We start from the raw sequence: 56,554 nt of genomic DNA on the forward strand, positions 1-56,554 counted from the left end.
CAGATGCGAAAGGTCGATGGCTGGGAAACCTTGGCTCAGCCCATCGCCCCGATCAGACTTGACCTCGCGGCCTGATCAGGCCCAAATCCACATGCTCGGAGAACGCCGCCAGAGAATTTCCACCAGATTCGAGACACAACCGACATCAAGCGGGCCACGCGCAAACACTATTCATCCGAAGAGAAGATGAGGATCGTTCTGGACGGTCTGCGTGGCGAGGACAATGGTCGAATGCTTACCTGTGCTGCAGAGAGGGGATTTCCCAGGGCGTTTACTACAAATGGTCTAAGGGCTTCATGAACTGTTGAGGTGAATGCCATCGGTTCGAATGAACCGAGACAGGGCAAGCCACGGTTGACTGGCGACAAAGCGCGGGCTGCCACGACTGATGAGGTCAAAGAACTGCGCCGAGAGGACTGCGACCTGAAGGAAGTCGTGGCTGAGCAAACGCTTGAACTGCGCCTTCTTAAACAGGCATGACAGGGGATGGGGGCGAATGAGGTATACCGCATCAGAGAAGCTGGAAATCATCCGGGTAGTCGAAGGATCGCATCTGTCAGTGCGTCAGACATTGGCCACACTGGGCATCCCTCGCACCACACTCTATCGCTGGTATGATCGGTATCTGCAGCGTGGCGAGGCTGGCCTACAGGGTCAATCTCCCAAGCCAAAGCATGTCTGGAACCGGATCCCTGACGAGGTGCGGCGCAAGGTCGTGAAGCTGGTATTGAAGGAAACAGAGCTGTCGCCGCCGCGAGACCGTGCAGGATTTTGCGCCCTGACGTGATTTCTTACGCCGTTGGGAAGCGGTCTTCGAACATGATTGCGAATTGACTATTCGCGGCATGTCATTCGCGGATAGAACGCTTCCACTCCTGAGAGGTAGCATTGAACACAAGATAGATCAACTTGCCAGCGGCCTCGTCACTGGGAAAATGACCGCGGGTTCGAACGGCGCGGCGGATCTTCGAGTTCAACGCCCCAATGGCATTGGTGGTAGAAATCAGCCTGCGGACCTCGGGGGCATAAGGGAGGTGCCCGGCAACTTGACGATGCCTTACCCCCTTTATGCGGATCAAAGTTTGACGCGCCGCAAGCGCAGCGCGTTGGATATCACCGAGACCGAAGACAAGCTCATTGCGGCTGCGGCGATCATTGGCGACAATAAAATACCGAGCACGGGATAGAGAACACCTGCCGCGATCGGCACGCCGGCCGCATTGTAGGCAAAAGCGAAAAACAGGTTCTGCTTGATATTGCGCAGAGTCGCCTTGGCCAATTTGCGTGCCCGCACGATACCAACAAGATCCCCGCCCAGCAGTGTGATTCCGGCACTCTCCACCGCAACATCAGCACCTGTCCCCATGGCGATCCCCACATCGGCTGCCGCCAATGCAGGCGCGTCGTTGACCCCGTCGCCAGCCATCGCCACCCGATGTCCAGCGGCGTGCAGTTCTTCCACCAGCGCTTTCTTGTCTTCGGGCAGAACACCAGCGCGCACATCATCAATACCCAGTGAGCCGGCGACGGCTTCGGCGGTTCGTTGGTTGTCACCTGTTGCCATGATCACCTTGAGCCCCAAATCATGCAGGTCACGAATGGCTCCGGCCGTCGTCGGTTTGATGGGATCGGCAACCGCGACAACCCCTGCAAGTGCGCCGTCCAGGGCGACAAACATTGCCGTCTTGCCTTCCATGCGCAGGGCATCCATGGAGTCTTCAATCCCCGAGGTGTCGATACTCAAGAGCTGCATCATCGCTGTATTCCCAAGCGCTACGGTTTGACCTGCAATGGCACCTTGAACCCCTTTGCCAGTCACGGCTTCAAAGCTGTCGGCTTTGGGCAAGGTAAGTCCACGATTCCGCGCGCCTTCGACGATCGCCTCTGCCAACGGGTGCTCGGATCCCAATTCGAGCGCTGCTGCGAGTTTGAGAACGGTGTCACTTGTGAGATCAGAAAAGCCCAGGACATTGGTCAGCTCGGGCTTGCCAAGGGTCAGAGTGCCTGTTTTGTCCACGATAATCGTATCCACGCGCGCCATACGCTCAAGCGCTTCAGCATCCTTGATCAGAACTCCGGCTTGCGCCCCCCGCCCAGCCGCCGTGGTGATCGATATCGGAGTTGCCAGGCCAAGCGCGCAGGGACATGCAATGATCAGAACCGACACGGCCGCCGCGATAGCGAAGGCAAGCGGCGGCTCAGGGCCCAGGATTACCCAAGAGATGAATGCGAGGGTTGCGATCAACACGACAGTCGGTACGAATACCGAAGACACCCGGTCAGCAAGGCCCTGAATGGGCGCGCGCGAACGGCGAGCACCTGCAACCATTTCGACGATCTGTGACAAGACTGTATCTGTGCCTACCTGGGTTGCGCGGACAACCAGAGATCCATTCTTGTTAATCGTGCCGCCGGTCACCCGGTTACCTTCAGTCTTTTCAACCGGCACTGGTTCGCCAGTGATCATGCTTTCATCAATGGATGAATGGCCCTCGATTACGGTCGCGTCGACCGGAATGCTGTCACCCGGCCGAACCCGCAACAAATCTCCGACAACCACCTGCTCAAGAGGCACATCCCGCTCCAGTTCATCGGGTAGAATAACCCGCGCCATTTTTGGTGCCAAATCAAGCAGAGCACGGATCGCATCCCCGGTGCGTTCGCGTGCGCGTAGCTCCAGGACCTGACCGACAAATACAAGTGCGATGATGACAACAGCGGCCTCGTAGTAGGTGCCGACCCCACCTTCAGTTCTGTACTGGTCAGGGAACAGGTTTGGCAGGAACGTGGCGAATAGGGAGTAAACATAGGCTGCTCCAACCCCAAGTGCGATCAAGGTCCACATATTCGGTGATCGGTTTCGTATTGATACAACACCTCGGGCAAAAAACGGTTGCGCCGCCCAAAGGATAATTGGGGTGGCAATCAGGAACTCGACATATGTTGCCAGCTGATGGCCGACCCAATCCCGCACAGGCAATCCGACAAGCTCGCCCATCGTGAGAACAACCAGAGGTACCGCCGCAGCGGAACTGACCCACATGCGACGAGTGAAATCAGTCAATTCTTCGTTTTGTTCGTCCGAGGGCAAAACGGTTTCCAAGGCCATCCCGCAGATCGGACAGGATCCGGGTTCATCTCGGATGATTTCCGGATGCATCGGGCAGGTCCATTTTGTGCCCGGAGCGACCGGAGTGGTTGAAGCGCCAGGCGCGCCTTCATGCATCCTGCCATCCGCACCGCCGCTAAAGGCGTAAAGCCAGGGATCGGTTTTGAACTGGGTAAGACAGCGGTCCGAACAGAAGTAGTAGGTTTCCCCCTCCTGATCCTTAGAGAGCGTGTCCTGCGTCACCTCCACGCTCATACCGCAGACAGGGTCAACAGCTTTCAACACCTTGTCGGAATGCCCTTCTGGATCCGCGTCATGATGCTGGTGATCGTGGTGATGATCGGTCTTATTTGACATCGTTTTTCTCCAATCTATGCGACAAGCGTGGGGGTTCCCCTGGGGGTAGGATCAACCCACTTCGACATGTTTTTTCGGCTTCCGGTTGGCCCGGTCCGATCGGACCCACCAGATCAGAGCGACTCCGGTCAGGATCATGGGCAGGGAGAGAATTTGCCCCATGGTCAGTCCCCCAGTGCCGAAATGCAGTGCATGACCAATCGGGTTTTCTTCCGTAACAAATTGCATATCGGGTTGGCGGACGAACTCGACCAGAAAGCGTGCGGAGCCATAGCCCGCAAGGAACATCCCGGTCAGAGCGCCAGGGCTGTGCAACCATTTGCGACGCAGGGCGAGGGTCAGTAGAACCGCCCCCAACACCAACCCCTCCAACGCGGCTTCATAAATCTGAGACGGGTGCCGGGTGCACAAACCTATTGCTCCGGTGCAAGATTGGGCGGCCTCGCCCGGGAAGACTACGCCCCAGGGAAGGGTGGTCGGCCGCCCCCAAAGTTCGGCGTTTATGAAATTTGCGACCCGCCCCAGAAGCAGGCCGATCGGGGCCGAAAGCGCTAGAAGATCGGCCAAACCGAGGATCTCCAACCGGTTGCGCAAAGCGAACACCAGCGCCGCAACCGATACGCCCAAAAACCCGCCATGGAAGGACATTCCACCCTGCCACACTTTGAGAATTTCCAACGGCCGCGCCAGGTAATAGTCGGGTTGATAGAACAGCACGAAACCAAGCCGGCCACCCAGAATTACACCAACAACAACCCAATTCAGCAGCTGTTCCAGCTGCTGAGAAGTCATAGGCGGAGTTTGATCCGGCCAAAACTCAACGTTTCGGATAAGCCGAACACAGAGCTGCCATCCCAGCAGCAATCCGGCAATATAGGCAAGCGCATACCACCTGAGGGCAAAGGTCAGGGACCCGATCTCGATGGAGAAAATCTCGGTTGAGATTTCGGGAAAAGGGATGGCGGCGAGGTTCATTTCGGATCTTCCAGTTGGGGGGAAGGAGGAACAGTGCCAGACTTGTGGCGCAGCGCCACAACGAGGATTGGCGTGGCCGTCAGGAGGCCAAGACCAATGGCAACCCAGGCGGCAGAACTGAAACTTCCCGACATCGCTTCGTCGCCCAGATAGGCCAAGACGAAGCTTGCTGGGAGAATGCCTGCCAGTGTTGCAAGGATGAACCGCCACGGATGAATACGGCTCAAACCGGCGGCATAACTCATCGCATCAAAGGATACGAACGGCAGCAAGCGGCTTACAAAAACGGCGAGAGTCAACACATTTTGCGATCCAAACAGACCCGTTACTGCACGGGGGCCAAGAAGCCTTTCGACAGATTTCCCACCAAAAATGCGGGCGATCCCAAACGCCGCCAAGGCCCCCGTTTCAGCCCCAATTGCCACATAGAGTGTACCAGCAATTTGCCCGAAGGCTGCGCCTGCTGCCAGGGCGATGGGCGCGCTTGGAATGGGGCTTGCTACAACTGCGAGCGTCATGAGGGTTATGATTGCCAGTGGACCGAATGGTCCAAGGTCTGCCACCCATCGGGCAACAGCCTGCGCATCGACTTGCAACCATTCTGGGGAATACCAAAGCCAATACCCGATGAGCCCCAAGGCGCAAAGCAAAGCGACAGCAGGCAAAATTGGTATTGTCGATCTCCTTTCTGGCATCTCGAGCATCCCGATTAAATACATTGGACGCGGCTCAACGTTCGGCCACTCAACCGACGGTGAACTGGCCCATCATCCCGCCGTCTTCATGTTCGAGGATATGGCAGTGATACATGAAGGGGGCGTTGGCCGGCGCAGGTTGGTCGAAGCGGATCAATAGATCGACCGAGCCATTGACCAGAACAGTGTCTTTCCAACCTGTATTCTGACGTTGCGGTGCGCGGCCGTTTTCCGACAAGACCTGAAACTTGACGCCATGCACATGAAACGGGTGCATCATCATATCCGCGTTGACCGTCCATCGCTCAACGGTCCCTTGGGTCACACGGAAATTGATCCGGTCCATCGCAAACGCATCTCCGTTTATTGAGAAGCGCCGATCAGAACGGCCAAACATCATTCCCATGCCCATGGGCATATCCAATGAAAGACGCCGCCAAATCGCGTTTGCGGCATCACCGTTTGGGCGGCTGCCACCGAGGCTGTCGGGCTGTCTTGTGATACGCGCGGGAAGGGTGGGATCAACAGTAAACGGCAACACGGAAAAACGGCCGCTTTGCTGGCGCCGGCCTCCCATCATCCCGGTATTGGTGTTGTGTTCAGACGTCAGCGAGACATCGCGTGCATCTGAAAAATCAACCAGCACCTCGAAACGCTCGCCGGGGGAGAGACGCAGCTTCGACAATTGGATCGGCTTGTCCAGGTAACCGCTGTCCGTGGCGACAAGATGCATGGGTCGCCCATCCGATAATGCAAGCGTATAGATACGCGCGTTTGACCCGTTCAGAAGACGAAGACGGACCAGCCCTTTGGGTACAACAGCCATGGTATCAATCTGGCCATTGACCAGGATCGTATCGCCAAGAGACCCCATCATGCGGTCAGGCATGGTGAGAGAAAGATCAATCTCTCCCCGCCGGGAAAACCGCCGATCCTGCAAAACCAAGGTCAGATCATCGACACCATATTGAGAAGGCAGCCCACGCGCATCATCCTGGCCGTCGTCAATCTGAAGCACACCTGCCAAACCCATTTGAACCTGACGGGCAGTAGCGCCGTAGATGTGGGAATGATACCAAGCCGTCGCTGCTGGCTGTATTAACTCGAGTTCGGGTGACCAAGTTGTTGCCGGGGCAACTGTCTGATGGGGCCCGCCATCGACCGTGCCTGGAACAAGAAGCCCGTGCCAATGCACCGAAATCTCTTCGTCGAGCGAATTGAGGACATCAACTTGGGTTGCACGCCCGGTCGACATCCGTAAGGTCGGACCCAGGAAGGGCTGGTTGAACCCCCAAGTGTCGGCGCGGGACGAACCGACAAACGCGGTTCGCCCCTTTTGCGCCTCCAATCGAACTTGCCCTGAAGACGTGGCGTCCAGGAGCGGAGGCATGGTCAACCGCTTTGCTGCCACTTGGCCAAAGGACAAGGACGCAGTCCCCGTAGCCAAAGCGCTGGCAGAAAGGCCTCCAAGGAAAGTTCGACGTCTCATGCCATCCACCCTCCGCTCACAGCTTGAGGGTGGATGGCAATGCTGAGATTGCCTCTTGAGCGGTGACGATGGGCAGACCAGCCTTGATCCAACCGGGGCCCTGGCGTGACCCAAGCATGCCTTCTGACACATCGATAAAACTGTCATATCCGGACTTGCGCAGGTTGGTCATCACGGCGCCAGACCGGCCACCTGTTGCGCAAATCAAGGCAACAGCGCGGGTTTCGGCCAGGTTTCGCGCAGCAAACAAACGCTCCGGGAAACGTTCATCATGCAGGCTCACAGGCCAAGCACCTTGAGCAACACCAGTCTCCTGCCATTCCTCTGACGAGCGGATATCAAGCATCCGAATTCGGTCCTGTAACAGGGCCTCGAGCGCTTCGGCTGCAGTCCAGACATCGCGGCCCTGGGCCACGGCGGTGGTCGCGAGCGCTTGAACCGGCAAGAATGCCAGGAGGGTCACGGTGTGACGACGGGTCAGTAACATCTTCTGCTCCCTTCAAACGGAGTCACGCGGCTTCAATCGCCGTGCGCAGCATGTCGCGGACTTCGCCAGCCACAGCGTGCAAACCGCTGTTTTCAACGGCCGCCATGGATGCGACCGGGTCGATTGCGCTGACTTCGGTGCCGTCGTCCACTTGACGCAGAATGACGTTGCAAGGCAGCATCGCCCCGATACGCGGCTCCAATCCGATGGCCTGGTGGGCCATGTTGGGGTTGCACGCGCCCAGGATGCGGTAGCCGTCCATATCCACATCGATCTTCTTTTTCATTGTAGCTTTGACGTCGATTTCGGTCAGAACGCCGAACCCTTGCTCGCCGAGAGCATCACGCACCCGCATGTCTGCATCATCAATGGTCACACCAGACAGCAGCCGGTTGAACGTGTATGTCATCGTATTTCTCCTTTTGAACAAAATGCCCCGACCGACCCTGGGGATCTGTGATGTCAGCCGGGGCGTTGGATGCACCCTAATGGCGTCACCCAATGGAGCGGCTCAGTTGTCCTGAGTGCCCATTTCGTCACCCATCATCTGTTCGGCCGAGGGGCGCATGTTCATGCGGTCAGCCGGCGCCGTCATTTCTCCGGTTGTCACCATGCCATCTCCGTCTGTGTCCAGGTGCTGGAACCGATCAACCATCATCGCCCGGATCATTTCACCGTGCAGAACTTCGAATTCCTCAAGGGTCAGCACCCCGTCCCCGTCTGTGTCAGCATCAGCATGCATCGACTGCAGTTGACCATGTGCTTCATCCCCGGAAATGGCGCCATCGCCATCCGCGTCAGCATCAAATTGACCCATCATCGACCCACGCATGAGGGACATCATGTCCTGATCCATCAGACCCATCGGTCCAGCAGCACCCATGCTTCCCATGGCACCCATCTGCCCCATGCCTCCGCCCATCATCCCGCCGTGCATCTGCATCATCATTTTCATCATGCCTTGCATCATGTCGGGATGGCTGCCGTCCATCATGCCCATTTGCCCCGCGCCTCCCCCCATTGCCCCAGGGCTCTGGGTCGCGACCTTCTCCGACCCGGTTTTGCCACCACTGTGGTGACCTGCATCGGCAAGCGCGGCGCCTGTCGTGGCGACGATCAGGGCGATGGCGAGTGTGGTATTGGTTATCTTGGACATCGTAGCCTCTCTTTTCGTTTCTTGGCCTCATTCACATCGGCATAAGAATTCGAAACGGAAGGGCGTGCATCATCCGGATTGTAACCGTCTGTCGCAACGCCCGGCTGTTGATACAATCGGTGACAAAAATGGGTCTGACCGCCCCTCACAGATGACTTAGAAAGAGAACATGACGAACCCGCCACATATCCTCGTCGTTGACGATCACCAGCAGATCCGTGACAGCGTGACCCGCTTTCTGGAGAAAAACGGCTTGCGGGCCACATCCGCCAAGGACGCACAGGAAATGGATGCGAAACTGGCCAAAGGGCATTTCGACTTGATGGTTCTGGACGTCATGATGCCGGGTGAAAGTGGACTATCTGTCTGCCAGCGCCTCGCTGCAGACAAGAGCATTCCGATAATAATGCTGACCGCACTGGGTGAGGAAACCGATCGCATCGTGGGGCTGGAAATCGGCGCTGATGATTATATCGCGAAGCCGTTTAACCCACGCGAGTTGCTGGCACGCATCAAGGCGGTACTACGTCGCGCACCGCAGGCTGAAACCATGGCAGGTGACCTGGCCGGCAAGATCGTACGATTTGCGCATCTCGGCTTGGATGTCGACCGCCAGGTGCTTCTGGGTGGTGATACAGACGAAACTGCGCTGACAAGTGCTGATTTCAAGCTGCTGATGGTGCTCCTTGAGCGTCCTCGGGTGATCCTCAGCCGCGACCAGCTATTGGATCTGGCAGCAGGCCGGGCAGCCGGTCCTTTGGACCGCACGATCGACAATCAAATCAGCCGACTACGTCGCAAGATAGAGCCCGACATCTTGCGACCAAAAATCATCAAGACGATCCGCAATGGCGGGTATTGCCTCTCAGTTGATGTGGAGGTGACGGAATGACATTGGGTCCTTTTCACACCCTACGGGTTCAACTGGCTTTGTTGGTGGTAGCGGCATTGACCGGCGCCCAGCTTATCAGCTTATGGCTTTTCGCCGATGAACGTAGCCTGGCAGTTCGGGCGGCACTTGGATTTGAGGCTGCCGGACGCGCTGCCAATGTTGCGCGTCTGATCGAGGAAGCTCCGGAAGAACTGCGCATGTCGATCTTACGTGCCGCCAATTCGCCACTTGTGCGTTTTGACCTGGCAAAGGAGCCGATCGTGCAACACACCGACCATTCGGATGGTGGCTTGGTCGAGGGGCGCATCCGCGCCCTCCTGGATGATGGCTTTAGTCGCGACATCCGCGTCGAACTACACGAAATTGAAGGGCAGATACTCCCGCTCCCGCATCTTTCACAAGAAATGGCCGAGATGCACATGGCGATGATGCGCGGCGAGCTTTCGGCGGTCGAGATGAACCTGTCCATTGCGATCGCGGGTGGGCGATGGCTGAATGTAGGAACCCGTTTCGAACGACCGCCCATCCAGTGGCCTGTCTATTCGATGTTAACTTTTGCGCTGTCTGCGGCAGTGATCTTGGTCGTGGTCTTTTGGTTCCTGATGACCCGGTTGACTGGTCCATTGCGGCGACTGGTTGGGGCGGCAGACCGACTGGGACGGGGCGAAGACATTGCGGACTTGCCGATGGTTGGACCGACCGAAGTGCGTGACCTGACCTCGACTTTCAACCGCATGCAGGATCGCCTGACCCGGTTCGTGGCGGATCGAACCCGGCTGTTGGCCGCCCTGGGACATGATCTTCGATCCCCGCTTACGGCCATGCGGGTGCGGGCCGAAATGGTTGATGACGATGAAACCCGCGACAGCCTTGTGGCCTCCGTTGAAGAAATGCAGTCCATGGTAGAAGCCACACTGACTTTTGCCCGCGGGCTTGCCGGATCTGAGGAGCCCGAGAATGTAAACATCGGCGAGTTCCTTGAAGCTCTGAAATCGGACATGATGACACCTTTCGATCTGGAGGTGGGGCCTTCTGTTGAGGCACGGATTCGCCCTCATGCCCTGAGACGGGCTCTACGCAATGTCATCGAAAATGCTGATCGTTATGGTGGGGCGACTCGCGTTTCCCATAGGGGTCGAACCGACGAGTTCATCATAACTGTAGATGATGATGGCCCCGGCATTCCCGCCCCGGAACTGGAACGCGTCTTTGACCCGTTTTTTCGCCTTGAGCAATCTAGGTCCCTGGAGACCGGGGGGCACGGGCTGGGCTTGTCCATCGCCAGGACGATCTTTCGCGCCCACGGCGGCGATATTTCACTTTCCAACCGAGATGAGGGGGGGCTGCGGGCGACGATCGCGATCCCTTTTGCGAACGACTAGTCAATGAAAGGAGGTCAGCATGACCATGAAACTCAGTTTATCGACCCTTGCGGCTTTGTTTGCCGCGAACATCGCCCATGCGGATGGCGCAGATGATTGGGGTCGGGGGTTTGGCCACATGACTTGGGGAGGAGGATACGGAATGTTTGGTGGGCTCATGATGTTGGCTTTTTGGGGCGTGATCATCGTCCTGATCGTGATGGCGGTGCGTTGGTTCGCCGGTGACCGCCCCGGTGGAGGTGCCTCTTCGGATGCAACGGACATCCTCAAATCCCGCTTTGCAAAGGGGGAACTGGACGAAGACGAGTTCCGCAAGCGCAAAGCTGCACTCGAAGACTGACTTCACCGGATAGCTCTCACCCTTCAGGGGGTGGGAGCACCCTACTTCCCCGCATCATCAGGACTGCATCATGACACCCGAAATCGGCCACTTTGCCCTGGCACTCGCTTTTGCGCTGGCGTTGATCCAAAGCGTAGTCCCCTTGATCGGGGCTAATCGTGGAAAGCTGCTCTGGATGCAGTCTGCACGCGCGACCTCGATTGGACAGCTCGTATTGGTCGGGCTTGCATTCGGCGCCCTGATGCGCAGTTTCATCATTAGCGATTTTACCATGGTCAACGTGGCATCGAATTCTCATTCGCTGAAACCCATGCTCTACAAGATTGCCGGAACCTGGGGCAGCCACGAGGGGTCTCTTTTGCTCTGGGTGTTGATCCTGACCCTGTTCGGCGCAGGCGTTTCCTTGTTTGGCTCCAATATACCTGATCCTTTGAAAGCCCGTACTCTCGCTGTGCAGGCGTGGATCAGCACCGGTTTCTTGTCCTTCATGCTTTTCACCTCAAACCCGTTCACCCGTGTGTTTCCGCCGCCCGCAGACGGCAATGATCTCAATCCGCTCTTGCAGGACGTGGGTCTCGCTTTGCACCCGCCGTTCCTCTACCTGGGTTATGTCGGATTCTCGATCGTCTTTTCCTTCGCGGTTGCAGCCTTGCTGGAGGGACGGGTCGATGCGGCTTGGGCTCGATGGGTTCGCCCCTGGACCCTCGCGGCCTGGATGAGCTTGACGGCCGGTATCGTGCTTGGTTCGTGGTGGGCATATTACGAACTCGGCTGGGGCGGCTGGTGGTTCTGGGACCCGGTCGAAAATGTCAGTTTCATGCCCTGGCTGCTTGGCACTGCGCTGCTTCATTCAGCGATCGTTACCGAAAAACGCGATGCGTTCAAAAGCTGGACGATCTTGCTTGCGATCCTGACATTCTCTCTTTCCTTGTTGGGAACCTTCGTGGTCCGCTCTGGGCTTTTGACCTCGGTCCATGCCTTTGCCGTTGATCCGGAGCGTGGACTGTACATTCTGTTTCTGCTTGCCCTGTCTATCGGCGGTTCACTGGCGCTCTACGCATGGCGCGCGCCAATGATGGAAGCTGGCGGGATTTTCAAGCCGATCAGCCGCGAAGCCGGTTTGCTGGTAAACAACTTGATCCTTGGCGCAGCGACAGGAACAGTACTGTTCGGCACGCTCTACCCGTTGTTTCTTGAAGCCGTCACCGGGGAAAAGATTTCAGTCGGTGCGCCCTTCTTCAACGCAACCTTTATCCCCATGATGCTGCCTCTCGTGCTTTTCATGGGGGTGGGCCCTTTCCTGAGTTGGAAGCGCGCCGACTTGGCAGGCGTTTTGCAACGCGTGCGGTTTGTCGCGCTGGCGTCGATCATCGCAACTCTGGTGCTTTGGTATCTTCAGGAAGGAGGGCCGCTTTTAGCGCATCTGTCGATCTTGTTGGCCACCTGGCTTTTGCTCGCAACACTACGGGAATGGGCAATGCGCATCCGGTTGTTCGATGTACCCTTTTCCGAAGCACTGCGCCGGGCCCGAAACCTGCCACGTGCGTCGCATGGAATGACAATGGCCCATGCAGGGCTTGCAGTTGCAATGTTCGGCTTTATCGGCTCAAGCGCCTGGAAGGTTGAAGAGGTTGTATTTGTGGCCCCCGGATCAACAATCGAGATTGCCGGGTTCGAAGTAACCTTTGAAGGCGTTGAACGCGTTCGTGGTCCAAACTACTTTGCAGACCGCGGCACGCTGGATGTCACGCGAAACGGGGAGAGCATTACAACACTATTCCCTGAGAGGCGGTATTATCCGATTGCTGAAAGCTCAACAACGGAAAGCGCAATTCGCTCCACCCTTGCAGGGGACCTCTACGCTTCGATCGCCGAACCGGCGTCAGAAGACGCAGGGCTGGGTGGCGCCTGGACCCTGCGCATTCTGCATGAACCTTTCGTCAATTTCATCTGGTTGGGAAGCACGTTTCTAATCCTGGGGGGCGCATTGTCCCTGTCAGATCGGCGGCTTCGGGTTGGCGCGCCAAAACGCACACGCGCGACCTCCGCGCTCTCAACTCCGGCGGAATAGTCATGAAACGAATACTGGCATTCCTCCCACTACTGGTTGCGGTCGTTTTTGGCGGCTTTTTCCTTTGGGGTCTGAACCCGGATCGGGATCCGAACGAAGTCCCGTCCGTGTTGATCGCACAACCTGCGCCGGATTTTGAATTAGAACCGGTTGTGGGCGTGGAAACGCCTGGCTTGTCGCGCTCGAACCTGGTTGGCACTGAAACAGCTGTTGTCTTGAATGTTTTCGCATCCTGGTGTGTGCCATGCCGTGCAGAACATGCGGTGCTGACCAGCCTGGTCGAGCGGGACGGCATCCGCCTTTTTGGCATCAGCTACAAGGACGAACCTGAGGACGCCGCACGGTGGTTGGCCGAGCTTGGAAACCCTTATGCGCGAATTGGCTCTGACATAACGGGTCGTGCTGGGATCGAGTGGGGTATTTCCGGCGTGCCGGAGACGTTCATCGTCGGCACAGATGGCACTGTGCTCTACCGGTATGTCGGCCCGGTCGTGGGAGAGGTTGCGGTCGGAAAATTTCGCGAAGCCCTGGTGCAGGCGGGCGCCTTGCTCAGAGAGGATCTGTGATGCTGAGACTTTTTGTTCTTCTCTTTGCGATGGCCATACCGATGGCTGCGCTGGCCGTCGAGCCTGACGAGATGCTGGATGACCCAGTGTTGGAGGCACGCGCCCGTGAGGTGTCAAAGGGGCTTCGTTGCGTCGTGTGTCTGAACCAGGACATCGACAGTTCAAACGCAGGAGTGGCGCGGGACCTACGCTTGCTGGTCCGTGAACGCATTGTCGCCGGGGACAGCAACGACGAGGCCTTGGCCTTCATTCAGGCACGCTATGGGGACTATGTCCTGCTTAAACCTCCTTTGAACACGAGAACCTACGTCTTGTGGTTTGCGCCCCCGGCAATGCTGGTGATGGCCCTGGGCGTCGGTTTGGCGACCTTGCTGCGCAGGAGAAAAAAGCCTGTTCCGCGCGCGCTGAGTGAAGCCGAGGAACACGAAATCAAACAGTTCATCGATGACCAGAAAGCAGGAGAGAACATATGATTTTCGCATGGATGGTGCTGTTGACTGTATTGTCGGTCGGCTTTGTTGTCTTTCCGTTGCTTTGGCAGAGACAAGTGCCGTCGGCGGCATTGGATTCAACGCCTGCAGTTCTGGTGGATCAGCTGGACGAGGTCCAACGCGACCTTGACCGACGTGTGATATCGACTTCGGAAGCCGCAGCCGCACAGCAGGAAATCAAGCGACGTATTTTGGCCGCGGCCAGACGCGCAACATCTGGACAGGTCGCAGACAACACAAGCGGGCGGGGCACCCTTTTTCTTGCCGCATTCTTCGTGCCGCTTGTGGCCGTTGGATACTACGCCATCATGGGATCACCGGAGATTTCAAGTCTTGCCTATGCGGATCGCCAAGCCGAGCGCGCCGAACAGCAGAAAATCACCGAACTCACGGACAAGCTCTACGCTCGCCTGACATCCGAGCCAAACGGTGGAGCATCGGAAGGTTGGATGCTGCTTGGGCAGACCTATTACCGAATGGGGGACTATACGCAGGCTGCTGCGGCATTCGAGACTGTGGCAATTCGTGATGACGCAACCTCGGCGGCTTTCTCAATGCTGGCCGAAGCTCTGGTCAGTGCGGAACAAGGTATCGTTACACCCAGAGCAGAAACTGCCATCGACCGGGCAATCGCGCTGGATCCGAGCAATCCTGCCGGTGTTTTCTACAAATCAATGGCATTGGCGCAGGAGGGTAAAGAGCCGGCGGCCCATGCGCTCTTATTGTCTCATCTGGAAACCGCTGACGGCTTTGCACCCTGGATGGAGGCCTTTGTCGCGCAAGCGAACCAGATTGCACAAACACTAGGACGTGACCCAATTGCTCTGACGGACTACGCCCCGATGGCCAGTGGCGGAGCGGGTCCAACAGCCGAAGACATCGCCGCAGCCGGAGAAATGAGCGCTGAAGATCGTGGGGAGTTCATCCGTTCAATGGTGAATCGACTGGCCGAACGGCTTGAGGAAAACCCTGACGATCTGGATGGGTGGTTGCAATTGGCGAACGCCTATAAGGTTCTGGGGGAGCAGAAAAATGCGGTGTCAGCTTATGAAATGGCTTCAACGCTGCTTTCCGATATTGCACCGGGTGATCCCCGCCACCGGGTTGTCGAACAGGCCCTGTCCGAGTTGAAGGAGTGACGAGCGCATTGGCGCCTCCGCGACCAGAAAGACCGCGCACGAGTCGTAACGGTGGCTGTTCAGAACCAGGTGGAACGTTTCATCCCATTGATCGAAATCGATCACGAAATCCTAGAGCGTTTTTGCGTTCCCTCAGAGGCCCACAAATGCGTTTGCCTTCACAGAAAGCACTGGTTTTCCAAAGAAAAACTGATCATTCTAAGTAGACTATCGAGAGGACCTAACAATGAGAAATTTGACCTGGCTGCTGGGGGGCACAGTCTTTTTGCTCGCATCTTGTGAAACCTACGAAGGCGGTAGGCGCGTCTCTTCCGACGGGTTCATCAAGGAGCTGCCCGAGGGCGTGCTTGCGATTGCCGCGCCTTACCAGGATCTTGCAGCGGTGCGAATTGATCCGGCGGATGGGTGCTATGTCTATCGCCATGTTGGCCCGGTCGAAACGACGTTCCTTCCGTTGAGATCCATGAGAGGGCGGCCGATCTGCACCCAACTGCCAGATGCAGACACCGAAGAGGCGGCCACTGGCTAGTCCCGTTCTGTTCGGCCAATCCACCCTTCAGCTTCGTGCCGAAACCGTATCCTCAGGCGGATAAAGGTAGGCGGTCGAACCCGTCGATACATGTTCATATAGGCCATTGATATGCGCCATGACCATGCGAACGCAGCCCGAACTGGCCCTCCCTCCAATGGATCGCGGGCTTGGTGAACCGTGGATCCGGAGGTAGGTGTCTCGATTTCCGACAAACAGATACAACGCGCGCGACCCAAGCGGGTTTGTTGGGCCGCCATTCATTCCGTCTGCATGTCGCTCATAGAGACCTGGGTCTCGTTTAATCATGGCTGCAGTCGGGGTCCAGGTCGGCCATTTCGCTTTTCGCTTGATCGTGTAGGTACCGGGTTCGTAAAGATTCCCACGCGCAATCGCGACCCCATAGCGCATGGCGGTGCCGCCTTCACGAATATGGTACAGATATCTCGCCACAGCATCGACGTGGATGTCGCCTGGTGTCAGGCCGGGATTCGCCTCGACAAGCTGGGGCAGAAAACGCGGGTGAAACCCCCATGGGTTTGACGTTGCCGGGTCATAATCCACAGGCGTAATTTGCGCGTCCCATGCGGACCACCTTGAACGGTCAGAAGTCGGCGCGGCCCAACCGGTGCTTGCAATCGGAGCGGAAAACAGAGCGGCTGTCGAACCGATGAAGTGGCGTCTGGTCAACATAGTTTCACAATCCTCATTTCCAGCAGTTCCTTAGACGATAGGTCACAAGGATACGTGTGATCATTCGCGAAACCAGTCACATACCTGTGAATCCAAGCTAATGTCAGCTGTCGTGGCAATACTGCAAAAGCTGCAATTTGGTATTCGTGGTCTTTTCGACGTTGTTCATTTCTATCCTTGCCGATATAGTCAATTTTTCATTCGAGCCGCTTCATAAGTCTCACGGTACTGCTTCATTGTTCGGTCTCGAGAGTGCTGGATTGAATCCCAATTGCACGGGCAGATTTCAGGGCTGACAGAATAGTCTGAGAAGAAAGGATCTCGGATAAGACAATACCGTTCGGTGCCCCCGGCCCATAGATTGCATTGAAGGGAATGCCATAGCGGTTATTTGCTTCTAAATACCGCGAAATACGTTCGTCGGGGCGTGTCCAATCGGCTTGCATCGCGATCACTCCGTCACTGTTCAGGGCAGACAAAACCGGATCACGTTCCAGAACCAAGGCCTTGTTGGCCTTACAAGTCAGGCACCAATCCGCAGTGACATCGACAAAAACCACTTCGCCTTGCGATACGCGGCGTGCAATGTCTCCACGGTCGAAAGTGATCCAATTGATCCGCCCGCCCAACCGTTCAACCTCAGTCGAGGCCTGGCGCGCCAGAAGCTCTGCCGAAACCATAGGCAGGACGGCAAGCGGGATGACGGCCAGATTACGCAGAGCAGGGGACAAGGGACGCCGTATCAGGACCGCAAGCAACGCGATTGAAAGGCCCGTGACCACGATCGTAGAAAGCAGGCCTGCGACGCTGGACAAAATCCACAAAAGCCAGATTGCTGTTCCAAAAAGAAGCCCTCCAAGAAACAGCTTCAACCCAACCATCCATCGCCCTGGTTTGGGTAAAACCGCCACCAGCCCGGGCACAAGGGCGATAAGAAGATATGGCAATGCAAGCCCCAACCCCAAAGCTGTGAAGACAATGATGATGTCGACACCGCGCCCGGCAAGCGCAAATGCTACCGCGGTCCCAAGGAACGGTGCCGAACAGGGGGTTGCCATGACCGCGCCGAAAAACCCGGTCGCAAAATCAGCCCCATGTCCTGAGGTTCCACCTGCGTTGGACAAGCGAGATTGAAGTGAGGAAGGCAACGCCAACTCGAATAGACCGAACAGGTTTGCTGAGAAAACCGCGAGCACAAGAAACATCAAGGCCAAGAAGGCCGGGTTTTGAAATTGCAGCCCCCAACCAACGGCCACGCCAGACATCTGTAACACATAGAGAATAGCGGCCAGAGACCACATGAAACTCATGACGCCAGCGGCAGCGAACAGAAAGCCAATGCGAACAGACCGCGCGCCACGCGCTTGGGTCTTAATTGCCGATGACAGTTTGATTGACAGAACCGGAAGGACACAGGGCATCACATTCAAGATCAGCCCACCCAAAAAAGCCACCAGGGCAATCCATGCCAGTTTGTCCAGACCTGGCACCAGTTGTTCAAGCCTGAATGGTGGGGCAAGGGGGGGTGATACCAGCTGCGGAGTCAGAGTCAGGGCACGGGCTGGCCCGTCTGTCACGGTCAAAACAGGGTCGTGATACAGCTCGGCGTGAACGGTAAGGATCGGGATGCGCGCCCAAAGTCTGCGGCCCCCATCTCCAAGCCGGATGTCAGGCTTGCCTAAAGCAGTACCCGCTCCAAGCTCGGCAAAAACATCCGGTGTGCCAAATGCGGTGGCACTTTGCATTTCAAGCGTCAGGGTTGTCTGTTTCGCGTCGATTGACGCTACTGCGTCCGTTATTCCGGTTTGATCCCCTTCGGTTGGAACGCGAGACAGGAAAGTGCTTATGCGCGATGCGGAAACGGTGTCGATATCCGACCCCGAGGGAAGAGACAGTGTCAAATCGAAGGTCTGTGGGACACAGACCTCAGAACAGACCAGTAGTTTTACAGCTCCGGTAAGATCAACCGGTTCACCTGGCCGTTCCAGCGTGACCCGAAGGGGAAAAACAACGGTGTCATGATACCCGAAGTTTTCGATACCGAATGCGGTGAACCGCTCTGGGGCCGGCCAAAGCATTTCAACGCCCGCGACGTTGCTTGAACCGCTCCAATCGATCTGTGGGGGGATGCCGACCTCGCCAGGTGAGCGCCAATAGGTTTTCCAGCCCTCCGCAAGCATCACGTCTAGACCCGCCGAAAGCGTTTCAGCGCCGGAAGGCACTCCATCCTGCACAGAGATCAGTCTGGCGGTGAGGGCTGTTGAGGAAAAGTCATCTGACGTCGCAGCTATAGCATGGCTGGTTGCCAAAAAACCTAAGCCGACGAATAGAACAAGCCTCATGCAGTAGGCGCGCAACCTCACGATTGAAAGCATCGTCGTATCCTGATTTCCTCGATGTCATTTCTCATTCATCAGCCTCCACCGAGACGTCAGATACGTCGGCAATTGCCAAACCTTGACGACCGTCGCTACACGCAATCGAGCGAACCGGGCTGTTCCCCTCGCCGGTGAACCAGCATCCTTCCGGCGCAAACATAGTTACATCGCCGTAAGAAAGACTGGTCCGAGCTGGTTTGTCGCATTGCTTGCCGGAAGTGGCGCAACCACTCACAACCAACCCAGCCAACATGGCACGCGCAAGGCCGGAAACAGGCACCCGGTCAGCCTCGGCGTACCTGCGGCACGGTCGACGCCACATCGTGGATGACAGCGTTGGGTTCTTCTGTTTCGCGCCGAGAGCCGCTTGTATGGCAGCTTTTGCCCATCATTTTGTGCATAACAAAATGGCCCCCGACACAAAGCAGGAGCGGTGCAAAGGTCAGCAAGTTCGACCCGAGCCCGCCAAGCGCGCCACCAGCCAGGAAATAGCCTGCGATCGGCAGCAGCATGATGACGCAACAGGCCATCATTGCGAAATGCATTGCCTTAGGGCCAGACCGCGATCTTTCGATGGAGCTCGTGTCTGTTTTTTGACTCATTGGGTGCCTCTTCTATGTCGCTGTCACCATATGCTGGCGTCACAATATGCTGGCCTTACCCACAGAAAGGTCAAGGATACATTTCGATACAAATCTCGGGGCTCGGAACTGTTGATGAATGAGACGGATCAGGCGAAAAAATAGCCCACGAATACACCAATGGTACGAGTGAAGAGGCGACATGGCAGGCAATAGAAAGCTTAACAGAGGCCTGATGGAAGATGGTATGGCTTCGGTTCTGACCGCCCCCCTCAATCCTGAGGGCACAGGAAACACTTTCCAATATCCCGCAACCCCATGGTGCGACGGAACATTTTGTTCTTCGTCCTGGATAAATGGCTGGCGATCATCAAGGGTTATGATTCGGCCAATCACCTTGGCACAAGAGCGTTGTATCTATCTTGGCAATCCTACCGCATGCACAGCACTCAGGAAATACGCAAAATCTGGTGACGATCTTAGAATGGCTGTATCGGTTTCTACAATGAGCAGATCGAAGAGGTCTACGACAGCGTCCCTGTCGGCACTCAGGTCAAGTTGATCTGAAGGCCGCATGAACAACTCAAAAGGAAAGAACAATGAGTAAATGGGGACTTTTCGTGGGCGGTGCACTGCTTGCCGGTGTCGCAGTCGCAGGGTGGCATGCGATTCATCCTGGTCCTGTGCAGCAAGGTCATTCAATGGTACCGCCGGACACTAGCAACATTGCAATGGGATACCCGATTGTGGATGTTCGGTTGCCACAAGAGCTGTCAGCAGACGCGGTACTTGGAAAGCGTGCCTTTGATGCTAAATGCGCGTCTTGCCATGGCGCAAATGCGGCAGGTCAAAATGGGGTTGCCCCACCTCTTGTGCACAAGATTTACGAACCAAGTCACCATTCGGATGAAGCGTTCCAGAGGGCTGCGCAAAGTGGTGTTCGCGCCCATCATTGGAAGTTCGGGAACATGCCACCGGTGCCTGGACTGACGCGTGGTGATGTACAATACATCGCGCGGTATGTGCGGGAGTTGCAGCGCGAAAACGGGATCAATTGATGCTTCTAAAACCCAGCCTATCCCTGCTCCGATTGATCTGTGTCGTCATGTTCGGCGGGCTGATTGCATTCGCGGGTCTCCCGGATAGCGCTCGTGGGCACGCTGGGAACTCGGACAGTTCCTACGCGAGTCACGGAAGCAAAGATGAACTCGACCACCACGCTGAGGTTGCAGCATCTTTTGGGCATTGTCATCCAGGTCTGGATTGCTTCACCGCCGCGGCCTTCCTTCTGACACCGGTTCAACTTGGCCCAGCAGAGACCGGCAAGTCGGAAATCTGGCTTACCTGGCTTGCAGGCGAAAGCTGGACGCCTCTTTCAGACAAACCGCCACCGCGCAGCCAATCCTGATCTCAAGACACTCGAAAACTCGACCGATCAAGGATTGAAACTATGAAAAAGACCACTATTCTCGCGGCGATCGTCGCAACTTCAACCGCCCTTACAGCTTTCGCACACGGTGGTGCGACTGGCATCGTGAAAGACCGCATGGATGCCATGGCGGATATGGGAAAGGCTGTGAAAGCCGTCACGCCCATGATGCGCGGCGAAATTGACTATGACGCGGATGTTGTGCGTCAGGCAGCTGCGACATTCTCACGTCACGCTGGTGACTCCATGACGGAACTCTTTCCCGAAGGTTCCGGCGGAATGCCCTCGGAGGCCAAGGACGCGATCTGGAGCAAGTGGGAGGAATTCTCAGCTCTGGCGGAACAGCTTGGGATTGTCTCCGAAGGACTGTCAGGCGCAGCGGACAACGGTCTGATGGCGACAGGCAGCAGCGCCATGTCGACAGATACCATGATGGGTGGGGGATCCGGCATGATGGGTGGTGGATCCAGCATGATGGGCCGCACTGGAGCAATGGGAAACACCATGACGACCGCACAGATTTCCAAGATGCCTGTTGACGGTGCCTTCTCCATGGTTACCCAGGTCTGCTCGGCGTGCCACACAAAATTCCGCGCTGAAAGTCAGTAGGGTGCGCGGTATTTTAAGATTGGCCTTGGGTGGGGCGGCATTCGGTGTCGTCGTGACCGGGGCGCTCGCTGCTTGGCCGATAGGTCAGATCAACGGACCCATCAGTTTGGAAGGAGATGCAAGCCGCGGCGCATATCTTGCCCGTGCCAGCGGCTGCATCGCTTGCCACACAAATGTGGAGGCAGGCGGTGCACCTTTGGCTGGAGGGGTGAAACTGGGGACGCCTTTCGGCACGCTATATTCGCCCAATCTGACCACCGACCCCGAGCACGGGATCGGTGATTGGTCGATTGACGAGTTTGCTCGCGCAGTCAGGCAAGGTGTCTCGCCTGAGGGTGAACCCTACTATCCTGCATTCACCTATCCTTTCTATGGCAACTTCACAGACCAGGAAATTGCTGACCTGTGGGCAGCATTTCAGACTGTGCCTGCCGTTGCCGAACCATCCAGAGATCAGGAGATGGCCTTTCCGTTCAACCAGCGTTGGGGATTGAAATTATGGCGGGCCGCATTTTTGATCGCACCGCGCACGGAGCCCATTGAAGGCAACGACGAGGTCTGGAATCGGGGTCGCGAGCTTGTGGAAGGAGCCGCGCATTGTGCTGCCTGTCATACCCCCCGAAACTTTGCAGGCGCGCGGAAATCGGACAGTCAACATTTCAGAGGAAGTGCCTCACTGCCCGGCGGCGGAAAAGCTCCGGCAATCGACTATGAAACCCTACAAATGCGCGGGTGGACCGTGGACAGCCTGGCCTATGCGCTTCGCACCGGGGTCAAACCCGACGGCGACGCCTTTGGTGGGTCGATGGGAGAAGTCGTGATGTATGGAACTGGTTTTTTGACCGAGGAAGACCGCAAAGCCATGGCGACCTATTTGATGGACGATCACACCGGCGGCTGAGGTCGAAGAGCAAAACAATGGAGGGGGCTACGGCCCCCTCCGCAAAAGGACACGGAATGAAACAGACCCGACGAGACATATTGCGCCTGGGGGCTACCTTGGGGCTTGGAACATTGATCCCAGGAACAATTCGCGCGGCCACGGCCACTCCCATTTCTTTAGCCGCCAGCGTTGCAGACGTTCAACTCGCCCCACCCGACTATCCGCAGACACGTATTTGGGGCTACGACGGGCAAATGCCGGGCACATTGATCCGGGTGAAACAAGGCGACCGCATAATGCGGCGCTTTGTGAACGACCTCCCACAGGCCAGTTCGGTTCATTGGCACGGAATTCGCATCGACAACGCAATGGATGGTGTGGCCGGACTGACCCAGGATGCTGTGCCGCCAGGCGGGACATTCGACTATGACTTTACCGCGCACGATGCCGGTACCTATTGGTATCACGCTCACAATCGCTCCATGGAACAGGTCGCACGTGGGCTTTATGGGGCTGTGATCGTTGAAGAAGCTGACCCGGTTGACGTTGACCGGGAGGAACTGCTGATCCTTGACGATTGGCTGCTGAACCCGGAAACGGCGCAGTTGGCACCCGAGTTCGAAGCGCCGCATGACCGAAGTCATGCCGGGCGTCGCGGGAACTACATTGCGACGAATGGGACCGCGGAAACGGAACTGCCGGTCAAGCCGAACGAGCGCTTGCGGTTGCGCCTGATAAATGCAGCCAACGCACGAGTTTTCCAGCTCGCTTTGTCGGGGTTCGAGGGCTGGGTCATGGCTTATGACGGTATGCCCCTGGAGGTGCCGGAGAAGGTTGACGGCAACTTATTGTTGGCTCCCGGTCAGCGGGTTGACCTGTTCGTCGATGTTACAGCCGCAGCAGGCGAAGTTGCCCACTTGGTGCGTATCGACGACGACGAAGGGTATTCACAAGCCGCCTTTCCGGTTGGACCTGCTGGGGACTCGATCAAGCTGCGTGAAACACCGGAACCGCTGCCGCCCAATCCGAACATGTCCGTTCCCGGGGTGGATGCGGCACGTCGGTTCGACCTCAGGATGGAAGGCGGCGCCATGGGCAACCTTCAAAAAGCGAGGCTGGGCGGTGAGGAAATGAGCTTTCGTGAGTTGGCCGCCGCCAACCAGTTCTGGTCGTTCAATGGCGTCGTCGGCATGACCGACACCCCACTCGCGCAACTGTCATCAGGCGAAACCGCGCGAGTCAGCATACGAAATGACACGGTCTTTCCCCACGCAATGCACCTGCACGGAATGCACTTTCGCGAAGTCCTGAATAGCGGTGAGCTTGGACCTCTCAGAGATACGCTTTTGGTTTTCGGGGATGAAACACGAGAGATTGCCTTTGTCGCCGGCGAACCCGGCAAGTGGATTTTCCATTGCCATATGTTGGCCCACACGGCCTCGGGCATGGCGACATGGATTGATGTGACGTGAACAGGATTAAAACGGAGAAAAGAACATGAAATTGAAAAGCGGGTTATTCGCCTTGGCCATCAGCCTGGCAGCGCCAATCGGAGCCTGGGCGGACGGGTTGGATGAGGATCGGGTCAAGGAACTGGTGCTTGAGACGATCCGTGAAAACCCTGGCATCGTTATGGAGGCCGTCGCCATATTGGAACAGCAACAGGCCGCCGCAGCAGATGTGGCCCGCGCCGACGTGCTGACCAACCAGCGCAATCTACTGGAACTGGACCCGAATGCACCGGTACTGGGCAATCTCGAAGGGGATGTGACGGTGGTGGAGTTCTTCGACTACAACTGCCCCTATTGCCGCCGTGCCATGGACGTGGTGCAAGGCTTGCTTGATGACGACCCAGATGTGCGTCTGGTCTATCGCGAATGGCCAATTCTGGGGGAAGGGTCTGTATTCGCCGCCAAAGCTGCTTTGGCAGCACGTGAACAGGGGAAATACGAGGCTTTCCATTGGGCGTTGATGAGTATGAATGGTCGTGCTGAAGAGGCAAGTGTCATGCGCGTCGCGGCCGAAGTTGGGCTGGATGTTGACCGTTTGCGCCGAGACATGGAAGTACCTGAAATCCAAGAACATCTGGTGACCTCCATGAACCTTGCGCAGTCGCTTGGTTTCAACGGCACCCCATCTTTCGTTGTCGGTGAGGAACTGGTGCCAGGGTTTGTGGAACAACCTGAACTGGTGGAAGTTGTCGAGGCGGCGAGAAAAGCCGCAGAATGACCCCCTCCCGCCGCCTGTTCGTGGCCGTATTCCTGTATGCGGCCACATTGGGTCCCGCAATTGCTGGGCCATTGCTGTTTGACGGCAGCTGGAAAGAACAGGGTTTTCTCCGCCTTTGGTCGAACGAATACCATTTCCTGGGCCCAAAGCTGGATGTGACTTCTGACGGCACGGTATCACTTGTCTGGCGGGCGCTTGAGCCCAGCCTGCGCAACGCTGACGGTGCCAGGTGGACCTGGGAGGTGCGTGAGGGTGTCGTGGTGACCGATCTGCGGCGCAAAGGCGGTGACGACAGAAACCTGGCGGTCTACTTCGTGTTCACAGACGCTGAAACGGCGCACAATCTGAGCCATAATTCGGCACGCCGATTGCTGCGTAACCAGAAAACACATGCGTTGATTTATGTCTGGGGGGGCAACCACAATTCAGGCAGTTTTCTGAAAAGCCCTTACCATCCGCGGATGATCACCCGCGTGCTTCGACCCAGCGGCGTCGGTCGCCATATAGAAGAGGTTGATCTTGAGGCGGACTTTCACACTGCCTTTGGGGCTGAGAAGAGTATTCTCGTCGGGATTGGAGTTTCGGCCGATAGTGACGATACGGGCGGGCGCATCCTTGCTTCAATTGAGAACCTGGAACTGGTCGCGGGGCAATGAGGCTCTCCCGCCGCCAAATACTCCTGGGTGCAATAGCCGGAACACTAGTGCCAAGGCCCGCCTTGGCCAAGAAACCCATACAAACGCTGCGTCCCGCACCGGTTGCTGTTCAATGGCCCGGTCATAATAGGGAAATGCCTGGTCTACTCGGATTCAATGGCTCAATCCCCGGTCCCGAGCTGCGATTTCGACAGGGCGATCAGCTGGATGTTCGCCTGGAAAACGGGTTGCAAGACGGAGCGCTGGTGCATTGGCACGGGGTCCGTGTTCCCAACCGAATGGATGGGGTGTCAATATTAACCCAAGAGGTTGTGCCACCGGGCGCGCACTACGACTATAATTTCGAACTGCCTGATGCTGGCACGTTCTGGTATCACTCGCACTACCTGTCCTATGAGCAGGTTGCCCGCGGGTTGTTTGGCCCCTTGATCGTAGAAGAGCGTGATCCACCCAATGTGGATCACGATATCACGGCAATGTTGGCGGATTTCAGAACTACATCTGACGGGATGTTTGACACAGATTTCGGGGTCATGGATGATTTTTCGCGCAAAGGTCGCTTGGGCAATCTTATGCGGGTTTTTCTCAGCCAAAAATCCGTTCGACAAGGAGATCGCGTTCGATTGCGTTTGGTCAATGCGGCCATCGACAGAGTCTTTCGTCTCGATCTTGACGGCATAGATGGCTCTGTGGTCGCCTTGGATGGCATGCCGCTGGAGTCCCCGACGCAATTGCAGCACCTGATCATGGCACCTGCACAGCGTGTCGATATCATTGGATTTGCAACATCTGAAATCACCTTCAACTTGACAGAAGGGAACACGCGCAATCCGATCGCAAGCATAGCTTTGTCCGGCAAGAACCCAGCACCGGACCGTAGCCCCGTAACTGCGTTGCCGATGCATGGGCTATCTGAGCCCGGCCAAATCACCCAGACGCTTGAGCTCTTGATGAGGGGCGGGGAAGGGGATCGGAACCACGGCGGCTTTGGCACCTGGGCGTTCAATGGAGTTTCTGGCCTTCCCAACAAACCGTTTGGCCAGTTCCGGCAAGGGGAAACAGCCCGGATCGTTTTGTTAAACCCGACCGGGTTTGCCCACGGCATTCATCTGCATGGCCACCATTTCCGTGAAATCTCGGAAAATGGGACGTTTGGCCCTCTGCGTGACACACTCTTGGTCGCGTCGGGGGAAACGCGCGAAATAGTTTGTGTCTTCGACAATCCGGGGCGCTGGCTGTTCCACTGTCACATGCTCAGTCACAGTGCAGACGGCATGGCAACCTGGATTGACGTATCATGACCGAAATACAGACCCCTGAACAATCATGCCATGGAGTGCAAAGATGTCCCGCCCCAAAATTCTGATTGCTGCCATCGCCGCCATACTGAGCCTTTCGGGTGCCGCAGTATTTCTGAGCATGGACCAAGCAAATGCAGGACCACCGAAGCAGCCGGAGCAGTCTGATTCTGAGGCCGGTGCGTTGCTATACGCGGAAAACTGTGCCTCGTGCCATGGGGCACAGCTGGAAGGGGAACCCGATTGGCGCAGCCCAAAGGACGACGGAACACTTCCAGCTCCGCCGCATGATCGGACCGGCCATACCTGGCATCATGGAGATGCCTTGTTGTTCGATTATACCAAGTTGGGCGGGCAGGCGGCCCTGGAGGCAAGCGGTGTGACGAATTTCAACAGTGGCATGCCCGGGTTTGGAGAGCAATTGAGCGACCAGGAGATCTGGGACATTTTGGCCTTCATAAAGTCCACCTGGCCAGACCGTATGCGCGAAACCCAAGAGGTGCGGACTGAAGGGGAACAGATGCAGGGCGGATCGTAAGCTCCCCTTGCTTGACCTTTGTCAGGATCTGACACCGCGAGAACGATAAGATAAATCCGAAATTGAACACCACTGGGCAATCTGGCCTGAAAGGAAACACAATGACCAACCTGACTATCAACCGCCGCCTTTTGTTGTGTGGCCTAGGGGCCTCCGGGTTCGGAATGACAGTGCCCGCCTTGGCCGCCACGCCACCGCTGGTTCAAGTGGTCAAGGATCCGAATTGCGGGTGCTGTGGCGCGTGGATCGACATCATGGCTGATGCTGGATACGAAATGGACATTCGCGAAGCCACGTATGACGACTTGATGCGTTTGAAAGCCCAAAGCGGGGTCAGCGAAGACATGGCATCGTGCCACACCGCACATGTGGACGGTTATGTCATCGAAGGCCATGTGCCGCCGGCCGACATCCACCGCCTGTTGAGCGAGAGGCCCGACGCCATTGGTCTGTCTGTGCCAGGCATGCCATGGGGATCACCGGGCATGGGTCCCGCGAGCGAACGTGACGCCTATTCGGTCTTCTTGATCCGAAATGATGGCACAACCGAGATCTTCGCCCACTACAATGCGGCCTGATCGGCGCCGTTCACGCGATATGAACCTCGAGCGGTGCGCGCAACCTGGCCTTCCCGCACCAAGGTTGACAGGGCTCGGTATACGGCCTCGTGGGTCAGGCCCAGCTCGCTTGCGAATTCAATGATCGACCCGGTGAGCCAGCCATCCGCCAGACCGGCCAGAACCCGATCCCTGGCAGGGCGGACGGCCAACAATTCCAGTCGGCGACGATAGGCCTGAATTTGGCTTGCCATGCGTTGAACAAGAGCTGCGGCAAAACTCGGGTCTTTCGTCATGAATTCCAGCACCTCGGTCTTGTCCAGGCAGAGGACCAAACAACGTGCTTGGGCCGTCGCGTCGCAATGAAAGCGGTCCGAAAACAACGCCGGTTCTGCCAGGGTATCGCCTGCGTTGGCCTGAAACATCGTCACTTTCTGCCCATCTTTTGTGTGGCGGATCAGGCTGATTGCGCCCTGTTCAAGAAAGTACATCGCACGTGTCGGGTCTCCTTGGCGAAACAAGTACTCATCAGCCTCAAGCTGACGCCGCGCCTGACCGCATTTCGGGAGACGATTGAATGGAGAGGGCAGAGACATCAGATGTGACATTATGATCTCGATCATATGTCAGAAGAGGATCAGGCGCCAGATTGGAGTCTCGCGACCGAACAGGAGCCACCCATGATCCGACTTGTACTCATAGTTTTACTGGCCAGTTCCACAGCCACGGCACAACACAACAGCCACGATCACGGTGCCAGCGGACAAAATATGGCCGTGCCAAAGGAGCCGGGGCAGGGGGCGTTTGCATCCATCGCCGAGATTGTAGCCTTGCTGCGAGCGGATCCGGACACGAATTGGAGTCGCGTGGATATCGCCGGTCTGCGTCAGCATTTAATTGATATGGACGACCTGATCATGCATGCTGAGGCTTCTGTCGAACAGGTCCCACATGGCGTGATGTTCCGTGTCGGGTTGACCGGGCCAGGTGGTGAAGCCGTTCGGCGCATGGTTCCAGCACATGCTCCAGTTCTGGCAATAGAGACGGGCTGGTCCAGTGAAGCCGAGATTGGCAGGAATGAGGTCACATGGACAGTGACCTCATCCGACGAAGTCGATGTCATTCGCGCCTTGGGCTTCTTTGGGTTGATGGCTGTAGGGGGCCACCATCAGGCACATCACCTTGGCATGGCTGCCGGCAAGATGGTGCATTGACCTAGGCAGCGATCGTGCTGGGGTAACCTTCCTTTTCCAGGATTTTTGTCAGCTCGGCGTCGCCCAGTCTGCTTGTGACTTCGACGGTGCGCGCTTCCAGATCGAAATTCAGAACCGCATCTCCGTCGGCGGCACCAACGGCCTTTTCGATAGCAGCCTTGCAATGACCGCAGCTCATATCGGGTACATTGAACTTGCTCATGGTAGTCTCCGTTTTTTCGTTCAATGAAGGGATTGGGGGTTCCCACAGGGTAAGGTCAAGCATCAAGAAAACGTGATATTCAAGGCTTGACCCTACCCACACTGGAACCCCCCAAACCATATTTGGAACCACGAATCGCGGAGAGTGTCATGTCAGAGAAACGAACGCTTACATTGTCGGTCGAAGGCATGACTTGTGCGTCCTGTGTCGGCCGTGTTGAAAGAACGCTTGCCGGCATTCCCGGCGTGTCCGATGCCGCGGTCAACCTGGCGAATGAAACAGCCCGGGTCAGCTTTGCCGCCCCCGCCAACCTTGCAGGGTTGATCGACACGTTGGGTGAAGCGGGCTATCCAGCCACGACCAGCGAAATCACTTTGGACGTCGAAGGCATGACCTGTGCCAGCTGCGTTGGCCGGGTTGAGCGCAAATTGACGGCCAGTGACGGCGTAATTGATGCGCAGGTAAACTTGGCTGCGGAGACCGCGACCATACGCTACGCTACCGGGGCGACTACGCCGGCGGACTTGGCCAGGATTTCCACCGAACTTGGATACCCTGCCAAGCTCAAAGCTGGAGAAGACCTCAGCAAACAGGACCGCAAGGCGGCAGAGATCGCGCGACTTGGGCAACTTACCTTGGTCGCCGCAATTCTGGCCCTACCGGTTTTTGTGATCGAGATGGGCGGTCATTTGTTTCCGGCCATGCATATGTGGATCGAAGAAAGCGTCGGCCTGCAAAACAGCCGGTTTTTGCAATTTCTCCTGACCACAATCGTTCTGTTCGGCCCTGGTCTGCGCTTCTACACAAAGGGGTTTCCGCTGCTGTTCAAGGGCGCGCCGGACATGAACTCGCTTGTCGCGCTTGGCACTTCAGCGGCCTACGGGTTTTCACTGATTTCCACCTTTACGCCGGGAGTTCTGCCGGCAGGCACTGCCAATGTCTACTATGAGGCAGCGGCTGTAATTGTCGTTCTAATCCTACTGGGTCGCTTTCTGGAAGCACGCGCCAAGGGACGTACAGGCGAGGCAATCCGCAAGCTTGTCGGGTTGCAGGCAAAGGTCGCGCGGGTGGAACGGGAGGGCGAAGTTGTCGAACTGGCGATCGAGGAGATCATCGTGGGTGACTTGATCCACGTGCGTCCTGGCGAGAAAATCGCCGTTGATGGCAAAGTGATCAGCGGCCGTTCCTATGTCGATGAAAGCATGATCACCGGCGAGCCCGTCCCAGTTGAGAAATCCACTGGGGCTGAGATCGTCGGTGCAACGGTGAATGGCACAGGCGCATTGATCTTCCAGGCAACCAAGGTTGGTGCTGACACGATGTTGGCGCAAATTATCCAGATGGTTGAGCAGGCTCAAGGTGCCAAGCTTCCGATCCAGGGTTTGGTAGACCGGATTACCGCCTGGTTCGTCCCTGCGGTCATGGCGGTTGCCACCTTAACCGTTCTGACTTGGCTGATCTTTGGACCTGACCCCGCACTGAGCTTTGCGCTGATTGCAGGTGTCGCCGTTTTGATCATCGCCTGCCCTTGCGCGATGGGTTTGGCAACGCCTACATCGATCATGGTCGGCACCGGTCGGGCGGCCGAAATGGGGGTTCTCTTCCGCAAAGGTGATGCGCTTCAAATGCTACAGGAAGCGCGGGTGGTCGCATTGGACAAGACGGGCACTCTGACCCAGGGCCGTCCCGAGCTGACCGACCTGATCGCGGCGGATGGGTTTGACAGCGATGAGGTGCTGCGACTGGTTGCCGCCATCGAGGCCCAGTCTGAACACCCCATTGCCGAAGCCATCACGCGTGCCGCCACCCAAAGAGGGTTGGATGGCGCCGAGGTCACAGCCTTTACGTCGATCACCGGATACGGCGTCGAGGCGACCGTTGGCGGTCACCGCATTCTTGTCGGAGCTGACCGGTTTATGCAGCGCGAGGGGATCGACATGGGCAAACTTGCCCAGATCGGCGACGAATTGGGCCGCAAGGGGCGAACCCCGCTCTATGCAGCAATCGACGGGCAGATTGCGGCGGCGATTGCCGTGGCGGATCCGGTCAAACCAGCAACTCCAGCAGCCATATCTGCATTGCATGATCTGGGGTTGAGCGTGGCCATGATTACCGGTGACAATCAAGGGACGGCTGAAGCCATCGCCGCAGAATTGGGCATTGATATCGTTGTGGCCGAGGTCCTGCCCGAGGGAAAAGTCGCCGCACTGGAAGATTTACGCACGCGTGGCAAACTGGCTTTTGTCGGCGATGGCATCAATGACGCCCCTGCGCTGGCCACTGCGGATGTGGGCATTGCTATCGGCACCGGAACCGATGTTGCCATCGAAGCGGCAGATGTTGTTTTGATGTCCGGCGAGTTGACCGGCGTGGTCAACGCCTTCGACATTTCGACGCGCACCATGCGTAACATCCGGCAGAACCTGTTCTGGGCCTTCAGCTACAACACGTTGCTGATCCCTGTGGCTGCAGGCGTTTTGTACCCGGCCTTCGGGCTGCTCCTGTCGCCAGTTCTGGCAGCCGGGGCGATGGCTCTGTCCAGCGTGTTCGTGCTAACAAATGCACTGCGTTTGCGTTGGGTTAAGCCGGTGCTGAACGACAAAGCACCCATCCCGATGCAAGAAACCGAGACCCTGAACCCGGCACTAGCCGGATAAGCGAGGAGGCGACATGAATCTGAACATCGGCGAAGTATCCAAGCGCACCGGTCTGCGCGCCAAAACCATCCGCTACTACGAGGATATCGGCCTGGTCAAACCACTGCGTGACACGAACGACTATCGCGTCTTTCGCGAAACTGACCTGCACAAGCTGATCTTTCTCAGCCGCGCCCGTGCCTTGGGGTTCACCATTGGTGATTGCCGCAACTTGCTGGCGCTCTACGAGGATGAAACCCGCGCCAGTGCAGAGGTGAAAGAAATAACAAACAAGCATTTGGAAGAGATCGAAGCGAAGATCATCGATCTGCAAGCCATGCATGAGACCCTGACCCACCTGTCCAAGGAATGCGCGGGGGATCATCGCCCGGATTGCCCCATTCTCGAAGGTCTCAGTGGCGATCCCTGCCTTTGACCGAAAAGAAATTTCAAAAATGATCCCCTTTCGCCCTCTACTGTCCGGCATGGACTCTGTCACTCTGCTGTCTCAACTTCTGACACCCGCCTGGGTCACGACCTCAGCGAAACCTGTACCCTGGACAGACCAGCGGGACACTCGGGTGGGGTAGTGCAGCTTGTTTCTGAAAGCTTCGCAATGGATCTGCCCGTTGTGAGCGCCGTTGTGGTCTGACGAAGTTGTAAAAGCGCTCCCATTTGTCCAACTTCGCTTCTAGATCAACATCGTCCTTGTAGCTCAGAAGATGATAGAATTCCTGTTGATCTGAACGGTGGGAACTTTCGACATTGCCACCCGTGTGAATCCCTTATGCCAACATGACCTAGAGCATTGACATTTTAATCAAACACGGAGCCGTCCAATTTGGAAAACTTAAGGCCACGATTGCACATGATCAGCGACCGGGATGTTCCTGCGGCGCTGTCCAGCTCGACAGATAAACCCATTCTACAGCAAAGACCGAGACAATACCAAGAGCTGCATAGAGCACAATAGCAGGATCGCTTTGCAGTTTCATCGCGGTGAATGCGGCAAGCACCACAGCATCAAACACGAGCGCAAGTAGCATAATTGCCGGTGCTGCCCCGATCTCTTTCCGCCGGAACCGGTAAACGCCCCAGTGAACGATCATATCCATTATCAGATAGAAGAATGCGCCAAGAGAAGCGATCCTTCCGAGGTCAAAAAACACTGCCAGCGCCGAAGCGATCACGACCGTATAGACCAGCATATGCCGCTGGATGGGTCCGGTCATTCCAAAGTGACTGTGCGGGATCATCTTCATGTTCGTCAGCATCGTTAGCATTCGCGACACTGCAAACACGCTGGCCAAAACGCCGGATGCCGTAGCTACAGCGGCCAGCAACACCGTCAGAAAAAAACCAATCTGCCCGAGTGCGGGCTCTGCTGCCTGCGCGAGTGAATAGTCACGTGCAGCGATGATCTCGTCGATTGTCAGGCTTGCGCTCACGCCGAAAGCTACAAGCAGATAGACCACCACGCAGATCGCAATTGAGATCATGATTGTGCGACCCACGTTGCGGTTGGGATCGGTGATCTCGCCACCACTATTGGTGATCGTGGTGAACCCCTTGAAGGCGAGGATTGCTAGAGCGACCGACGCTATGAAGCCGGTGATCCCAGAGGCTCGGACGCTCGCCGAAGCGGCAGAAAACTGAAATCCGCTGGACCAAAGTGCGGCGATGCCGAACAAGGCGATGCCACCGATCTTGATGGCGGCCATGATCAGAGAAAACAACCCGACAGATCGGTTTCCGGCAATGTTGACCAAAAAGGCAAAGACGATGACTGCAACCGCCAAAATAGGCACCAACGGTCCTCCAGTGATGTCAAAAGGCCGTAGCACGTAAGTGGCAAATGTGCGCGCCACCAAACTTTCGGCAATCACCATACTGAGCGCCATAAGGAGCGCAGCCCCTGCTGCTAATGCGCCAGACCCGTAGCATTTCTGCAGGATCATTGCGATGCCACCGGAAGAAGGCCAGGCATTTGACATCTTGATATAGCTGTAGGCACTGAAACTGGTCACGACTGCGCCCACGATAAAGGCGAGCGGGAATAGTGGCCCGGCCAGTTGGGCAATCTGCCCCGTCAGGGCAAATATGCCCGCGCCGATCATGACGCCGGTACCCATGGCAACAGCGCCGCCAAGACTGATCGAGCCTTCCTTGTACACAGTGCTTTGGTGATCATGCTGCATTTTTGATGTCCTTACCTGCCTCTGGTGCTAGGAACTAACGGTCCGATCTAAACTTCAGGCGCTCGGTCAGAGCGCGCCCGGTTTGTTCATGAATAGGCTGCATTGCTTCAGGTCGTTCCCGAGTTTTCTCGATCCCCAGCTTTTCTAAAGCTAGGGACGAAGGCCGGAACAGACTTGGCGTAGCGGGCATATGCTTGGCCGAAACGCGCGCGGCTATCGGCTTCTTCGCCACGGGCGAGGCGAACGTACATCCAGGCAAGTACCGGAAACATCGCCAGCGTCAGAAGTGTCGGCCACTGTACTAAAAATCCAAGCAAGATCAGGATGAACCCGACATATTGCGGATGCCTGATCCTGGCATAGGGGCCTGTAACAGCCAGTTTACCTTGTCGTTGCGCTGCCCACAGATGGTGCCAGGCAACAGAAATCAGCCAGAATCCCCCACCAAGGAAAACGAAGCTTAAAAGGTGGAAAGGCCCAAAATGCGGGTTTGACTGCCAGCCGAACATCATTTCGGGGAGATGCCCGCTGTCGTGGGCAAACCAATCAACCTCCGGCCAGATCGATTGCAGCCAACCGGAAAGGAAGAAGATAGTTAACGGGAACCCATACATCTCGGTAAAGAGCGCGACGACGAAGGCGCTGAAGGCTCCGAAACTGCGCCAATCGCGTTTTGTTTGCGGTTTGAAGAAACTGAAGGCGAAAATGATGAATACCGCCGAGTTGATAAATACCAATAGCCAAAGTCCATAGGAAGCACCTGCATCGGCCATTACTTGTCGTCTCCCTTACCGTGCCCGCCGTGGCCTCCATGCATGAAGAAGTGCATGCCGACGCATAGTAGTAAGGGCAACCAGACCAGCAACCCACTACCCAGAAGGTGCATCCGGTGTTCATAACCCAAGAGCAGGCCGCCCACCGTAAGAGCTACCATCAGGTAGATGCCGGCGCGGGATCGCCAAAAAGAGGGAGGTCGGGAGGCATGTGAAGGGTTGGATGGGCGTGTCATGTTAGATTTTCCTTCCTATGTTTTCACTCCTCGGTGGCGCAGCGAGCTGAGCTTGACAGGAGATATAGAAGCAAAACCAGAAAATTGGTTCACCTCTGTTTTTTCATCTAGGAGTTCATTTTTACCATAGAGACTGGATATGCTATATGGGCTAGGTTTTCGAAAAATTGCAGGGCGAACGGTTTGACTTTCGCACCATCAGCCCCGGGGGTACACACTGATCCTGTCAGTGTAAACGTTACATTTTGATACAATTGCAGCCAGCCTGACACTATTGACTTAATCAGGATTGTTGGCTCAATCGACGGCGGATCGACACTTCAGTCGACTCAGGGCTACGTAATATAGGGATAAGAGAAATGGCTAGCGAAGAGCTTATTCTGTTTATGAGTGGCAATCAGGGGCTCGAATTACGCACATTGCGTGTTTATCTCAAAATCATGAAAGTGTCATCTGGCAAAATTGTGAACAATAAATACCCACGCAAGAAGTAGAGTCATATCCCTGGGCCGACAGTTGAAAAGAGATCTAGACAATGAACCCTAGAAATCCAAGGAGTAATTATAGAATGAAGTTTCTCTCACTAGCTGCGGCTTTAGTCGTTGCAGCAACAACCGCTTTTGCGGGCGGAAATCACGATATGGCAATGGGAACAATCACTAACCTTGATCGAAAATCGAATGTAGTGACGATAGATCACGGACCAATGGAAAGTGTTAACATGCCAGCGATGGAAATGGGATACGGCGTTGCGAATCCGTCAATGTTAAAAGGCCTTCGCAAAGGTAATAAAATTCACTTTATGGTGGAGCATGTCAGCGGAAAATACATCGTAACCGAAATAATGAAACAATAGGTTTCTTTTCATCGCTCCAGGGTCAGATGCCTTTTACCTCTTGTAGGTTTCCAAGGTGAACTTGACTCTGGAAGTTGATGGGTGAAGAGTTTCCCGCCTTGCAGTGGCTTTATTGCACAAATCGGTTGAAGGGATTCACTGTATGAATCCAGCGTGATAGCTGAAGGCATAAGCAGGTGAAGGCGAGTGGAACGCCCGCAAGCATGGTGGTCCCAAGCGCCGCCTCTGGCGTAAGATACACATAGGCATCTACGAAGAAACGCTGGAGGTACGGGCCGTCGAGGTCACCAGCAGCAACATCGGGAATGCTGCCGTGTTGCCAGAACTTCTGAACCAAATCCCTGTTGATCAAGACATCGGCAGTGTCACCGCAGGCGGAGCATATGACACGTGCAAATGCCACGAAGCGATTGCCGCACGAGATGCGCATGCAGTGATCCCACCTCGCAAGAATGAAAAGCCCTAGAAGTCGACGAGCGCCGGAGCAATTGCCCGTAACGATGCGGTCAATGGACAACGATATCTGGGTCGTACCCTTTGGTGACGCTGGAGCTGATACCACCGCCGAAGCCGCGTCGAAACAGAAATGCATTGTATGAAATTTCTGAGCCAATCTCTCACGGCGCGTGACTTCGAAAGACAGGTCGCTGAAATCCAAATCCGCATCGCCGTCCTCAATCGCTACACCGCTCTTGGCATACCTGTCACAGAGGCAGTAGACTAAATCGGTCTGGGGAAAGGGGACGCTCACCCTCAGGACGATTGTTCAAGCCTTTTGAAATGTTCGTGCCAAGTGAGCAGCAAAATGTATCAAAGTGTATCCTTGAGTTGAAAAGGCCTGGTTTGTAATCATCACGGTGAGAACTACGGGAGCCGTACAAGTGCACGATGTTATAGGTGAAAACTGGAAGATTTTGGTATTGGCCCTTTTGCTGGCATTTTCCGCATTAGCTGCGCCGATTGGAGGTAAAGCTTTTTCCCATGCAGAGACGCGCGCTGTGTTTGAAATTGAGCGACACGATGCTCAGTTGCAAGTAGATGAAGGCCACTGCCATAAATTCGGCTCATGTGAAGCGCCAGCCGTGCTTCTACGTCGGCTGAAAGCTGGTTCTGCCGGACGGTCCACCAGGGCTGTTTTTACTCGTGGTAGCCCAGCTGATGCCTCCTCCACTCCCACGGCAAATCTGCCGCCTCCCAAACTATAGTCACCTGCTCTTGGCGGCGCGACGGTGCAGTGTCCGGGCCTAATCGCCCAATTTTCAGGCACTTAAAGACTCTCGTCGAGTTACATGAGTCCTTAAGCAAAACAAATTCACCTTTGAAACTACAAAAGGAGCCACGATGCCACCCATCGTATCCCTGCGCTCGGCTATTCTCGGCGCGACCCTTGCTTTGTCCACGGCCGTTACGGCCCAGGCCGAAGTCTACGACATCAGCGTGGACAAGATCCAGATCAATGCTGGAGGCTTTCGAAAATCGGGTGTTGGCTATAATAGCAGTCAAACACCGAGCATCCTTCGCTTCAAGGAAGGCGAGGAGGTCACACTGAATGTGACGAACAACCTGCGTCAAGACACTTCCATTCATTGGCACGGACTGATCTTGCCGTTTGACCAGGATGGAGTGCCGGACATCAGTTTTGATGGCATCAAGCCGGGAGAAACGTTCACCTACAAATTCCCAATTGTGCAAGCTGGAACTTATTGGTTTCATAGTCATTCCGGCTTCCAAGAGCCTGATGGAGCATATGGAGCCATCGTCATTGAACCAAAGCGCCGTGAAACGGCGCGTGCAGATCGCGATTATGTGGTGCAGTTGACAGATACCCATCCTCACCGCGGCAAGCGAATTATGCGCAACCTTAAGATGTCGGCCGACTACTATAACCGTTCCCAACGCACGCTGCAGGATTTAATTGAAGATTCTGGCAGCATGGGTCTGAAGGCCGCTCTGGAAGACCGCAAGATGTGGGGTCGTATGCGGATGATGCCTACCGATATCGAAGACGTTCAAGGTTTTACACCAATGATCAACGGCCAGAGCACCGCACAGAACTGGACTGGTCTGTTTGTGGCAGGAGAGAAGGTCCGGCTGCGGTTAATCAACTCGTCGGCAATGGCCTATTTCGATGTACGGATACCAGGATTGAAGATGACTGTCATACAGGCTGACGGCAATGATGTGAAGCCGGTCACCGTGGACGAGCTGCGCATTGCAGTTGCAGAGACCTATGATGTAATCGTGCAGCCGAAAGAAAATCGCGCCTATAGCATTGTTGCGGAATCCATGGGTCGCACTGCCATGGTGCGCGGTACACTGGCACCGCGTGAAGGCTTGGCAGGCCCTATTCCTGAGATGCGTACTAAACCTCGCCTGACGATGGCTGACATGGCAGGTATGATGGGTGACATGGGCATGGAAGGTCATGTCATGCGAAACGAAACCGAGATGCCAGACAGCGTGATCATGATGCCGGGCATGGATCACAGTCAGCACCAAATGGCCCCCCCTGTTGAAGCAGAACCGATGGCTGGAATGGACCACAGCCAGCACGATATGGATGGTGCCAGTTCCACCAATGGTAACTCGATGGCCGGAATGAATCATGGTGGCCATCAAATGGCAATGGCCGGTGATGCGCAGGAAGGTTTCTACGCCGCAGGCAGCGGTCTTATTCCCAGCGCGGCAAATGGTGGAAAATTTCTTTCCTATGACGACCTTCGCGCTCGAAAACCGCTATATAGAGAACGACCTGCGACGCGGGAGATCGAGTTACGCCTGACTGGTAACATGGAGCGCTACATTTGGTCGATCAATGGTAGGAAACTGTCTGAAGCAGAGCCGCTGAGACTGAAATACGGTGAGCGGGTCAGGTTTAAATTTGTCAATGAGACCATGATGTCCCACCCAATGCACTTGCACGGTATGTGGTCGATCTTGGACACCGGAAAAGGTCGTCTGGATCCGATCAAGCACACAGTCAGCATTGCACCGGGCACCACTGTCTACACGGAGACTGAAGTGGATGTGACTGGCCAGTGGGCCTTCCACTGCCACCTTTCCTATCACGCCGATGCGGGCATGTTCCGCAAAGTGATCATTGAAGGCGGCCCAGCATGATCAAACTATCCAAAAGAGATGTTGGCATGAATATTGCACGAAAAACGGTAACCGTAGCAGTCGGTGTGTTGACGGTCTGGTCCGTCCCCGCAGCCGCAGAACAACTGATTTATGGCTTCCAGGCTGAACAGTTGGAATACAGAGAGAGCGACGGCATAGGCTCCATTGTTTGGGATTTCGATGCCCAGATCGGAACAGATGAACTCAAACTGGTTTGGCGCAGCGAGGGAGAAAGAGTTCAAGATTCGGGTGAACTCGAGGCTCTAGAGAACCAACTTCGACTACAATTCCCAGTCTCCACTTTTTTCGATGCGGTAGTTGGCGTACAGGCCAGCACGCCAGACAGCCTGCCAAACCGGTACAATGCCGTACTGGGGGTTAAGGGGTTGGCGCCGCAATGGTTCGAAATCGATGCTGATTTATACCTGTCAGAGCACTCATCCTTCCGCTTTGAAGGCGAATATGAGGCGATGCTGACCAACCGTCTAGTCCTTACCCCGAATCTGGAGTTGACAGTCCCACTGCAGGATGATCCAGCTTACGGTCTGGCTGCTGGCGGTGTCACGATCGAAGCCGGACTCCGGTTGAGCTACGATCTGATCGATAGGGCTGTCTCACCATACATAGGATTCAACTACGAAGAGGCCTTTGGCGGTACTGCAGATCTACTGCGCGCCAGCGGTGAAGACAATGGTGTATTCTCAGTCGTCTTCGGAACCCGCCTTATGTTTTGAAACACCAGGCCATATTCAATCAGGCCTATCTTGGTCAGGTCACTGACCAAGATAGGCCAGCAAAAAGGCTCGGACTTTCCTAATTTAAACATGGCAACAACAATGAAAAAAATGTTCCTCACCACCGCACTGATAGCCGCCTCCGGAGCGGCTGTGATAGCAGAAACGTCAGCCGCCAATTCCGACCATAGCGGCAATGAAAGTCACGGAGAGCAAATGGCAGTTGGTATGCCAGGCATTCACAGTCAAACAGTACGTACTGTAAAAGTGACAATGACAGAGACCGACGACGGTAAGATGATTTACACTCCGTCAGCCATGGATTTCAAACAGGGGGAAGCCATTCGGTTTTTAGTCAGAAATAGCGGGGAACTGGACCACGAGTTTATCCTGGACACACCAGGTCGGAACGCAATGCACAAAGAAATTATGGCGACACGAATAGAGGTGCACAATACTCCTAATTCCATCAGCCTAGCCCCAGGCAAGAGCGGGGAAATCATCTGGATCTTCAACAATAGCGGTATCTTTGAAGTTGCCTGCTTGATCCCCGGCCATTACGAATCCGGCATGTATGCGAAAGTGTCAGTAAAATAGAGTTGTTTCCACTTCTCTACACTGGATAGAAATATCGCGGAAATTTTAAAGTTCCCGCGATATTTTCAACGCGAGCGAGATTTTTATGATTTCAACCAATGATTTTGAATTCCACTCTCTGGCTCATAGAATGGCGACGTGGTTAGGAGCTGACTACGACAGCGCGGCGCCCGATTGGGTGCATCCGTTAATGCATCTAATCCTAGTTTTGGCACCAACAATTTTTGCAATCACCATCTTAACGGTAGTATTCAGGAAGTTAAGAAGCCTGTTGCAATTTCAGTCGATCAATAAGAGAGATGATTTATATTCGGAGATTTCTGGCCTAGATAGAAACCTGTTTTCACAAATCCTTAGAACTACGCGACGCCAGCAGGCAGGCCTCCTGCTGCTGAGCCTGTCGCTCATGCCTCTTCTGTACCTTTCTCTGGAGATGCCAAAGCAGATTGTGAATAAAGTCCTGGAGATGCCAGACACGGAAGTGGAAGTGTTCGGCAACTCTCTGACGCAGTATCAGCTTCTGGGCATATTCAGCGGCATCTATCTGGTCGCCATTTCCTTGAATGGAGTTGGAAAATATACTCTAAACGTCCACAAAGGAAGATTGGCTGAACGTGCACTTAGAAGGCTTCGGCTGATGATATACCGCGACTGGAGGCGCCATCTCGGCCCCTTACGCAAAAGCGAAGTTGCCCAAGTTCTAGGACAGGAAGTGGAACCGATCGGTGGGTTTGCCGCTGACTTGGTGGCGTTGCCGATCACTCAGGGCGGCACTCTTCTTACAATTCTTCTTTTTATGTTCCTACAGGATCCAATCCTTGGTGCTGCAGCTTTGACCTTTTTGCCGCTGCAGTTGTGCCTGCTGCCATATCTTCAACGTATTGTTAACCAGTTAAATCGAGAGCGCATCCGCGAAATGCGCAACCTTGCCCGCTGTTTAGCCGCGCAGCTGGCCCTAGACCAAGATCAAACCGCCGACATACTTAACACCGCAGGCTCACTTCGTGAGCTTGAGCGGGTCCGTCGGCGCATCCACAAAATTAAGTTTCTAGCCAAAGCGCTGAATAACTTCATGACAGCTCTAACCCCTTTCCTTTTCTACTCCTTAGGTGGATATTTCGTTATAGAGGATCGCATCAGCCTCGGCGCTCTTATCGCGGTACTCGCAGCACACAAGGATTTCTCCAGCCCTCTGAAGGAACTCTTCCGATATTACCAGCAGATTGAGGACACGCGCATCCGCTACCGAGAGGTGCATCGTTTCCTTAGTCCAACTCCATCACCTGGAAAATACAGCTCAGTAACCCCACGCCGTCCATCGTTTCGTCCGAGCTGAACAATGACATCTATCGAGCGGGCGATGTAATCTTTCACTTCAGCACATGTCAGCGGCGTTCCTGCCTGCAGAACCATGATCGCTAACCTGTCGATGGCCAACTTGGCTGTCTCAGCATGGAGCGTGGAAATCGACCCGCCATGCCCCGTATTGATGGCCTCTAGATAGGTGAGTGCCTCGCGCCCGCGCAACTCGCCAACTATGATGCGGTCCGGGCGCATCCGCAAGGACGCGGCCAGTAGAGCCTCGGTGGACCGAGGCGTGTCCTTATCACGCTCAGACAACAGACCAACGGAATTGGGCTGCGGCGGAAACAGCTCAAAAGCATCTTCAATGGTAATCATGCGTTCTCCGCGGTTCACAAAGCCAAGCAGGTGGCGGGCAAAGGTTGTCTTGCCCGTAGATGTGCCACCGCTGATTAGGATGTTGAGCCGCAGTTCAATCAGGCGCTGAAGGGCAGCGTTGAGATCCGCTTCAGCAAGTTTGCGGACCTCCGCCATTTTCTCGCGCCGCCTGGTCTCCAGCGAGACCGCCTCGCCAAACAGGTATTCAGCCTTAAAGCCAGGAATGCCTTGCGTGGAAAACAGGCGGATTGAGAGCGATGCGCCCTGTTCTATAGCAGGTGCTATGGCCACCTGAATGCGAAGCGGTCGGCCACAGTAGTCGATCTTGCCTGATACAAGCGGACGGGACTTGGAGACCTTGGCCTTTGCATCACCAACAATTGCCTGGGCAATATCAATGGCGTTAGCAGGCTCGACCTTGAGGATCCCGGCAGAGACCATATGGGTCGCGCCTGCGCGTTCAATCCAAACCTGACCGTCAGGGTTAATCACAAATTCAGAGATACCAGGATCTGTGAGCCATTTTGCGAAAGGTTCCAGATAGGCATCGACATAGCTTGTCTGGACGGAGGCCTGCGCCTTGGTCACCAGATCACCACATCGCGGTCCACCAGCACGGTGACGCTATTGCCCTGATCAATGTAGATGGTTGGTTTACGCGACAACTGTTCTGCAATCACCGTGCCGGTTGCGTCCTCAAGATCCTCGGCGATGGAGACCAGTGTGTCGGAGGTGGTTTTACTCTCAAAGCGGGATGCGGCAATTGAGGGCGCCGCACCAATCACAGATATTAGCGCCGCGCCACCAAACCGCTCGCCAAACTTGGTATCAACAAAGCCGCTCACGCCGGAGCGCCCAAGCCTGTCGCCACCGACTGCTGAGATCTGCATGGAATGCCCATCTGGTGTTAGAATTCGGCTCCAGGCAATAAGGATGCGTTTTTGACCCGCGTCGATACCAGCGTTGTAGGAGCCAAACAAGCGAGAGCCGCGGGGGATCAGGATGTTGTTGCCTGCAAAAGAGGGGACGGGTTCTGAGACCACGGCGATGACATTGCCGGGCAAGTCGCTGTTGATGGCAACCTGCAGAGCGGCCTGAACAACGGATCCTTGCGCCAGGGTGCGATCTGGATCCATCATTTGTTCTGCTTGCTGAACAATCAGAGCTGGCGCGGACTGCAGAAAGGCCTCGTTGTCGGATAGTTTACGCCCGTCAGAGCCATTTACAGAAGAGTTGTTGCCTGTTGTCGGACCGGATTGGCTACTTGCAAAAATCACCGCTGGAGCTTCAATCTGTGCTTTTACCAGTTCGGCTGCATCCCTTGCAGCCTGTTCTGCTAATTGCGCATTCAGCGCCAGGGCTTCTCCACGAGCCAGTTCACTTTCCAGCGCCTCGCGTTGCATCCGCTCCGCCTCAAGTAGGGTTTGCAAGGAACTTTCTTTCGCGGCGGCGGTGGACTGTAGCGCGGCTAGCTTCATTTCAGCCTGCCTGGCGTTGTCTTCCAGATCAGCAGCCCGATCTTCAAAAGCTTCTGTCAGCTCTGCGACGGCCTGACTAATTGCCTTGTCTCTGTCGGCGCTGTTTTCTGCCAGGGCCCGACGCATGGCGGCCAGCTCAGTGACAACATCACTGTTCTGGGGCGCAACAGTGGCTTGCGGGGCAGGGGCTGTCAGCACTTCTTCGATCCGAATGATGGCCTCTTCAACCTGCTGTTCCGGTTGCGGTGTTTCGAACCTGAGTCGACTATCATGAGCCTGTCCACGTTGGAAATCTTCCACTTTGGAGGTGTTGAGGGGAGCGTTCTGGTCATCTTGCAGACCAGCAGCTAGAAGATAGGCGCCAAAAGCACCCGCGAGAGCAAGACCAGCTCCAATTGCCGGTAGGCCTATGTTGCGTCGAGGCTTTCCCTGGGTTTGGTCTGCCATTGCGGCCAAGCGGGCCTCTAGGTTTGGTTGCGTCACGATCTAATTCCTCACGTAGATGGTGGTGGCATCGCGGGCGATACAGAGAGCGGTGTCATCAATGCGCAGCGTCCAGTAGTCGTTTACCCCGAGCACGCGAACTGTATTGCCCTGTTGGGTCCAATTGACTGTTCGCTCTCGCCCCTGAGCATCTGCTTTGAATATCGCTGGCTGGCGCAGGCCTTCGGGAAACAGGAAATAGGTATAGCGTCCATCGTCGTAGATGGAGGTGGGTTGGAAATCTCCGTCTCCCGCTATCTTGTAGGCATGGTTCTTTGGCGGCTGGAACCCTTTGGGAGAGTTGCGCGCCGCGGTACGACGCGCCTCTTCTGGATAGCGAAAGCGCACCTCATAAAATCGCCCCGTAGGACCTTTGATATGGCCCTCGCGCAATTCAAAAGAATAGGTGCGCCGGTTGGTGATCACCGTCATGTTTGTGACGGCGCGCGAGACGTGCGGCTTGATTGAAATCACATTGCCCAGATCCGTGATGGGGGTGATTTCAAAACTCTCGGTATCACCAGCTATCACGGCCTCAAAGCGTTCTCCCCGGCCAAAGTGAATGGTGGTCGAGAAGCGAAGATCCGTCTCGATGATAAACACCTGCTCTGGATCATAGACGGCGTTGCGAATGCGAATATCGCGGATGCCTGCAGTGGGCGTTCCGGCCGCAAGGGCAGGTGAGGTTAAGTTTGCAAAGAACAAGAGGGCTAGGGTTGTCCTCCAGATCAAATGTCTGGGCTCAAAATAGGGGTTAGCCATGTCAGTTCTCCAGGGTTTCTGCATCGATGCGGTAGGAGGTCACAACAAAGCCAAGGGGATTGCCCCAAACTTCCTGCAGCAGTTGTTTGGTGTCTGGTCGGAACTCATAGGCGATGGTGGCGACATAGCCTCGGGTGACCCGACGATCGTCCCTCGGCTTGCGCAGGGTTTTGGTGAATCGGACCTGCGCTACCCCGGCGTTCAGCTGGTTCACCGACTTGATGACCACGTCAATTTTGGCCTCGGGCCCGTAGACAGAGATGGGATAATCCTCAGCAGCTGAGTTCCACAGGTTTTTGAGCGTTCGCGCTGCGTCCGCATCGGATCGACCCAACACTGCATTGATGCGCTGTTCGCTGTCAGAAAGATCATAGGTCTCGCGTTGATCGACGTAAGCCACCAGGTGCGCCTGTATGACGGCGTCATTCTCATCCAGTGTCATGTCTTGAACGGCGGCAACCCGGTCCAGCTGGCCGCTGGACTTATCGACGACAACCACGTGGGTTTGAGTGGTTTTTAACGGCAGGAGTGACAGGGCGCCGAGGAAACCCGTCAGCCCTATTACAACACCGATGCCCGCAACCATGTAGGCCATGCGCTCTCGGCGGCGCGGGCCGAGGATGAGATCGGTTTCAAAAATGTCTTTTGCAGTGGTCACGTAGAAATCCTTCTGAGGGGTCGTCAAAAGCACCCCTGATTTTCTTAATCGTTTGGCCCGAATTACTTGTTTGGCCTGAGAGATTGCGTTTGAGCGAGCCGAGCCGCTGGACTGGATCTGGGCGGAGGTGAGGAGGTGGCGTTCGAAGCTGGTGCGTTCATCCTGGCTTGGGTCGTTTCGATTGCCTTTGATACGTAAGTCCCAGTTTCACCCATTGCCCTGCGACCGATTTGGCCAGAACGAACTACGCCGCGTTTGGCGAGGCCATTTAAACCAGCGGCATTTGAAGCAATGCCAATTGTTCCGCTTAACCCCATCGCGATGGATGGAACTGCGAGCATGATGCCTGCTGCCAGGAACAAGACGACGATAAATGGGAAGATCAGGTTGAGCGTGTCCACTCCGTCTGGATCAGGCGTGGTGCCGGCGATTTCGCCAGCGATCGCGATGACAATGCCAGCAGCACCCGCTGCGGCAATGGGCATAAATGCATAGCCAATGATCGAGCGGGACCAGGCTTCAAATATCGACATGGTGGGTTTGAACAGGGAGCACAGCATCGCAACGGGTGCGACGACTACCATCAGGGTTAGAATGATCTTTGCATAAGCTATGATGCCCGCTGACACGGCTGCAAAAATGGCTGCGATCACCCAGACAACAACACCGAGAACTGCGCCAAATACCCAGCCGGCGCTGTCGCCGATTGTATCGCCGTATTCAGTGACCTGAGACACCATCGAATCCAGAGCGTCATAGAGGCCGCCGGTGGATGTCACCCCGGTCAGGGAGATGATGGCGGATCCGATGCTGTCCGGGACCTGAGTTATGATGGTGTAGACCACCTGAAAGTTCGGCCAGGACTGGGCAAATATTCCAACGAGGGCGATCTTTATGCCAAAGGCGAAGAAGCTGCTAAAGCTCATGGGCCGAATTTGGGCGACGATGTTAATGCCCAGCAGCACGACCAAAAGGGTAGAACCGGCGCTGATCACGCCTCCCACTGTTCCGGCGATTTGGGAAAATCCCGCTTCAGAAACGCCTTCAACAGCGTTATCGACGACAGAAAGAATATCGGTGATCACGCCCATTATTCAGGACACACCTGAGATCTTTGGGCTGCTAGTAGATCCGCTTCCACCCGGAGTTTAGGTACATCGAACCGAAGGTTTACACCATCTGTGCGCTCAAATTCTGGAGCCGCTGCCAGAACGCCATCCCAAGTGATTTTCTCATAGAAGCATTCGCAAGATCCGGTCTTTTTCCACAGTCGCATCGCCAGAATCTCTAGAATAGCGGCATAACCATTTCGCGTCAGCGCAAGCTGAGCAAGTTCCTTTGGAGGCCGGGGTGGTCTGCAATCAGGCTGTTCGTACTCAACCGCCATTGTCTGGAAGTCTAGTTGAGCCTGCGATGGCCCGGACAGGATGGGGCCATTGGCTATGGCAAGTTCGGAAGATGACGAGGGAATGGGAGTTTCGCCTCGGTCAAGAACGAGCACTGAAACAACCCCAAGACCTACAGTTAAAGCCGCGCCGCCTAGCACAAGAGCTCGCGTACCCATCATTGTTCCACCGCCATGGTCCGGAACCGGCGTTCTTCGGCTAGTGTTGCCGCGTCCACCACGCCAAGTTGCCCGGCACTGACGCCGGCCGCAGCCTCAAGCCGCCAAATCTGCGTCAGGATGATGCCAAGCTCAGCCGTCACCCGGGTGTTTAGGTCTACGGCGGATTTTAACCCGTCCTGATCATCGATATGACCAACCATTGTTTGAATGCGTTCTAAGCTTTGCCCAGCTTCAGCATGGGATTCCTCAGCAGCCACGGACAACATGGCACTGGCGCCAGCCTGTGTTGCCAGGTTGCTATCACTTGGTTTGGCAGAGCTGGAGAGGGAGGCAAGCCGTTCGCTGGTAAACCCGGCGTCCCCAAGAACGCTGCCTATCCGACTGGCGGCAGCTGATCCCTCCCGAAACGCCCCAGTAAAGTTCCCTGCTTTGATCTGATCAAGGGCAGCAATGGGCTGCTCGATGATGCCTTTTAAGCGTTCAAAATCATCGATGGTTGCCAACAGCTGACCCAATCCGTTGCCCTCAACTAAAGAGACCAGTTGATCTTCCAAGTTGGTCAGTTGTGAGATCTGAGTTTCTAACTCCTGTCGCATAGTGGCGACTTGTTCGAGTTGAACATTCAGGTCATTTGCCATGTGCTCCAGCTGGGCTAGCAATTGCCCAAGCTGAGTGCCGTCGATCGTGGGAACACCCTGGGCATGAGCGCCAGAGGCCATCGTGCAAAAGGAAATTGCTCCTGCAAGAAGCATGCGCTTAGTGCGTTCCCTCCTTATGTTGAAACCCATGTTTCTGACTTTGGCTGGCGCTAGAATGGGGTTTTCGGCGGTGAACCTTCTCAGCCCTCTTTGAAACACTGTACTCATTGGGAAACTCCCATTTGTTTGAAATCATGCTCAGCAAGGCGATCGGCGACGAGGTGCTGAGCGAAAGCCCCTTCTCGAACCTGGTTTGCGGCCATAAGCCGGGTGCGCAGTGTTAGGATGCGGGCAATCTCCGCGCGGGCATATGTGTTGAGTTCAATTGCGGCCTTGGCGTTTGGTTGCTCATCAATCTGGTGAATGATGGCGCTCAGGCGGGCTATCACCTGCTGAGTGGTCGCATGGCTGTCGGCACCGTAATAAATGCTGGCATCTGCTGTGTTGCTGTATTCGGCCAGTGTCATGTCACTTGGCGAGAGCGTGCCAAGGGCTGCTACGCCGCCCACAACGGATAGGTATTCATTGTAGTATTTGGTGACATTGCGCACGTAGCCTTGAGTTTCAACAAAAGGCGGTACACCGCCATATTCAAGCACCCGACCAGGCCCAGCATTGTAGGCGGCGAGGGCGTGCGGGATGTTTCCGAAGCGACGCAGTTGGATGGTGATGTATTTCGCGCCACCTCGGAGGTTTTCCATGGGAACAGTACGATCCACGCCCATGTCACTTGCTGTGCCAGGCATAAGCTGGGTGAGACCGTAAGCCCCAACGGGGCTGGATATGGCCACGTTAAAGCGACTTTCCTGCTTTATGAGAGCCTGAAACAGGCACCGAAACTGTGTTGGCGACAGGCCCGCCGCTGCTGCATTGCTCGCATATTCCTGCGCCACTTGTGCAATCATCACTTCCACAGTTTGCCGCGCGTCACCAAGTAAACGTGCATCCATTGGGCTGGTATCGATCGAGGGATAGATCACATTCGCGCCAATTGCTGTGTCTGTTTCCAGCGCGGTGACATTGTACCCTAGACCCGTCATTGCAGCAGTCATCTCTTCCAGTGTGGAGAGTTGTTCCAACTGTACATCAGCGAGCGACTGGCGAGTGGTCAGGCTACTTCGCTGAACTTGCAGATCCTCAACAAGGGCGGTGACCTTGGCTATCTGCTGCTCATTCACGCTATGATCAAACGTTGGAACCCCCTGCGCTGATAGTGAGCAGGGCGGAATGAATGCCATCAGCCCCACTGCAAAAACTACCCTGTTCACGTGCCCGACCCGATTGGTTGGAACTCGCAATCAGGGTCATGTGAGTTTCGAGAGACGGTTGGCGCAAAGTAAAGGGCAGGGGCTTGGCTGTTGCGGCTGACGACGGGCTTGCCACTGCGATCAAAGCACGGAGAGGTCTGGTCTGTGTAATTCTCACACCCAGCCAATGTCGTCAGGGCAGCAATCAGGATCAGTTTGTACATTATGATGTCTTCCAAAAATCATTACGGGTTCGCCAACCAGGTCCGGCGAGGGCTTCGCCTGTGGCACCGCCACCAAGGAATGGCAGCAGAGGCCCGAGGGCGGTTAAGTCAGCATTGATAAATACGCTGTCTCCCGCCGAGCGCAGGAGAGCAGCCCGAGTTCCAATCATTGGCTGGACGAGCAGTTCCGCTTCTTTGTCGTTCAGACGTAGGAAGCGGTAGTCAGATGGCTCAGCCTTTGGGTTTGGGAACAGGATCTGAGTGGAGACGGTTTCCACAATTACCTTGCCCACATGGGACTTCTCCAACTGCGACGGGAGCTGGGTCATCATAATCACCACGCAGTTCATCTTGCGCAGAGTGACCAGCCAGTTTTCCAGTCGGGTGCCGAAGTAGCTGTCGTTAAGCAATTTCCACGCTTCATCCAAAACGATAATGGTGGGCTTGCGATCCTCTATGACCCGCTCGATCTGGCGGAAGATGTAAGACAGAACGGCCATGCGTTCCGTGTCCATGTCGAGGATTTCTGTCATGTCAAAGCCCACGATGTCGCCTTTGACAGAGAGGTCATCGCCCTCAGCGCTGTCTTCAAATACCCAACCAAAGCGGCCACCCGGTGCCCATTCCGCAACGCGAGACAGCAACTCATCCCCATCATCCAGTGAGCGGAACAGTTGTTCAAATCCAGAGAAGCTCTGCAGGCTTTGATGCGCATCGGCGTTCTGGCGAATAGCGAGCTGCAGATGGCGGGCCTGTTCACCGTTCAAAGATCCAGTACGCGACAGCAGGGTTGTCAGCCAGTCTGAGAGCCAGGCCTTGCCCCGGGTATCAGTTTCCGTCTCGAGAGGGTTTAATCCAGTGGCAACACCTGCGCGGATTTGATTGTAAGACCCACCTAGGGCTCGCACCGCCATCTCCAGGCCCTGATCCTTGTCAAAGAAGAACAACCTGGCTCCAACCCTCTGAGCCTGTGCTGCGAGAAAGGCAGTGGTGAAGGTTTTTCCGACGCCCATGGTGCCCAGGACAATGGCGTGGCCGGCGGTTGGTTCACTTGCTGCATCACCAGGCTCGTGGAAATTGAACCGATAGCCAGAAGATCCCACCGTTGGAAACACAGTGATATTCTCAGCCCATGGGCTTTTGTTTGCTGGGCGTCCCTCAATCGTGCCGTGCAGAGCTGCGAAGTCAGCAAAGTTGACCGAGGAGATTGGCGTCTTTCGAGGCCGGTAAGAGAAATTGCCAGGGTGCTGCGCAAAATAGGTAGCTTTGAGCGCCATGTTTTCTCGGATCAGTACGGTCGAGGTTTCCTGGCCAATCCGTTTGACCTGCGCCACGCCCTGTTCAAGCAAATCACGGGTTTTGGCATAGATCGCCACGGACAGGTGATGATCCCCAAAGGCGATACGCCCGGATTCCATATCGTCTGCCGCATCCGTCAGCTGATCGCGCAACGAGACGGCAGCATCATCAGCCGCTCGCATCTGACGAACGGTCCGCTGGATGTTCTCCAGCATGATATTGTTTGGAATGGGGGTGAAGCTGTTGGTCAGCACCACATCGATGGGCAAGTCCAGTGCATCCAGCATGGTCACATCGGTTATCGAGGGGTAGGTTTTGATCGCAAAGACAGCCCCGTATCGCAGAGCGCCGGTCACCTCATCGCGGATGGTTACTCGGTCTCCTTCAAAGGTGGCGCGGCAATTGCTGGCCTGTGTGGCGAGACTGGTGAAGGCTGCACCTTCTGCGATTGGTGCAAAGCTTCCAGAGTTGAGCGCGCCGAGGTAGCCAAGCCATTCGCCATCTTGCCTCGTTAGGCGCACTGGTTTTGCGGCTGTTAGAGCTTCTTGGAAGAAGTTCATCACTTCATTGAGCTGCTGAACCCGAGCTAGGCTCTCCTTGAGATAATTGCGAGTGGCAAACCGGCGTAGAAATGGCACACGCGCGCCCAGGTTGGGTCGGCGGATGACGCTGAGATAAAGGCGTAGCTTTTTCGGACCTAGATCTCGGATGTGGTCTTGCCAGAGTTGGTCGATCTGTGCGGCAAAACTGCCCCCTTGCACAGGATGCAGCTCAAACTCCTGCGGCACAGAAATCCTGTGCACGTAAAACCCAAATGAATTGCCCGTCAAAGAGACGATAGCTGAGACGGCCCGCTTGAGCGCATCAAGATCACTGTCCCCTGTAGTCATCGGGTTTACGCCGTCAAAGCGCAGGGTGGCCATGAGGTCGCCCTGCTTCAGCATCATGATTTGATCATCCACATAAGTGAGATAAGGCATGTGCTCAGAAAGGTAACTTTCCTTGGAGAACTCACCTGCTCCCAAAGACAGAAGGGCCGGGCTCGCGCCCTTGAGGTTGGATCCATCAAGAGCCAAAGGAGTCACCTCCCCAGATCTGCGCATTTCTCGTGCCCCGAACCTTGCCGTATGACACGCGCAAAACCTCAAAGAACTTAGGCTCCTTGTCGGCGGTGAACCACATGACCACATAGGCAGGCGCACCGAGCAGCAAGATGGCCAGGGACTTGGTCCAGATGAACGGCAGTATGATCCCCATACAAAGGACCGCTAGGTATCCAACGGGAAGGCCAAGATACTTGGGTGGCCTGGTGAGGCCAAGAAACAAAGGGGAGCGTTGTGCCACGGGGTGCCTGTCGCAGTTGATTGGAAGAGGATTCCTACCGTCTGGCCTGAGGTGTGATTGGGTTACAGATCGCATCCAGGTCAGTCGGTAGAAATGGCATGGAGATTTAGGGGCGCTGGTATTGCTGATTCAGGAACAGCAGACGGGCGTTACGCGAACCCAGCAACAATGGTGCCGGCCGAGAAGATCAACACAATGCCGATGATCACGGAGGCAAACCAACCCCAGTTCAAGCGGCCCATCATGCACATAAAGCCTGTTCCGATAACGGCGAGTGTTGCGACGGCAATCCCGATGGGTCCTGTGAGAGCCGCTTCAACGGATTCCAGCATGTTTTGAATTGGAGACAGGTCCTGAGCCTGGGCAGGTGAAGACATGACTATTGCGAAAGCCACCAATACGGCGGCCTTCTGGGCAGAATTGAAACTCATAGGTTTTGTAGTCCTCTTAAATCTTAGTCCAACACGACAGAAGTCTGTGTTTTGGGGTTGGATGATGTCTCTGCCGATGCGGCGAGAACACGCCGCAGGACCAACCCATCTGAGAGCTGGTTGATGCGGGAGATGTAATTGCGAGTTTCTTTGAAAGGTGGGACGCCACCATATTGGTCAACCCGGTGCGGGCCTGCGTTATAGGCTGCTAGCGCCAGCTCGATGGAGCCAAAGTTGGACAGCTGCGCCAGGAAATAGCGCGCGGCGCCATCCAGGTTCTGGTGCATATTGTGAGGGTTTACGCCAAGTTGCTTGGCAGTACCCGGCATGAGTTGACCAAGTCCTACGGCCCCTTTTGGGCTGAGCGCCTTGGGGTTAAAGGCGCTTTCAGCTTGAATGAGGGCCCGAAACAGATGGTGCCATTCACTAGAGCTAAGACCAACAGCTGCCAAGGCACGATTGCTCTGGTGTCTTGCAGCTGTTCTGCGAACGGCAGCCAAGATCTCCGCACGTGCCTGAGAAACTGGGGCAGGGGATAGAGCGATCTGAGTATTCTCAGGCGGAATTGTTCTAGAAAAACCAATCAGCTCAATATGTGCAGGTGGGTCCCCGTGAAACGTCCAGCCAGAGGCGCTAGCGCTTCCGTCCTTGTGGAACATCATTACGTCCGCGAAGCTCGCCTGTGGTAATGATGAGGTCGCTATCAAAAGTGAGATCAGTGCCGTCGCCAAATTCGAAGTGATGTTTGAACAAGCCAGGCCAGAGATTGAACAATCTCGGCTCGACACCGTTCTCCGATACGCGGTCAGAGATGAGGATGCTTTCCTTGCCTGCAGCAAGGTAAATGCACTGATAGCGTGGTTTGCCATTGGTCAGCTCGATCAAGTCATACCGACATTGAAACGCCACACCTTCAGCCACCAGGGCGCGTACGCCTCTGATTGTGATCAATTGGTATTTTCGTTTTATCGGCATGTGTCGTCCCTCGCTTGAGACGACTTCTAATACGTGCGGACCCTCTGCGGAAAGGCATTCACTGTCAATAGTAAAAATCACACACAAATCCAAAACAAAACAATATACGATATTGCCTGACATTGAATATCTTGACACTGTGCGCCCAGGTGATGCCGTGTCCAAGATTACGCCAGGTCACGCTTCATCTTATGCATCTATGCGGGAGTCAAGTGCGCATGCCGCACCTATCGGTAGAAAAATGAGTTCTGAATTTGAAAGGGTATCTGGGATGAAAATGTCGTTTGGCGCGGTGTTTCGGCGCGCTCTTTTGGGAGGTGTGGCTGCTCTATTGAACCCGACGGCCTCCTTCGCCTATCCGGTGGATTGTGCCATCCTTCTTTGCCTTGCAGGCGGCTGGCCCGCGTCTGCAGAATGCAGCCATGCCCGTGCGGTGTTCATCCGCCGCATCACGCCCTGGCCGATTGAGCCGCCGCTGCAAATATGGCGCTGTCCGATGGGGGTTGCCCTAAATGAAGATTCAGCGGTGCCATTGCTCGCTCGGATTCAAAATGTGGAATTGATGAACGGGGCGGCAACACGCCAAACCACCAATGCTGTTGTCCAGATCGGGGAAGGCGATGTGGGGAAAGCGATTGCTGCAAAGATTATTTCGGCTCGGGCGACTGGAACGGCCGACATCGACATTTCTGATCCGGCGTTTGATTTTGTGCGGTCGTTGCGTGTTTATCATATGGAGTTCCTGCAAACAAAAGAACGTGACTACTGTTCTCAAACAGACGGTTCCAGACTAGGTCTTTATGGTCCGCAGGGAGGCTTTGCATGGAGGCGCCACAACCTTCGGTCCGGGAATAGTGCTGGGTCTCTGCCGATCCGATCATTGCCTTGGAATGCTCCGCCGCAGTCCGCAGTCCACCGCGTTCGGCGAGGTGGGGACTGCCCCAATATCAACTTCCGCGCGGTTGGCGTCTATTGGGAGAACTTTGAGGGTGTCCCAGGGTATGAGGAAGTGCGGTATTAGTGCGTCTGTTCCTAAACCGATGGGTCAGCTATTGATTTCAGCCTCGAAAGCTTCAATCGCACCGAGGATGTCGTCGAAGCCCGGCGCGTCCCCTATGATCATCTCCCGCATACCAGAATAGTCCCGACGCAAGGCGACAGCGAGTTCCGCATTCGGCATCAATCTTAGGGAGCCTGGTTTGGCATCTTCGTAGTTGGCCCAAGCTGCTTTGAAGAAAACCGATTTATGATGAGCGACTTGTTCCAACAAATCAAGGCTGCCGACAGCGCGCCCCTTGGCCTCGTGGCCGATGAGCTGGGCCATGTCATAGTAGTGGCGCGACATCCGATCCGCGAGGGGTTTGGTGGGATCCTGATGATAGAGCATGTGCAGGATCGTGGCCTTTTCCCAGAAGGTCCGCTCGACACCCAGCACTTTAACATCTACCCCGCCAGATCCCAGCAAATCAGGAAAGGCTTGATGAACATATGGCGATATCTCGCGAACCTCGGCCGGCAGATGGACGCCCCGTGCTCCAAATTCGAAACGAACAATGGGTTTGACGTAACCGCCGACACTGTCCGACAAGGATGGATAGGCGAAGAGCAAGGTTTGTGCGTCGCCTGGGTCAACTGTCAGGGAAAAACCCTGATCGAGATCGGCATCAAACGCGGCCTTAGTCTCAGCCATGAGCGGACCGGAGACCTCCGCTTCTGCGACCTCCTGGAGCTCCTGCAGCAAGGATTTGCGCTTTCCGCCGGACAGTTCGGGGTTTTCAGGATCGCGGTCGTCTTCGAAACCAAGCTGTGCCCGATCTAGGGATAGATCCACATCCTCAGAGAAGCGATGGATCACGTCATAGGCCTTGGAAAGGGACGTCCCTCCTTTGAAGATCATGTGATCGCCAAAGGAGGGCAGGGCGAAAAGCTGCTTCAGGGACCAGCAGACCCAGAAGTCTTTCTCAATGATGGCCTTGGACATCCCGAGCTGCGCCGCGGCCTCCTGGAAGGCTTCGTCTCGTTGTTCAGGGGTGTCCTTGGCAAACTGATCCATGCTCAGGCAAGCGCAACGATCTGCTGCACGACAGGATGCATCCAGGCTGGCACATGCTTGCTTTGCTTGGAAAGCAGAGCCCTGTCATTGCCGTCCAGCGAACGCGCCAACTTGCCAATCACCAGATCATCGACCCGGTCCTTGCCAACATAACGCAGCGCCTGAAACACGGCACCGGTCTTTTGGCCAGCACCGACAAGCGTCTTGGAGGACGCATTGCGAAACTGGATTACCTGCCGACCGACTGTTTTGGTCCGTGTTGGCCCATCGGTCATGTAGGTCGGTTTGGACGGGACCTGAGTTGAAAGCCCCAACTGGTTGGCGGCCATGGCAGGGGAGGGCTGCAGGACCTGGTTGTCCTTGCGAGCCACAGCCTGCGCGACATCGTCTGCGGACGGCGACAGATAGCCAAAGCGCGGGCTTTTCTTGGGATAGTCGTATAGCCCACGTGTCAGGCGCCGGATCACACCTTGATCGGCCAGACGCGACAACGCCTGGTCCACGCTGGCGCGGGATCCGATGTCCAGAAAATCCGGCGGCGCAAAGATTGCGCCGCGGCCTTTTTCGATGATGCATTGTTTGATCTTCGATGTGATCATAATCTATCTCCTTGTCAGAAAATAAGGTGTGTTTTTCTGAAAGTCAATGTTAGAGAATGCACCTCGAAGAGCCGGGGGAGGCTGTTCACTGCTACTGCGCACCAACTGACATCAAAACTCGAAAACAATCATTCGCTACGTTTTTTCAGAAGACTTGCAACCAGGATTGTTTGAGGTCGCAAGACGAAGGAGTACATTGCAATTGGCTCGGCGTTGAACGAATCTGCCCCTTATAGATGAATGGAAAGAGAGTAAATTTGATCGCCAGCCGAACAATAAGAAAACTCCTAAATTTCTAAGGCAACGAATGGTAAAATCGATGTCGCCAGCATTCTTTTAAATTTGCGCAAACGCTCGTGAAATAAGAGAAAAATAATTCTGAAAGAAAGAACTCAATGCATAGCTGCGCCCCACCTAAAGACGTTCTGGAAGAGAAGTTTGAGGAGCATGCGACCGTCAATGGCGGGCTAGGGCACACACTTCTTGAACAAGTACCGCCTCATCACTGCCACAGAGCTTTAGGGATGTCATTCGCAGACATCGCGGAAACGCATTTGTAGTGGATGTTCCGGCCATTGAAGCATCGCGAGAGCAAGGCACATTTGTCTTGAGCTGCCACGTATCAGAGGGCGCTGACCTTACTGGTCCCGAGCTAGTTCGGTTCGATGAGCTGAGTTTTCCGCGGTCCAAGCTGCCCTATTTTAGAGACCAATTGGTGGGGCCACGTCTTTGGGACATTGAGCAGCTGCGCCGACCTTGGTTTCTCGCGCTGAATGACTGGGAACGGTACTCGCCTTTGAACGGATTGGACCGGGACGCGAGCGTTCTAGTTGCGGCGGCTTTCTCAATCGTCGCTCATGCAAACGGCCGCGAAGAAAACTACCTAAAGACCCGCCAAAACCTTGTGGCAATGCTAAATAGCCAACTTAATGAGGGCCCTAGCGGACGTGGCGGCGTCATT

57 protein-coding genes and 5 pseudogenes are annotated in these 56,554 nt (G+C 55.5%); 30 read left to right on the forward strand and 32 right to left on the reverse strand.

The features are described 5' to 3' along the window. Positions 1-126 precede the first annotated feature (126 nt). Positions 127-751: pseudogene (locus QZ268_RS13820) on the forward strand (helix-turn-helix domain-containing protein); the annotation flags it as partial. Positions 752-848: 97 nt separating this feature from the next. On the opposite strand, the pseudogene QZ268_RS13825 reads toward QZ268_RS13820, so the two are convergent. The 8 genes and pseudogenes from QZ268_RS13825 to QZ268_RS13860 form a co-directional block, all read right to left on the reverse strand. Then, positions 849-1,034 (reverse strand): annotated as a pseudogene (locus QZ268_RS13825) (transposase); the annotation flags it as partial. A 41-nt stretch (positions 1,035-1,075) separates the two neighbouring features. Then, entirely contained in the window at positions 1,076-3,466 is a 2,391-nt protein-coding gene (locus tag QZ268_RS13830; protein ID WP_295453710.1) for a heavy metal translocating P-type ATPase, read from the reverse strand. A 51-nt stretch (positions 3,467-3,517) separates the two neighbouring features. After that, complete coding sequence (lgt, locus tag QZ268_RS13835; protein WP_295453713.1) at positions 3,518-4,441, reverse strand: prolipoprotein diacylglyceryl transferase; 924 nt, start codon at positions 4,439-4,441, stop codon at positions 3,518-3,520. Continuing rightward, on the reverse strand, positions 4,438-5,160 hold the full coding sequence (locus tag QZ268_RS13840) for a TVP38/TMEM64 family protein (protein ID WP_295453716.1): 723 nt from the start codon (positions 5,158-5,160) through the stop codon (positions 4,438-4,440). The genes lgt and QZ268_RS13840 overlap by 4 nt, the downstream gene beginning before the upstream one ends. A gap of 25 nt (positions 5,161-5,185) precedes the next feature. Further along, the gene (locus QZ268_RS13845) at positions 5,186-6,526 is read right to left on the reverse strand and encodes a multicopper oxidase domain-containing protein (protein ID WP_295453718.1); all 1,341 of its coding nucleotides are present in this window, start codon (positions 6,524-6,526) and stop codon (positions 5,186-5,188) included. 115 nt (positions 6,527-6,641) lie between these two features. Continuing rightward, positions 6,642-7,112, reverse strand: coding sequence for a rhodanese-like domain-containing protein (locus QZ268_RS13850; RefSeq protein WP_295453721.1), 471 nt, complete (start codon positions 7,110-7,112; stop codon positions 6,642-6,644). 22 nt (positions 7,113-7,134) lie between these two features. Then, the gene (locus QZ268_RS13855) at positions 7,135-7,521 is read right to left on the reverse strand and encodes a DUF302 domain-containing protein (RefSeq protein ID WP_295453724.1); all 387 of its coding nucleotides are present in this window, start codon (positions 7,519-7,521) and stop codon (positions 7,135-7,137) included. A gap of 102 nt (positions 7,522-7,623) precedes the next feature. Next, complete coding sequence (locus tag QZ268_RS13860) at positions 7,624-8,268, reverse strand: calcium-binding protein (RefSeq protein ID WP_295453727.1); 645 nt, start codon at positions 8,266-8,268, stop codon at positions 7,624-7,626. 169 nt (positions 8,269-8,437) lie between these two features. Here QZ268_RS13860 and QZ268_RS13865 point away from each other — a divergent pair, with 169 nt between their 5' ends. From QZ268_RS13865 to QZ268_RS13900, 8 genes are all read left to right on the forward strand, one after another. After that, the gene (locus QZ268_RS13865) at positions 8,438-9,160 is read left to right on the forward strand and encodes a response regulator (RefSeq protein WP_295453730.1); all 723 of its coding nucleotides are present in this window, start codon (positions 8,438-8,440) and stop codon (positions 9,158-9,160) included. After that, on the forward strand, positions 9,157-10,542 hold the full coding sequence (locus tag QZ268_RS13870; RefSeq protein WP_295453732.1) for an ATP-binding protein: 1,386 nt from the start codon (positions 9,157-9,159) through the stop codon (positions 10,540-10,542). Before QZ268_RS13865 ends, QZ268_RS13870 begins: the two co-directional genes overlap by 4 nt. Positions 10,543-10,561: 19 nt before the next feature. Then, entirely contained in the window at positions 10,562-10,882 is a 321-nt protein-coding gene (locus tag QZ268_RS13875; protein ID WP_295453735.1) for an SHOCT domain-containing protein, read from the forward strand. Between the two features lie 70 nt (positions 10,883-10,952). Then, positions 10,953-12,953, forward strand: a complete 2,001-nt coding sequence (locus tag QZ268_RS13880; protein WP_295453738.1) for a heme lyase CcmF/NrfE family subunit — start codon at positions 10,953-10,955, stop codon at positions 12,951-12,953. A 2-nt stretch (positions 12,954-12,955) separates the two neighbouring features. Continuing rightward, positions 12,956-13,519: a DsbE family thiol:disulfide interchange protein gene (locus QZ268_RS13885; RefSeq protein ID WP_295453741.1), complete on the forward strand. Its 564-nt coding sequence runs from the start codon at positions 12,956-12,958 to the stop codon at positions 13,517-13,519. Then, positions 13,519-13,992, forward strand: a complete 474-nt coding sequence (locus tag QZ268_RS13890) for a cytochrome c-type biogenesis protein (RefSeq protein ID WP_295453743.1) — start codon at positions 13,519-13,521, stop codon at positions 13,990-13,992. Before QZ268_RS13885 ends, QZ268_RS13890 begins: the two co-directional genes overlap by 1 nt. Further along, a complete protein-coding gene (ccmI, locus tag QZ268_RS13895) occupies positions 13,989-15,149 on the forward strand; it encodes a c-type cytochrome biogenesis protein CcmI (RefSeq protein ID WP_243614784.1) in 1,161 nt (386 codons plus the stop codon). The genes QZ268_RS13890 and ccmI overlap by 4 nt, the downstream gene beginning before the upstream one ends. Positions 15,150-15,375: 226 nt before the next feature. After that, a complete protein-coding gene (locus tag QZ268_RS13900) occupies positions 15,376-15,678 on the forward strand; it encodes a hypothetical protein (RefSeq protein WP_295453751.1) in 303 nt (100 codons plus the stop codon). Positions 15,679-15,705: 27 nt separating this feature from the next. On the opposite strand, the gene QZ268_RS13905 is transcribed toward QZ268_RS13900, so the two are convergent. The 3 genes from QZ268_RS13905 to QZ268_RS13915 all read right to left on the reverse strand — a co-directional run bounded on the left by QZ268_RS13905 (position 15,706) and on the right by QZ268_RS13915 (position 19,351). Next, on the reverse strand, positions 15,706-16,371 hold the full coding sequence (locus QZ268_RS13905) for a L,D-transpeptidase (RefSeq protein WP_295453753.1): 666 nt from the start codon (positions 16,369-16,371) through the stop codon (positions 15,706-15,708). A 233-nt stretch (positions 16,372-16,604) separates the two neighbouring features. After that, on the reverse strand, positions 16,605-18,746 hold the full coding sequence (locus QZ268_RS13910) for a protein-disulfide reductase DsbD domain-containing protein (RefSeq protein WP_243614760.1): 2,142 nt from the start codon (positions 18,744-18,746) through the stop codon (positions 16,605-16,607). Positions 18,747-19,033: 287 nt separating this feature from the next. After that, entirely contained in the window at positions 19,034-19,351 is a 318-nt protein-coding gene (locus tag QZ268_RS13915; RefSeq protein ID WP_295453757.1) for a DUF2933 domain-containing protein, read from the reverse strand. 333 nt (positions 19,352-19,684) lie between these two features. Between QZ268_RS13915 and QZ268_RS13920 the strand changes: the two are divergent. The 10 genes and pseudogenes from QZ268_RS13920 to QZ268_RS13965 form a co-directional block, all read left to right on the forward strand. After that, positions 19,685-19,897, forward strand: a pseudogene (locus QZ268_RS13920) (L,D-transpeptidase); the annotation flags it as partial. A gap of 32 nt (positions 19,898-19,929) precedes the next feature. After that, positions 19,930-20,388, forward strand: a complete 459-nt coding sequence (locus QZ268_RS13925; RefSeq protein WP_295453760.1) for a cytochrome c — start codon at positions 19,930-19,932, stop codon at positions 20,386-20,388. A gap of 392 nt (positions 20,389-20,780) precedes the next feature. Next, positions 20,781-21,368: a cytochrome c gene (locus tag QZ268_RS13930; RefSeq protein WP_295453763.1), complete on the forward strand. Its 588-nt coding sequence runs from the start codon at positions 20,781-20,783 to the stop codon at positions 21,366-21,368. A gap of 10 nt (positions 21,369-21,378) precedes the next feature. Further along, on the forward strand, positions 21,379-22,269 hold the full coding sequence (locus tag QZ268_RS13935; RefSeq protein ID WP_295453844.1) for a cytochrome c: 891 nt from the start codon (positions 21,379-21,381) through the stop codon (positions 22,267-22,269). A gap of 56 nt (positions 22,270-22,325) precedes the next feature. Further along, complete coding sequence (locus QZ268_RS13940; protein ID WP_295453765.1) at positions 22,326-23,723, forward strand: multicopper oxidase family protein; 1,398 nt, start codon at positions 22,326-22,328, stop codon at positions 23,721-23,723. A gap of 25 nt (positions 23,724-23,748) precedes the next feature. Next, a complete protein-coding gene (locus QZ268_RS13945; protein ID WP_295453768.1) occupies positions 23,749-24,480 on the forward strand; it encodes a DsbA family protein in 732 nt (243 codons plus the stop codon). Next, the gene (locus QZ268_RS13950; RefSeq protein ID WP_295453771.1) at positions 24,477-25,136 is read left to right on the forward strand and encodes a DUF3047 domain-containing protein; all 660 of its coding nucleotides are present in this window, start codon (positions 24,477-24,479) and stop codon (positions 25,134-25,136) included. Before QZ268_RS13945 ends, QZ268_RS13950 begins: the two co-directional genes overlap by 4 nt. Before the next feature lie 134 nt (positions 25,137-25,270). Beyond that, entirely contained in the window at positions 25,271-26,437 is a 1,167-nt protein-coding gene (locus QZ268_RS13955) for a multicopper oxidase family protein (RefSeq protein WP_295453774.1), read from the forward strand. A gap of 118 nt (positions 26,438-26,555) precedes the next feature. Next, the gene (locus tag QZ268_RS13960; RefSeq protein ID WP_295453848.1) at positions 26,556-26,972 is read left to right on the forward strand and encodes a cytochrome c; all 417 of its coding nucleotides are present in this window, start codon (positions 26,556-26,558) and stop codon (positions 26,970-26,972) included. A gap of 101 nt (positions 26,973-27,073) precedes the next feature. Then, on the forward strand, positions 27,074-27,550 hold the full coding sequence (locus tag QZ268_RS13965) for a DUF411 domain-containing protein (RefSeq protein ID WP_089894319.1): 477 nt from the start codon (positions 27,074-27,076) through the stop codon (positions 27,548-27,550). Here the strand turns inward: QZ268_RS13965 and QZ268_RS13970 are convergent. Then, on the reverse strand, positions 27,535-28,137 hold the full coding sequence (locus tag QZ268_RS13970; protein ID WP_295453778.1) for a Crp/Fnr family transcriptional regulator: 603 nt from the start codon (positions 28,135-28,137) through the stop codon (positions 27,535-27,537). The genes QZ268_RS13965 and QZ268_RS13970 overlap by 16 nt on opposite strands. Before the next feature lie 72 nt (positions 28,138-28,209). On the opposite strand from QZ268_RS13970, the gene QZ268_RS13975 reads away from it, so the two are divergent. Further along, positions 28,210-28,743, forward strand: coding sequence for a hypothetical protein (locus QZ268_RS13975; RefSeq protein ID WP_243614769.1), 534 nt, complete (start codon positions 28,210-28,212; stop codon positions 28,741-28,743). Between the two features lies 1 nt (position 28,744). Here QZ268_RS13975 and QZ268_RS13980 read toward each other — a convergent pair whose 3' ends face one another. Further along, the gene (locus QZ268_RS13980) at positions 28,745-28,945 is read right to left on the reverse strand and encodes a heavy-metal-associated domain-containing protein (RefSeq protein ID WP_089894325.1); all 201 of its coding nucleotides are present in this window, start codon (positions 28,943-28,945) and stop codon (positions 28,745-28,747) included. 149 nt (positions 28,946-29,094) lie between these two features. On the opposite strand from QZ268_RS13980, the gene QZ268_RS13985 reads away from it, so the two are divergent. Beyond that, positions 29,095-31,602 (forward strand): heavy metal translocating P-type ATPase, encoded by a 2,508-nt coding sequence (locus QZ268_RS13985; RefSeq protein ID WP_295453784.1) that lies wholly within the window; start codon positions 29,095-29,097, stop codon positions 31,600-31,602. 19 nt (positions 31,603-31,621) lie between these two features. Further along, positions 31,622-32,017 carry a Cu(I)-responsive transcriptional regulator gene (cueR, locus tag QZ268_RS13990; RefSeq protein WP_295453851.1) on the forward strand — a complete coding sequence of 132 codons (396 nt, stop codon included), beginning with the start codon at positions 31,622-31,624 and terminating at the stop codon, positions 32,015-32,017. 156 nt (positions 32,018-32,173) lie between these two features. Here the strand turns inward: cueR and QZ268_RS13995 are convergent. The 4 genes and pseudogenes from QZ268_RS13995 to QZ268_RS14010 all read right to left on the reverse strand — a co-directional run. Then, positions 32,174-32,351, reverse strand: a pseudogene (locus tag QZ268_RS13995) (IS481 family transposase); the annotation flags it as partial. 102 nt (positions 32,352-32,453) lie between these two features. Further along, positions 32,454-33,779 (reverse strand): APC family permease, encoded by a 1,326-nt coding sequence (locus QZ268_RS14000; protein WP_295453786.1) that lies wholly within the window; start codon positions 33,777-33,779, stop codon positions 32,454-32,456. Between the two features lie 107 nt (positions 33,780-33,886). Beyond that, a complete protein-coding gene (locus tag QZ268_RS14005; RefSeq protein ID WP_295453788.1) occupies positions 33,887-34,552 on the reverse strand; it encodes an isoprenylcysteine carboxylmethyltransferase family protein in 666 nt (221 codons plus the stop codon). Continuing rightward, entirely contained in the window at positions 34,552-34,788 is a 237-nt protein-coding gene (locus QZ268_RS14010) for a DUF2933 domain-containing protein (protein ID WP_365322376.1), read from the reverse strand. Before QZ268_RS14010 ends, QZ268_RS14005 begins: the two co-directional genes overlap by 1 nt. A gap of 568 nt (positions 34,789-35,356) precedes the next feature. On the opposite strand from QZ268_RS14010, the gene QZ268_RS14015 reads away from it, so the two are divergent. The 7 genes and pseudogenes from QZ268_RS14015 (at position 35,357) to QZ268_RS14045 (ending at position 41,431) form a co-directional block, all read left to right on the forward strand. After that, positions 35,357-35,644 (forward strand): copper-binding protein, encoded by a 288-nt coding sequence (locus QZ268_RS14015; RefSeq protein WP_295453790.1) that lies wholly within the window; start codon positions 35,357-35,359, stop codon positions 35,642-35,644. A 97-nt stretch (positions 35,645-35,741) separates the two neighbouring features. Then, a pseudogene (locus QZ268_RS14020) lies at positions 35,742-36,368 on the forward strand (IS5 family transposase); the annotation flags it as partial. 157 nt (positions 36,369-36,525) lie between these two features. After that, on the forward strand, positions 36,526-36,849 hold the full coding sequence (locus QZ268_RS14025) for a hypothetical protein (protein ID WP_295453793.1): 324 nt from the start codon (positions 36,526-36,528) through the stop codon (positions 36,847-36,849). Positions 36,850-36,985: 136 nt separating this feature from the next. Then, positions 36,986-38,764, forward strand: coding sequence for a copper resistance system multicopper oxidase (locus QZ268_RS14030; protein WP_295453796.1), 1,779 nt, complete (start codon positions 36,986-36,988; stop codon positions 38,762-38,764). Continuing rightward, the gene (locus QZ268_RS14035) at positions 38,761-39,498 is read left to right on the forward strand and encodes a copper resistance protein B (protein WP_295453799.1); all 738 of its coding nucleotides are present in this window, start codon (positions 38,761-38,763) and stop codon (positions 39,496-39,498) included. Before QZ268_RS14030 ends, QZ268_RS14035 begins: the two co-directional genes overlap by 4 nt. A 102-nt stretch (positions 39,499-39,600) precedes the next feature. Next, on the forward strand, positions 39,601-40,095 hold the full coding sequence (locus tag QZ268_RS14040) for a cupredoxin family protein (RefSeq protein WP_295453801.1): 495 nt from the start codon (positions 39,601-39,603) through the stop codon (positions 40,093-40,095). An 85-nt stretch (positions 40,096-40,180) separates the two neighbouring features. Next, entirely contained in the window at positions 40,181-41,431 is a 1,251-nt protein-coding gene (locus tag QZ268_RS14045) for an ABC transporter ATP-binding protein (protein WP_295453804.1), read from the forward strand. Here the strand turns inward: QZ268_RS14045 and QZ268_RS14050 are convergent. The 13 genes from QZ268_RS14050 to QZ268_RS14110 form a co-directional block, all read right to left on the reverse strand. Continuing rightward, the gene (locus QZ268_RS14050) at positions 41,338-42,363 is read right to left on the reverse strand and encodes an ATPase, T2SS/T4P/T4SS family (protein WP_295453806.1); all 1,026 of its coding nucleotides are present in this window, start codon (positions 42,361-42,363) and stop codon (positions 41,338-41,340) included. The two genes, QZ268_RS14045 and QZ268_RS14050, sit on opposite strands and share 94 nt — an antisense overlap. Continuing rightward, positions 42,360-43,736, reverse strand: coding sequence for a TrbI/VirB10 family protein (locus tag QZ268_RS14055; RefSeq protein ID WP_295453809.1), 1,377 nt, complete (start codon positions 43,734-43,736; stop codon positions 42,360-42,362). Before QZ268_RS14055 ends, QZ268_RS14050 begins: the two co-directional genes overlap by 4 nt. A 3-nt stretch (positions 43,737-43,739) precedes the next feature. After that, positions 43,740-44,498 carry a TrbG/VirB9 family P-type conjugative transfer protein gene (locus QZ268_RS14060; protein ID WP_295453812.1) on the reverse strand — a complete coding sequence of 253 codons (759 nt, stop codon included), beginning with the start codon at positions 44,496-44,498 and terminating at the stop codon, positions 43,740-43,742. Between the two features lies 1 nt (position 44,499). Next, complete coding sequence (locus QZ268_RS14065) at positions 44,500-45,156, reverse strand: type IV secretion system protein (RefSeq protein WP_295453814.1); 657 nt, start codon at positions 45,154-45,156, stop codon at positions 44,500-44,502. A gap of 62 nt (positions 45,157-45,218) precedes the next feature. Beyond that, on the reverse strand, positions 45,219-46,247 hold the full coding sequence (locus QZ268_RS14070) for a type IV secretion system protein (RefSeq protein WP_295453817.1): 1,029 nt from the start codon (positions 46,245-46,247) through the stop codon (positions 45,219-45,221). After that, the gene (locus tag QZ268_RS14075; protein ID WP_295453819.1) at positions 46,247-46,723 is read right to left on the reverse strand and encodes a hypothetical protein; all 477 of its coding nucleotides are present in this window, start codon (positions 46,721-46,723) and stop codon (positions 46,247-46,249) included. The genes QZ268_RS14070 and QZ268_RS14075 overlap by 1 nt, the downstream gene beginning before the upstream one ends. Then, on the reverse strand, positions 46,720-47,475 hold the full coding sequence (locus QZ268_RS14080; RefSeq protein ID WP_295453857.1) for a type IV secretion system protein: 756 nt from the start codon (positions 47,473-47,475) through the stop codon (positions 46,720-46,722). Before QZ268_RS14080 ends, QZ268_RS14075 begins: the two co-directional genes overlap by 4 nt. 110 nt (positions 47,476-47,585) lie before the next feature. Next, positions 47,586-48,659: a lytic transglycosylase domain-containing protein gene (locus tag QZ268_RS14085; RefSeq protein WP_295453822.1), complete on the reverse strand. Its 1,074-nt coding sequence runs from the start codon at positions 48,657-48,659 to the stop codon at positions 47,586-47,588. Between the two features lie 232 nt (positions 48,660-48,891). Beyond that, a complete protein-coding gene (locus QZ268_RS14090) occupies positions 48,892-51,171 on the reverse strand; it encodes a type IV secretion system protein B4 (protein WP_295453825.1) in 2,280 nt (759 codons plus the stop codon). Positions 51,172-51,256: 85 nt separating this feature from the next. After that, complete coding sequence (locus QZ268_RS14095) at positions 51,257-51,610, reverse strand: VirB3 family type IV secretion system protein (RefSeq protein WP_295453828.1); 354 nt, start codon at positions 51,608-51,610, stop codon at positions 51,257-51,259. A gap of 74 nt (positions 51,611-51,684) precedes the next feature. Beyond that, the gene (locus QZ268_RS14100) at positions 51,685-51,966 is read right to left on the reverse strand and encodes a TrbC/VirB2 family protein (RefSeq protein ID WP_295453830.1); all 282 of its coding nucleotides are present in this window, start codon (positions 51,964-51,966) and stop codon (positions 51,685-51,687) included. A 23-nt stretch (positions 51,967-51,989) separates the two neighbouring features. Continuing rightward, positions 51,990-52,628 carry a lytic transglycosylase domain-containing protein gene (locus QZ268_RS14105; RefSeq protein ID WP_365322389.1) on the reverse strand — a complete coding sequence of 213 codons (639 nt, stop codon included), beginning with the start codon at positions 52,626-52,628 and terminating at the stop codon, positions 51,990-51,992. Continuing rightward, positions 52,600-53,064, reverse strand: coding sequence for a hypothetical protein (locus tag QZ268_RS14110; RefSeq protein ID WP_295453833.1), 465 nt, complete (start codon positions 53,062-53,064; stop codon positions 52,600-52,602). Before QZ268_RS14110 ends, QZ268_RS14105 begins: the two co-directional genes overlap by 29 nt. 148 nt (positions 53,065-53,212) lie before the next feature. Here QZ268_RS14110 and QZ268_RS14115 point away from each other — a divergent pair, with 148 nt between their 5' ends. Then, positions 53,213-53,962: a hypothetical protein gene (locus QZ268_RS14115; protein WP_295453834.1), complete on the forward strand. Its 750-nt coding sequence runs from the start codon at positions 53,213-53,215 to the stop codon at positions 53,960-53,962. 24 nt (positions 53,963-53,986) lie between these two features. On the opposite strand, the gene QZ268_RS14120 is transcribed toward QZ268_RS14115, so the two are convergent. Continuing rightward, on the reverse strand, positions 53,987-54,994 hold the full coding sequence (locus QZ268_RS14120) for a nucleotidyl transferase AbiEii/AbiGii toxin family protein (protein WP_295453836.1): 1,008 nt from the start codon (positions 54,992-54,994) through the stop codon (positions 53,987-53,989). A 2-nt stretch (positions 54,995-54,996) separates the two neighbouring features. After that, complete coding sequence (locus QZ268_RS14125) at positions 54,997-55,593, reverse strand: DUF6088 family protein (RefSeq protein ID WP_295453839.1); 597 nt, start codon at positions 55,591-55,593, stop codon at positions 54,997-54,999. Positions 55,594-56,554: the final 961 nt, after the last annotated feature.

The organism is uncultured Pseudophaeobacter sp. (genome assembly GCA_905479575.1).
Taxonomy (GTDB): Bacteria; Pseudomonadota; Alphaproteobacteria; order Rhodobacterales; family Rhodobacteraceae; genus Pseudophaeobacter.

Bases quoted from the DNA above. Each gene is read 5' to 3' on its own strand.
- QZ268_RS13865 (WP_295453730.1), top strand. From the start codon at position 8,438: ATGACGAACCCGCCACATATCCTCGTCGTTGACGATCACCAGCAGATC.
- QZ268_RS13875 (WP_295453735.1), top strand. From the start codon at position 10,562: ATGACCATGAAACTCAGTTTATCGACCCTTGCGGCTTTGTTTGCCGCG.
- QZ268_RS13840 (WP_295453716.1), bottom strand. From the start codon at position 5,160: ATGTATTTAATCGGGATGCTCGAGATGCCAGAAAGGAGATCGACAATA.
- QZ268_RS14030 (WP_295453796.1), top strand. From the start codon at position 36,986: ATGCCACCCATCGTATCCCTGCGCTCGGCTATTCTCGGCGCGACCCTT.
- QZ268_RS13830 (WP_295453710.1), bottom strand. From the start codon at position 3,466: ATGTCAAATAAGACCGATCATCACCACGATCACCAGCATCATGACGCG.
- QZ268_RS14115 (WP_295453834.1), top strand. From the start codon at position 53,213: ATGAAAATGTCGTTTGGCGCGGTGTTTCGGCGCGCTCTTTTGGGAGGT.
- QZ268_RS14010 (WP_365322376.1), bottom strand. From the start codon at position 34,788: ATGACACGCCCATCCAACCCTTCACATGCCTCCCGACCTCCCTCTTTT.
- QZ268_RS14075 (WP_295453819.1), bottom strand. From the start codon at position 46,723: ATGATGGGTACGCGAGCTCTTGTGCTAGGCGGCGCGGCTTTAACTGTA.
- QZ268_RS13945 (WP_295453768.1), top strand. From the start codon at position 23,749: ATGAAATTGAAAAGCGGGTTATTCGCCTTGGCCATCAGCCTGGCAGCG.
- QZ268_RS13890 (WP_295453743.1), top strand. From the start codon at position 13,519: ATGCTGAGACTTTTTGTTCTTCTCTTTGCGATGGCCATACCGATGGCT.
- QZ268_RS14095 (WP_295453828.1), bottom strand. From the start codon at position 51,610: ATGCGATCTGTAACCCAATCACACCTCAGGCCAGACGGTAGGAATCCT.
- QZ268_RS13985 (WP_295453784.1), top strand. From the start codon at position 29,095: ATGTCAGAGAAACGAACGCTTACATTGTCGGTCGAAGGCATGACTTGT.
- QZ268_RS13885 (WP_295453741.1), top strand. From the start codon at position 12,956: ATGAAACGAATACTGGCATTCCTCCCACTACTGGTTGCGGTCGTTTTT.
- QZ268_RS14085 (WP_295453822.1), bottom strand. From the start codon at position 48,659: ATGGCATTCATTCCGCCCTGCTCACTATCAGCGCAGGGGGTTCCAACG.
- QZ268_RS13970 (WP_295453778.1), bottom strand. From the start codon at position 28,137: ATGTCACATCTGATGTCTCTGCCCTCTCCATTCAATCGTCTCCCGAAA.
- QZ268_RS13905 (WP_295453753.1), bottom strand. From the start codon at position 16,371: ATGTTGACCAGACGCCACTTCATCGGTTCGACAGCCGCTCTGTTTTCC.
- QZ268_RS14120 (WP_295453836.1), bottom strand. From the start codon at position 54,994: ATGGATCAGTTTGCCAAGGACACCCCTGAACAACGAGACGAAGCCTTC.
- QZ268_RS13855 (WP_295453724.1), bottom strand. From the start codon at position 7,521: ATGACATACACGTTCAACCGGCTGCTGTCTGGTGTGACCATTGATGAT.
- QZ268_RS13950 (WP_295453771.1), top strand. From the start codon at position 24,477: ATGACCCCCTCCCGCCGCCTGTTCGTGGCCGTATTCCTGTATGCGGCC.
- QZ268_RS13910 (WP_243614760.1), bottom strand. From the start codon at position 18,746: ATGCTTTCAATCGTGAGGTTGCGCGCCTACTGCATGAGGCTTGTTCTA.
- QZ268_RS13940 (WP_295453765.1), top strand. From the start codon at position 22,326: ATGAAACAGACCCGACGAGACATATTGCGCCTGGGGGCTACCTTGGGG.
- lgt (WP_295453713.1), bottom strand. From the start codon at position 4,441: ATGAACCTCGCCGCCATCCCTTTTCCCGAAATCTCAACCGAGATTTTC.
- QZ268_RS14040 (WP_295453801.1), top strand. From the start codon at position 39,601: ATGAAAAAAATGTTCCTCACCACCGCACTGATAGCCGCCTCCGGAGCG.
- QZ268_RS14110 (WP_295453833.1), bottom strand. From the start codon at position 53,064: ATGTCAGGCAATATCGTATATTGTTTTGTTTTGGATTTGTGTGTGATT.
- QZ268_RS13880 (WP_295453738.1), top strand. From the start codon at position 10,953: ATGACACCCGAAATCGGCCACTTTGCCCTGGCACTCGCTTTTGCGCTG.
- QZ268_RS13960 (WP_295453848.1), top strand. From the start codon at position 26,556: ATGGACCAAGCAAATGCAGGACCACCGAAGCAGCCGGAGCAGTCTGAT.
- QZ268_RS13900 (WP_295453751.1), top strand. From the start codon at position 15,376: ATGAGAAATTTGACCTGGCTGCTGGGGGGCACAGTCTTTTTGCTCGCA.
- QZ268_RS14100 (WP_295453830.1), bottom strand. From the start codon at position 51,966: ATGAGTTTCAATTCTGCCCAGAAGGCCGCCGTATTGGTGGCTTTCGCA.
- QZ268_RS14035 (WP_295453799.1), top strand. From the start codon at position 38,761: ATGATCAAACTATCCAAAAGAGATGTTGGCATGAATATTGCACGAAAA.
- QZ268_RS14090 (WP_295453825.1), bottom strand. From the start codon at position 51,171: ATGCCTTATCTCACTTATGTGGATGATCAAATCATGATGCTGAAGCAG.
- QZ268_RS14060 (WP_295453812.1), bottom strand. From the start codon at position 44,498: ATGGCTAACCCCTATTTTGAGCCCAGACATTTGATCTGGAGGACAACC.
- QZ268_RS14070 (WP_295453817.1), bottom strand. From the start codon at position 46,247: ATGGGCGTGATCACCGATATTCTTTCTGTCGTCGATAACGCTGTTGAA.
- QZ268_RS13965 (WP_089894319.1), top strand. From the start codon at position 27,074: ATGACCAACCTGACTATCAACCGCCGCCTTTTGTTGTGTGGCCTAGGG.
- QZ268_RS13955 (WP_295453774.1), top strand. From the start codon at position 25,271: ATGCCTGGTCTACTCGGATTCAATGGCTCAATCCCCGGTCCCGAGCTG.
- QZ268_RS13860 (WP_295453727.1), bottom strand. From the start codon at position 8,268: ATGTCCAAGATAACCAATACCACACTCGCCATCGCCCTGATCGTCGCC.
- QZ268_RS14000 (WP_295453786.1), bottom strand. From the start codon at position 33,779: ATGCAGCATGATCACCAAAGCACTGTGTACAAGGAAGGCTCGATCAGT.
- ccmI (WP_243614784.1), top strand. From the start codon at position 13,989: ATGATTTTCGCATGGATGGTGCTGTTGACTGTATTGTCGGTCGGCTTT.
- QZ268_RS14080 (WP_295453857.1), bottom strand. From the start codon at position 47,475: ATGCTTCTTGCAGGAGCAATTTCCTTTTGCACGATGGCCTCTGGCGCT.
- QZ268_RS13850 (WP_295453721.1), bottom strand. From the start codon at position 7,112: ATGTTACTGACCCGTCGTCACACCGTGACCCTCCTGGCATTCTTGCCG.
- QZ268_RS14005 (WP_295453788.1), bottom strand. From the start codon at position 34,552: ATGGCCGATGCAGGTGCTTCCTATGGACTTTGGCTATTGGTATTTATC.
- QZ268_RS14105 (WP_365322389.1), bottom strand. From the start codon at position 52,628: ATGATGTTCCACAAGGACGGAAGCGCTAGCGCCTCTGGCTGGACGTTT.
- QZ268_RS13975 (WP_243614769.1), top strand. From the start codon at position 28,210: ATGATCCGACTTGTACTCATAGTTTTACTGGCCAGTTCCACAGCCACG.
- QZ268_RS13930 (WP_295453763.1), top strand. From the start codon at position 20,781: ATGAAAAAGACCACTATTCTCGCGGCGATCGTCGCAACTTCAACCGCC.
- QZ268_RS13915 (WP_295453757.1), bottom strand. From the start codon at position 19,351: ATGAGTCAAAAAACAGACACGAGCTCCATCGAAAGATCGCGGTCTGGC.
- QZ268_RS13925 (WP_295453760.1), top strand. From the start codon at position 19,930: ATGAGTAAATGGGGACTTTTCGTGGGCGGTGCACTGCTTGCCGGTGTC.
- QZ268_RS14015 (WP_295453790.1), top strand. From the start codon at position 35,357: ATGAAGTTTCTCTCACTAGCTGCGGCTTTAGTCGTTGCAGCAACAACC.
- QZ268_RS13980 (WP_089894325.1), bottom strand. From the start codon at position 28,945: ATGAGCAAGTTCAATGTACCCGATATGAGCTGCGGTCATTGCAAGGCT.
- QZ268_RS13845 (WP_295453718.1), bottom strand. From the start codon at position 6,526: ATGCCTCCGCTCCTGGACGCCACGTCTTCAGGGCAAGTTCGATTGGAG.
- QZ268_RS14125 (WP_295453839.1), bottom strand. From the start codon at position 55,593: ATGATCACATCGAAGATCAAACAATGCATCATCGAAAAAGGCCGCGGC.
- QZ268_RS14045 (WP_295453804.1), top strand. From the start codon at position 40,181: ATGATTTCAACCAATGATTTTGAATTCCACTCTCTGGCTCATAGAATG.
- QZ268_RS13870 (WP_295453732.1), top strand. From the start codon at position 9,157: ATGACATTGGGTCCTTTTCACACCCTACGGGTTCAACTGGCTTTGTTG.